Here is a 57,671-nt window from a genome sequence, read left to right on the forward strand (position 1 = left end):
TTTCACCACACCCGCAGGCCGATAATAAAACCAATAGTTTGTTTCATTAAGAGGGTGCAAATATACAACTACTTTCAAACAAACAAAGAAAAAACGAAAATTTTTTTCATTTTATTTTTTTGTATTTTTGGGCGTCAATTCTATATCATTAATTATAAGATGGATAACATAAAAAGCTATGTCGGACAGCATAAAGACCGATTTATCAATGAACTTGTTGAGCTATTAAAAATACCTTCGGTAAGTGCCGATAGTGCCTATTCTCAAGACGTGATAAACACTGCCGAGGCAGTAAAGGAAAGCTTGGAAAAAGCAGGCTGTGATAAAGTAGAGCTTTGCGAAACTCCGGGATACCCTATCGTATATGGTGAAAAATTTATAGACCCAAACCTTCCTACAGTATTAGTATATGGACATTATGATGTTCAGCCACCAGATCCTGTAGAGCTTTGGACTTCACCTCCTTTTGAGCCGGTTATCAAAGAAACAGAACTACACCCTGAAGGTGCAATATTTGCACGTGGGGCATGTGATGACAAAGGTCAGATGTACATGCACGTAAAAGCGTTAGAGTACATGACTCAAAACGGAAACCTGCCATGCAACGTTAAGTTCATGATAGAAGGTGAAGAAGAAGTAGGATCACCAAGCCTTAGCTGGTTTGTGGAACGCAACCAGGAAAAACTTAAAAATGATGTGATATTAATTTCGGATACCGGAATGATATCTAACACTCAGCCATCTATCACAACAGGACTAAGAGGGCTTAGTTATGTAGAGGTAGAGGTTACAGGCCCTAACCGCGACCTGCATTCAGGTTTATATGGTGGTGCTGTGGCAAACCCTATAAATATACTGGCAAAAATGATTGCCCAGCTTCACGACGAAAACAATCACATTACTATCCCCGGTTTCTATGACAGGGTTGAAGAACTTTCCCGCGAGGAAAGAGATGAAATGGCAAAAGCCCCTTTCTCTCTTGAAGCGTACAAAAGAGCACTTGATATTGATGATGTGTATGGTGAAACGACTTACACCACAAACGAAAGAAACTCCATTCGCCCAACTCTTGATGTAAACGGTATTTGGGGTGGCTATACAGGTGAAGGTGCTAAAACCGTTATTGCAAGCAAGGCGTATGCAAAAATCTCTATGCGTTTAGTACCGGATCAGGATTGGAAAGAAATCACTGAACTTTTCACTAAGCATTTTGAAAGCATTGCTCCAAAAGGAGTAAAAGTAAAAGTAACACCTCATCACGGTGGCCAGGCTTATGTTACACCTATAGACAGCATAGGGTATCAGGCAGCAGCGGCAGCTTATGAGGAAAGTTTTGGCGTTAAACCTATCCCGGTTCGTTCGGGCGGTAGTATTCCAATCGTTGCCCTTTTTGAAAAAGAGCTGAAAAGCAAAACTATAATGATGGGCTTCGGTCTTGACAGTGATGCTATTCACTCACCAAACGAACATTTCGGAGTATTTAATTACCTGAAAGGTATTGAAACTATTCCGTTGTTTTACAAGCATTTCACAGAGATGAACAAGTAATAATTCATCCTACAAATAAAAAAATCCACCTAATGGTGGATTTTTTTTATCCCGTTACAACCCTTTTTATTTTATTAGCATCTTTAAAAGAAAGAATCAAGGCCACACCAAATGAAGTATACTTTTTTTGTGGCATTGCTCGTTATAATATCGGAAAAACAATCACTGTACAGAAGCACCATTGTTTAGACAAAACCTAAACAACTTAATTAATTTTGTAAATTTAGAGCAGGAATACACAAGAAAACAACTTTCTAAATCCGCAAAAAAGAGAATAACCATCCGAAATAACCGGCAATAGCTACAACCATAAATGACCGAACAGCAACTTATACAAGGCTGCAAAAAAGAAGACAGGCTTGCCCAAAACCGTGTCTACAATACCTATGGCACTAAAGTAATGGGTATATGCAAGCGTTATATGAAAGACCATGAGAGGGCTGAGGAAATGGTAATGAATACCTTTCTCACTGTCTTTAAGAAAATTGAGCAATACAATAACCAAGGTAGTTTTGAAGGCTGGATTTTACGCATAGCCGTTAACTGCTGCCTAATGGAGTTGAGGAAGAAGACGAATTTTAAAAATGAAATAAGCACTGATGATATAGCTATTGCAGTAACTGACAATGACAGTAATCTTTTAGATAATGACATCGAAAAAATGCTTAATTGCCTTCCGGAAGGAGCACGAATAGTGTTTAACCTATATGCAATTGAAGGTTACAAACATGCTGAAATAGCCGAAAAAATGGGAATTAGCGAAGGCACCTCTAAGTCACAACTTAGTTATGCCAAAGAGAAATTAAAGAAAACCTTTTTTAGTTCACAAATCCTAAAACAATAAACAATGAAAGATAACGAATTGTTTAAGTATTTTAAAGACCGAACTGACATGTTTGATGAGCAGCCGGGGGATCAGTTGTGGACTAAAATTGAAGGACAGCTTGGCAAAAATACGGCAGCAAAAACAAGTTTAAAAAATGGATTTTTGCTAAAATCATTACTAATAGGCGGAGTTTTATCGGCAGGAATAGCATTCACCATTATCTGTCTTAATAAAACTGAGGATATAAAACCTCCCCAAACAAACACGCCTGTTCCAGTTGTACAAGAAACAGAGAGCATTCAAAACACCGAAGAAGACTATGTAGTACATGAACCGGTTATTGAATCTGAGTTTGAAGAAAAGCCGGAACCTGAACAGGTATCAGCCCCTAAAACAGAGGAAAAGAAAACTGAGCCGGTTGTTGTTAAGCAGGTAAAACAAACTAACACAACACAGCAACCTAAAGCTGGGAAAACTGAAAGCGAAAAAGAAAAACCAACCAACCAACCAATATTGACCACGGCACCTGTGAAAACAGAGCCGAAAAAAACTGAGACAACTCCTGTAGAAGAAACAAAACCCGTTGAAATACAGGAGAGACCTCAGGAGGAGACCATTTTTAACGAGAGCGAGCTTAGTAAACGCCCTGACTTCCCGGGAGGAGTACAGGCTTTTTACAACCTAATAAACCGCAAGTTTATTATTCATGAAAAAATCCCGCCGGGAAAATACAAAGTAATGATTGCTTTTGTTATTAATGAGGACGGAACATTATCAGACATAAAAACAACAGAAGACCCAGGTTATGGTATAAGCACTGAAGTCTTAAAAATATTTAATTCCATTGATGAAAAATGGACACCGGGAGAGATAGACGGTAAAGCAGTAAAAACAAATTATTCTTTGCCATTTAGCATCTCCATTAAATAACCAATAAACAACCTACACACCTTCCATTTCTTATACCTTTTTTAATTTATTTAGAAGAAAAATCCGTTACTAGTAACGGATTTTTTTTATTCCCCTCCCAACCTTTTTTATTATTTAGGTCTCTATATAAATAACCATACCTTTTTATCTTAATTACTAACTAAACTCACTAATCCACCCCTAACCGGGTGGATTTTTTATGAAAATAAGTTGCACATATCATTTTTTATTCTACATTTGTAGAAACAATTCTAAAACTGTAGAACATGCAGCTTACAAAAACAGAAGAACAGGTAATGGAACTTTTATGGAAACAGGAAAAAGCTTTCATGAAAGATTTGATGGATGAGTTCCCCAATCCAAAACCAGCACCCACTACTCTTGCCACACTTTTAAAACGAATGACCGATAAAGGCTTTGTGGGATATAAAGAGTATGGAAAATCGAGAGAATACTTCCCTATGGTTAAAAAAACCGACTATTTTTCAAAACAGGTTAACGGTATAATCAAAAATTTCTTTAACAACTCTGCTTCCCAGTTTGCCTCTTTTTTCACAAAGGAAACAAATATGAGTACAAAAGAACTTGAAGAACTAAAAGCTATTATTGATAAAGAAATAGAAAAGAAGAAATAGAAAACCATCAAAATTATGTCGCTTAAAAAAAGATTATGGTTTATTCTTTTAAAAAGGAAATCGGCTTTAGCTATTATCCTTTCAGGTACTGTATTCTCTACAAGTATGATAACCGATAGAGAAATATTTACAGGTTCTGATAATGAAAAATCTGTAAATATTTCTCAGGAAAAAGTTTATTACGAAAGCGAGCTACAGGAACAAGCTATATATGAAGGCGGAAACGAGAAGTTTAATGAATTTATAGAAAAAAACATGAAGCTTCCTGAGATAGAGAAAGATATAATAATTAGAACGATAATATCTTTCATTATAGAGAAAGACGGGTCAATAAGCGACATAGTTATACGCATCGGAGGAAAACATGGCGTAGCAGAAGAGGCATTAAAAGCTATAAAAAAAGCTCCTGCAAACTGGCACCCCGGTAAAATTGACAATAAACCAGTAAGAAGTTATTACATGTTTCCTATTACAATAACTGTTGGCAACCCCAAAAAAAATTAAGTTATGATTGAATTCATTATAAAATCGGCAATAAGTATGATTGTACTCCTTGTGGTTTACAAACTGCTTTTGGAAAAAGAAAAAATGCATCGTTTTAACAGGGCATATCTGTTAGCCAGCCTTATATTTTCTGTTTGCGTGCCCTTTATAAGTATTCCTTCATTTGTTAGTTACAGTAACAGTATTAATACTTTACCGCAAATAACATTAAACGAGATTACCATAACAAGAGGAAGCACAGGTTTTGACATGCAGTTTTGGCTTATCTTAACTTACATAATCATCACTTCATTACTTACCATAAGGTTCTTAAAAAACATACTATCGTTTGTTTTCAAAATAAAGAACAACAAAAAAATAAAATATAAAACGGCATTATTAGTATTAGTACCACACAACGCCTTACCACACACCTTCCTTAATTACATCTTTATAAGCGAGGATGACCATAACAAAAATGCTATTGAAAAAGATCTCTATACACACGAGTTAGCGCACGTGAATCAAATGCATACTATGGACATCCTGCTTATAGAGCTGTTTAAAACCGTGTTTTGGTTTAACCCCGTTTTATATTTCTATAAAAAAAGTATACAGCTTAATCACGAGTTTTTAGCCGATGATGCTGTAATAAACAACAATAAAAACGCTACAGGCTATCAAAACCTGTTACTCAAAATGGCATCCGGAAGCCATACTGTTGCACTGGCCAGCAACATTAATTTTTCTATAACTAAAAAACGATTTGTTATGATGACTAAAACCACACCACGATTTTTAGCAATAAGCAAACAACTGCTTGTTGTTCCGGTAATGGCAGGACTATTTTTAATATCCTGCGCAGAGAATGAAGTAAAACCAGAACCCGAAACAAATTCTGCAAAGGAAATTCCAAATGTAATCGAAGAAGGTAGCGTAAAACCTGAAGTAAGTGCTCCAGAAGCTGATGAAGTGCTTAATCCAGCCGGACTTACAAAACAACCGGAATATCCGGGAGGCATGCTTGAGTTCTATAATTATATAAATAAGAACTTTACAATCCCAGATGTAAAAGAAAATAAAATATTAAAAATTTACATCTCTTTTGTAATTGAAAAAGACGGATCAATGAGTAGTATTAAAGTATTACGTGACCCTGGGTATGGTGCCGGTGAAGAGGCGGTAAGAGTACTTAAGTCAGTACCTGAAAAATGGATACCCGGAGAAATGGATGGTAAAACGGTAAGAAGTAGCTATACCTTACCTATTACAATAAACATAGGCGACTAAAATAAAAAGGCTAAACCATGAGTGAGTTTCTTATAAAATCGGCAATAAGTATGACGGTACTTTTCCTGTTGTACAAGCTTTTCCTTGAAAAAGAAAAAATGCATCGTTTCAATAGGTTTTACTTATTGTTTAGCCTTCTATTTTCGCTGTGTCTGCCATTTATAACCATACCCGTGTATGTTAGCATACCTGTTACTCCTATTCAGGATTCGGTAATGATGATTCATTCTGTTACTGAGCAACAACCTTTAACAAATAGCAACACAGTATCCACTGTTGTAGTACAACCGGAGGTAAACTACATGCCTTATATTATTTGGGGACTATACAGCATAGTAACATTATTGCTAATTATTAGGTTTGCTATAAACATTACCAGGTTTTACAGGCTTAAAAAAAGGAATCAAAATATTCCTTATAAAGATGCAATACTTGTACTTATTGACAACAACATACTTCCTCATACTTTTTTAAATACTGTTTATGTAAACAAAGAGGAGTATGAAAAACAGGCTATAGAGCCCGAACTTTACAGTCACGAACTCACTCATGTAAAGCAGCGACACACACTTGACATACTGTTTATCGAATTGCTAAAAACAATATTATGGTTCAATCCGCTGCTTTACTTTTATAAAAAAGCCATACAGCTTAACCACGAGTTCCTGGCCGATGAGAATGTAATTTACAAAAACGATATTATATCTTACCAAAGGCTATTGCTTAACAGGAGTCAACAAAGAGCTCCAATGGCAATGCTGGCAAGTAACCTTAACTTTCCCATAACTAAAAAACGATTTGTTATGATGACCAAAACCACACCTAAAATTAAAACACTGGCTCTTAAACTGGCCTGTATGATAACCGTTACTGTAATAGTATATTTTTTAAGCACCGAAAATGTAGCTTATGCCGGTACACAACAAAACGAAACACTTACAGCAACTGACTCTGTTAGTCCTGACAGCAGAAGAGATGAATATTTTAAAGGAGTAAGAATAATAATTCAGGACAGCCTTAGAAATGTATTTATAAATACACCTTATGAAAAACTGACTTTAGAGCAAAAACGATACTATCTGGCTAATGTCCCAAATAAAAAAGACAATCCTGACGGTGTTAGTGAAGAGGATTACAAATTCTCACTTGAACAGAAAGACAGTCATTTTTACATTGATAATAAAAAGATAAGCCGTGAAGAATTCCTGAAACATAAACGAGAAGAATTCGCCTCAACCGGATTCAAAATGTTTGGAGAAACAAAAGCAGGTGAAGAAATGTCAATGACATTTATGTTATATTACCACACATACCCCTATTACAACAAACATATTAAACACTTAAACGATCACTACCCTGAAGAAACCTGCCAAATAACCATAAGTAAAAAACCTGTTCCCGATAGTTTTAAAATTATTAAAACTGGGAATGAAATAGGCAAAAGTGACAAAGAGGTTATAGATATTAGGCAGGAAACAATGATAAGCGCTGCTACCTACAATTTTGAAGAAGACAATGCAAAAACAGCACACACCAGAGATGCTGCATTCCCCGGAGGAAACGAGGCATTTGACGCTTATATCACTAAAAACCTAGATTTAGACAGTATCATACAAAAAAATGAGGCATTTATAGGCTACACTGTAAATACAGACGGCTCGGTTACTCATGTAAAACTATATGGAGATAACGATGAAAAACTTAATGATGACATAAAAAAAGTTTTTGAAGCATCTCCCAAATGGATTCCTCAACAAGAAAACGGAAAACCTATTACAACCAATAAAGTGTTTACTTACCGTAAAACCAAATAACCACACCATCTTACTATATTAACTAAATCCGTCTCGTTTGAGACGGATTTTTCATTTATAACCCAAAACATATCAACACATTATAACATTTACAGTAAAAAACGCGTTACCTTTGTTACATCATCAATCAAAAATCAAATCATCATGTTAAAACGTTTTTTTATCATCTGCTCGGGGGCAGATAAAAAACTAATCTATTCCTGCTCTGACGGCGAACAGAATAAATATGCCGGTATAGGAGCCACTGTTTTCTTTACGGCTGTTATGGCATTTATTGCCGCGAGCTATGCCCTGTATACAGTTTTCGATAACATTTACACTTCAGTATTCTTTGGACTGATATGGGGGCTCCTTATTTTTAATCTGGATAGATTTATCGTTTCCACAATCAGGAAAAGGGAGCGCTTTGGTCAGGAACTGCTGCAGGCAACACCACGTATTATTTTAGCACTGATTATAGCTGTGGTTATTTCAAAACCGCTTGAAATAAAAATATTCCAAAAGGAAATAGATACTGTACTGCTTAAAGAAAAGAACGAACTGGCAATGGCCAATAAGAAACAGGTTGCCGATTATTACCAGTCTGACCTCGAAAGGAACAAAGCATCTATTGATAGTCTTAAGTCGGAAATTGTACAAAAGGAAAAGGAAGTAAATGATTTATATTCTACCTACATTACTGAGGCCGAAGGCACCAGCGGCACCATGAAACTGGGAAAAGGACCTGTTTACAAAGAAAAAAGGGATAAGCACGATGCTGCACTGGCACAACTGGACACACTACGAAAAAGGAATGAAGCAAAAATAGCCGCAAAAGAAGCTGAAGCTGTTACCCTTAGAAGTGATTTGGACAAAAAAATTACCGAGACCCAACCCATAATTGATAAGTTCGACGGACTCATGGCGCGTATCAATGCGCTTAATAAACTGCCATTGCTCCCTTCACTGTTTATAATGTTGCTGTTTTTAGCCATAGAAACAGCCCCTATAATCGCGAAACTACTCTCACCTAAGGGTGAATACGATTTTAAGCTAGAAGACAATGAAACAGCCTTAAAAACAAATTTGGCACAAAACAATCATCAGCGTGAACTGATGCGTACTACCGATGCCGGTATTTATGATGATGTATATGCAGAGATAAGACAGGATAAACAACTGTATGACTACAAAAAGAAAAAAGCTATAGAACTGCTCCAAATGCAGGCCGACAGTTTTAGTGAAAAACAAAAAAACGTTATGTAACAAAAAAGAGCTAAAAGTATCATTCTGAACGTAACATAGTGAAGTGAAGAATCTCAATCAATTTGATTTTAGATTTTTCCTATCGTCAAAATGAAATACGTAACAGATACTACTTTTAGCCCTTTATATTTTATCCTGATTAATCTATCCTGATAGACATCCAGGTAGCTTCCATAACTAGGGTATCCCCTACATAGGCTTTTCCTGTTTGTTTTATTATTTTTTCGCTCATACGTATATTGGTGATCTCATGCCTAACCTCATCGTTGTATTTCACCACATCAAAAAAGGCCGACTGCTCAATATGGGCCAGGGCAAAAATCCCTTTATTAACTCCCAGTAACCGTACACCAGCACCTCCGCATTGCGCCATAGATTCCAAAAGTATTGTATTTGGCACTACACCCGTACCGGGGAAAGTCCATTTTAAAAGTAAATTTTCTGAATCAAAAACTACCGTACCTATAATCTGATTATCTTTTGCCGAAACAATTTCATCTACAAATAAAAAAGGGTATCGGTGAGGTATAAGCTGTTCAATATTAGTAGTGGTTTCCATAATTTAAGTAAGGTCAAACAAAGCATAACATCTTATCATCCTTACTTATTGCCTTAACTACCACTTATTTCTGTCTGCAGTTTTTTGGTAAGGCTTTTAAATACCAATTCGTAGGAATGATCTATAAGCTCCAGTAAAAGTTTTTGCGGAACATCGCTGTTTACCGTAACCGTATTCCAATGCACCTTGCTCATGTGGTAACCGGGTTTTATACCCTCATATTCGGCACGAAATTCCTGCGCTCTGTCGGGATCACATTTTAAGTTTATTGAAGGCGTATTGGCTTCCCATCCTTTTAGTGAAGAAAGCGCAAACATTTTTCCACCCACTTTAAACACCAGTGTTTCCTCATCAAACGGAAAGTGTTCGGTAACGCCTTTTTTGGCAAGGCAGTAATCATAGTAAGACTGGATATTCATGGTTTATAGTTGCTTAGTTTTTACCTATCTCTCCCAAATGGGTGAATTTAAATCCGTTTTCATATTTGAGTCCGTATCCAAACATCCTGTCCATACTGGAATGCGCAAACCATATCACACCAATTAGTTGTAATAACTGACTGGAGTAATACATTCCGGCTAAATACAGCAGTATTGCTACTCCCCTGTGATGGAAAAAATTATAAGCCCATGCTCCGGCCTTATTGCCAAACGCATAGCCTATCATTGAAAAATCAGGCACTAACAGTAACACCAAAAACCACCACCATGCATAATCCAGTTGGCTAAAAAAATAGATTCCCAACAAAAACAGGGCGGCTTCTTCCAGTTTTATAAGTGCTTTCATTAAAGTTTGTACAATACAGGTTTACTTGGGCTGGCATCATTCTCAAAAGATGCTATTTGTAAATTTAGTAAATAACTCCCATCTGTCACCTCATCGTTTACATAAATCATTTCGGTAATGGTGGCATCATGCCTGGCATCGGTATTCAGGCTGTTTACGTCCTTAACATTCCAAAAAGCCTTATGGGCAACCAGCTTCCCTTCATCCTTCTCTTTATCTACACTTGGCAAATCAATTAAAAGGTGCTTTATACCACATTCACGTATATAAGCCGCGGCAGCCTCTTCAAGATAAGGCGGATTGGTATTGCTGTAGTTTTTAGATTTTTTAATCGCTTCATTTGGCAGGGTACGGATAACAATTGCTTCCGGCGATTTGCCTTCCAGTGCATCTGCAATCTGATCGTGGGTAATAACAAGATCCTCACCCTGTACCTCAGGAGTAATGGAAACTACTTCGGCTAAAAAGAAGAATTGCTTTAGCGCCTGGTTTATACTGTAAAAATCTTTGGTTATATGCCCTAGGCACTCGGTATGCGTACCGTGACCGTGCGGGTTAAAAAATATATTATTAAAATTTGTAGACGAACCCTCTCTCACCTTCCCTACCCAGTCACCCATTTTTACGGGCTCTATTACCGGTTTATCTATGTACCATGCAATAGGATTAGCATCGGTATTGGTTAAGGGGATAGAAATATCTATAGGGCTTGAAAAATCAATAGTAAAAGTAGTATTGTTATGCTGTATGGTAGCTTTCATGTTTTGTTTGTTTATACTATTCCAAATTTATAAAAAACAGATCACTGGCTAAACCGTCGGCAAGAAACTTTCCTTTTGGAGTTGTTTTTAAAACATTATCCTGAAGCGAGAGTAAACCATTGCTAATAAAATTAGCAGCCTCGTTAAGCAGGTGCTTTTTGTACAGTAAGCCAAATTCCTGCTCTACCCTTGTTATAGATACACCCCAAATGGTACGCAAGCCTGTCATTACATATTCGTTATACCTGTCGGCTACGGTTAGCTTTTCTTTTTCGGCAGGTAATTCATTATTTTCAATTGCTTTTAGGTACAAAGCATTGTTTGCTATATTCCAGCTACGGGAAATACCGTCATAGCTATGAGCAGAAGGCCCTATGCCTAAATATTTTTTCCCAAGCCAGTAAGCTGTGTTGTTACGGGAGAAATAACCTTCCTTCCCAAAATTGGAAAGCTCATAATGTACAAACCCGTTTTCCTGAAGTTTTTCGGTAAGCAACATAAAATGCTCATGAGCAACCTCGTCACTCGGTTGGGCAATGATACCCTTTTGTACAAAATTGTGCAGTGCTGTTTTAGGTTCTACGGTAAGAGCATAACTTGATATATGGGGTACTCCGAAAGACAACGCCTTATCTACATTTTGCAGCCAACGCTCGTTTGTCATTCCCGGAACCCCATAAATAAGATCGATAGAAATATTATCAAAATATTTAATCGCTTCGGTTAGGCATTCGGTAGCCTGCTGAGCATTATGTGCACGGTTCATCATTTTAAGATCATCCTCAAAAAACGACTGTATCCCAATGCTTAATCTGTTTATTCGGGAATTTGCTAACTCGGTTATACGGCTAATTGAGAGGTCGTCCGGATTGGCCTCAAGAGTAATTTCAGGATTATTGGAAACGGTATAGTTTTCCAGAACCGTATTAATAAGAAACTCTATTTCGCCATTGGTTAATACCGATGGTGTTCCTCCGCCAAAATAAATAGTTTCTACCGTTTGACCTGCAAATTCATTTTTCCTCATGCTAATTTCCTTAGCAAGTGCCGTTATCATTTCCTGCTTTTTCTTCATGGAAGTAGAAAAGTGGAAATCACAGTAGTGACATGCCTGCCTGCAAAAAGGAATATGAATATAAATACCTGCCATGCTGCAAAGCTACAACCTTTTTTAAGTATGGAGTATAAAAAAAGCCCCGCTAAAGCGAGGCTTCTCATTAATCGTAACCGGTTTACCAGTTTTCGTATACACCTTTAAAAATACCGTTAGTTATTGTAACAGTATCATTTGTTTCCTGATTTGTAGCTGTAGCCGTAAAAGTACCCCCTATAAGAGTGTAACCCAAGCCAAGATCAGTTCTTTCTGTAATATTAAGTGTACCTGCCGTTGTAACATACTCTACCTGAGTGTCATTTTCTGCATCATAACCCCATACAACAATTTTATTTGTATTTGAAGTCTCGTTAAAAGTATAATTACCTGTACCTTCTTCTCCGCTAGTTACCAGTACCGAAATACCATATTCATTATCACTATCAAAATTATTAGACACAATAGCTGTAGAACCAAATCCTCCTTCATATGAAGTAGAAGTGGTTGTACCATACCAGTCCTGTCCGTTTAAAGTAGCCGATAGTCCAAGACCCGAAACCTGTGGCTGAACCTCAGTATAGGTTAAATTAAAACTACCTTCAACTACAGAAAAATCACTTGTAAGATCCATATCTTCATCATAAACCTTACCTGAATAGTTAACATTCACTTTGTGATTAGCTTCATCTACAGAAACTAACTCAAAATTAAAAAATTCAGCCCTGTTGTAGTAATGGTTATATCTGCTTGGAACTTCAAAGCTCTCAATTGAAAAAGTGCTTATCTCTCCAATATTACCATACTTATTAAATATAAACTGAATTGCCATACCATCATCTGCAACGCCATACACTACAAAATCACGTTCTGACTTAGTAGCTGACCATTGCGTTATGTTTTTTTGCTGACCATCGATAGTAAAGCTAAATGAATCTTCCCCTCCTCCGTTAACAACATCTGAACTGTCGTCTGAAGAACAGGATACCATAAAAGACAAAAAAAGCACTGTAAGCACCGAATTAAGTAATCTCATAAAATTATATTTTGGTTGGTTAATTCAGTAAATATATTCTTATTTTTTTACTCTATCGGCATTTTGTTTTATAAAAGCATCCCATCCCGAATAGCTTTTACCAACAACAGTTTTACCAGAATTAAAGAAATGACAAACCGCAGCTGCCAGTCCGTCGGTACTGTCCAGGTTTTTGGGTATTTCCTTAAGTCCCAGTAACTGCTGCAGCATTTTTGCCACCTGCTCTTTACTGGCATTACCGTTACCTGTTATCGCCATTTTAATTTTTTTAGGCTCATATTCGGTTATGGGGATCTGTCTGGAAAGTCCGGCAGCCATAGCTACGCCCTGTGCCCTGCCCAGTTTGAGCATAGACTGTACATTTTTACCAAAAAAGGGAGCTTCGATAGCAATCTCATCAGGATGATGGGTATCAATCAGCTCAATGGTTCTTTCAAAAATATGGCGAAGCTTTACATAATGGTCATCATACTTACCCAACTGAAGTTCGTTTAGCTGAATAAATTCCATTTTCTTATTCACTACCTTAATAAGACCAAATCCCATTATAGTAGTACCGGGGTCAATACCTAATATGATGCGCTCGTTTGCCAATTTAATTTGTTTATTTTGCAGTTATGATTACACTGTCCCGCAAAGCTAAGCATTTCCTAACTGTGGTTGTTAAACTTTTAATAGTTAGCGGCGCATTTTATTTTATATACAGCAGGCTTGCAGGAGACAACAGTCCCGACTGGATAAAACTAAAAGACCTTTTTAACGGAAGCACTTCTTTTATTCTTTCAGCTTTTATAATTACGCTAACCTTCCTTAACCGATTTTTGGAAATCATAAAGTGGCGAAATTTGGTTTCTTCTTTTAAGGAGATAAAATTAAGGGAGTCGGCCGCACAGGTACTCGCTGCGATGACTGCAGCACTGTTTACCCCAAACGGAATAGGCGAATATGCTGCCAAGGCATTGTATTTCGAAAAAACACAGACAAAAAATATTGTTTTCCTTAATCTTGTTTGTAACGGCATTCAATTAATTATAGCTGTTTTTGCCGGGCTAACAGGACTTGCCGTATTTAATACCTATTATGGTATTTTACCTGCAGGCTACCTGCTAATTTTATTAGCAATAGTTTTTGTTGTAATCGTGCTACTGTTTACTGCCCGCAACTTTACCTTAAAAGGATATTCGGTTCAAAAAATAGTAAATAAGGTAAACGCCATACCAAAACAAATACATCGTAAAAACATACTGCTTGCCTTCGCTAGATATTTTTGCCTTATACATCAACATTATTTTTTATTCCTTTTGTTTGGCATACATGAACCCTACCCCGAAATGATTGCCGCTATTACAGCCGTATATTTTTTAGGATCGTCACTGCCTACATTCCAGCTTTTTGATTTTGCCGTTCGTGGCAGTGTAGCTGTATTGTTTTTCGGTAAAATGGGAATTAACGAATGGGTAGTGGTATTTGCCGCCACACTACAATGGCTGCTTAACATAGTAATACCGGTAAGTATAGGGAGTTACTTTGTGTTTAGGTTTAAAACCAATACTACTCCACGTTAATTATAACCGGTAAAATAAACTGACTCTTTACAGGAATTCCTTCTTTTGATGCCGGCTCTACAGCAGGAAAATCGCTGAGCCTGCTACGCAAAAGGCTGTCTATTTTAGTTCGGTCATAGCCCACGCTGTCTTTAGGAAACTCGGTTTCAAAAGCCAGGGTAGCATCGGGGAATATGGTTACTTTAAGCTGTATGGTATCAATTTCAGGATAAAGAAGCAAAAGGGTATCGGCATCCAGTCTTTCCTGTACCAAACGGGTCATGGAAGAGAAAAAGCATTCTTTTTTCTGCTCCTTGTCCATTACACTGTCACACTCACCAATTGAAGGATAAGAACTAACCTCATCCATATTGATTTCGGCGCGGCGCTTTTGCAGCAATTCTTCCTCACTGGGCACCTTTTTATCAAAATACTGGCAGGAACCCAATAGTAAAAGTGATAATGCAACAACTGCTTTCTTCATTGTAGGGATAAACGTTTTGGCGTATCAGCCAAAAATAAGGAAAATAAACAAGAACCTATAACTCATTATAAAATTCATAACAGAGAATAACCTTACTTCGGGAAATATCATCAATACATCGGGAAGTATTGCTATTCCGCGCGACATAGGTTACAAATAGATTTGCTAACATATTAATCTAAACCAAAACGAGTTATGAAATTAAAGAAAATTGCAACTGCGGGAATTCCGGTTTTACTAACCGCACTTTTTACGGTTTCGTGCCAAAATGATGATGATACACAAAGCATAATGACACAATCGGCTATGCTAACGGTAGAGAATGTTTTACAGTCACAACCACTGGTACAGTCGGGCACATTTCAGGGAGACGGCACACCGCCTGTTGTTTTCCCCGGCGAATCTGTAAGTATTAGTTTTTATGCCGCTAAAGGTCAGGCTTTGAGTTTTGCCACCATGTACGGATGGTCTAACGATTTGTTTTTTGCTCCCGAAAATCCCGGAATCACTTTATATACCGAAGACGGAACTCCTATTGAGGGCGATGTATCACAACAAATAAAACTATGGGATAACGGTACAAGGGTAAATCAGGCACCTGGACCTGATGTAGAACATCCGGGAGAGGCAACAAGTGCCAACATAACCGAAATAAGCGGTATGGATGCCGAGGGTAACTCCTACCTGCCTGCTTCACAACTTGTAAACGCCAGCCTTACCTACAATGGTAATTCCAACTTCACATTAACTCTTATGAATACCTCCGGCGGAACACAAAACGAAACCCCTATAAGTCCGGGAGTATGGGCTATTTCATACATTGCAGGAGGCAACCTGCTTAACCCTGCCCCTTTATATCAGGAGGGACAGCCTACAGCAAACGGACTTACCGATATTGCCGAAACAGGGGATAATGCTCCGCTATACGAATACATACAGGGAATTACAGGTATTTTCACTCCGCTTTCGCCAATATTGGTTGTGGTATATAACGGTGACGAGAATCCGTTTTACAAAACCGGTGAAAACGATCGTGGCGAAGGCTTAAAGGAAATTGCCCAAAAAGGAGATGCATCTGTATTGGCTTCTGCACTTGAAAACAAAGCCGGAGTGAAAAGCGTTTACATATTGGCTCAGTCGCAAACTACTGTATTACTACCATCAATTAACGGACAACCGGGTGGCAGTGTTTCTCAGGAAATAATGTATGACTCGGGAGACCGCATCGCCATAGCTACTATGTATGGCTTTAGTAACGACTGGTTTTTTGCTACCGAGGGTAATGGTGTAGCCGCATCATACAAAGGTGATATATCCGGCTCTATAAAGCTTTATGACGACGGTACTGCGCTAGACCAATATCCGGGTGCCGGGATCACCCAGTTTAACCTTGCAGGCACTCCGCTTAACGAAAGTAAACCTATTGAGGAAGTTCCAAACCCAAACACCTATACTATGCTTCCGGCAGTTAGTAATATTATAAAAGCTACTCTTAATTAAAAACAAAAAAAGCCTTTCAGAAACTGAAAGGCTTTTTGATTACTATTTTACTTTAAAATCTTATTTGAGAAGTTAAATACAGTTAAAACACAACAACTAACAAATAAAAACCGCTTTTTATCGTTATATTGAAACATATAACTTCAACAGGCAGGGCTTCCGAAAAAATTACAGTATCCTGATAATATAGTAGTCCTTTTGCACTTGCACAATTTTACGATTTGAATAGTGAATAAAAGTTGCAGCTATTCATAGTATGACCCGATTAAAATTTAAAACCCAAACAAAATCTGCATTTTTCCCTACCGTAAGGTTAAAAGTAGACAACTATTTTAAAGAGCATAATATTTCTCCAAATGCCAACGGCAATATGTGGCTTAAAGTCATTTTTTTTCTTGGAGGCTTTTTACTTCTCTATAACTTAATAATAACCAGTTCTTTTAACAGCTGGATATTACTTTTATTAACCGTATTACTTGGCATGTTTAGTGCATTTATAGGCTTTAATATTTGCCATGATGCCATACATGACTCATTATCTTCAAATAAAAAAGTAAATAAGGGCTTCAGCTTTCTGTTTAACTTAGTAGGTGCCAACCCTTACCTGTGGAGCATTATGCATAACACGGTTCATCATACATTTACTAATATACCGGGGCATGATGAAGACCTTGTTGTCGCCCCCGGGTTAATCAGGATTACCAGTGAAGAGCCCGTAAACAAAATACAGCGTTACCAGCATTTATATGCTTTTCCCTTATATAGTTTAGCGTCCCTGTCCTGGATTTTCAGAAAAGATTATAAAAAATTTTTCCAGTCAAAAATTGGTCAACTCAAAATAAGGCATCCTAAAATTGAATATTTCAATTTATTCTTCTTTAAAGCATTATATTACTTTTTATTTATAATACTTCCGTTACTTGTACTTAATATAACCTGGTGGCAGTTTATTATAGGGTTTACCGCACTACATCTTACTAAAGGTTTAACAATGGGGATGGTATTTCAGTTAGCACATGTTGTTGAGGGCACCAGTTTCCCTAAGCCCAATCCGTCAGGCAATATAGAAGACAATTGGGCTGAACATCAAATGAGAACCACCGCAAATTTTGCTACAGGAAATAATATAGCTGCATTTTTTTTAGGAGGATTAAATCAACAAATAGAACATCATTTATTCCCAAGGGTTTGTCATATCCATTATCAGAAAATAGGAAGTATAATTAAAGAAACCGCTAAGGAGTTTGACCTGCCTTATATAGAGAATCCTACTTTTTTTGATGCATTGAAATCACATTATCATGTATTAAAAAAATTTGGAAAGCAGGCATACTTAAATAAAAGCTAGCGCTTTGTAATTACAACGATTTTATGTTGTAAATTGTTTATCAAATAATTAGCGCTATGAAAAAATCTGAAAAGAAAGAACAAATAGAAAAAATGATTGCAGATTTTTTCAAGATGACAGAACCTGCCTCATTAACCGAAATGCGAAATAAAATATATAAGGAAATATTAAAGCTTCCTATGTCATTAAGCGACAAAAACACTCTTGAAAATGAGATGTACTTATGGAACTACAATTGCGACGCTTATATAAAAAACATTAAAAGCAATACTTTTAAAACCGTTGTCGCTTCTGACTTTAAAGCTATGCTCAAAAAAATAAATATCTCTTTGTTGGGCAACTAAACTAGCAATCTCACAAATTACAAACCGAGTTTACCAATTATTTTTAATAAAAATCATTATGTCTCTAAAAATTTTCATTAAATATATGGTAAGCCTTCGCTGTAAGATAATTGTAAAAGCCGAACTAGACAGGCTGGAAATTAAGTATGGTAATGTAGAGCTTGGAGAAGTTGAAATAAAAGAACCTATTACCAAAGAACAAAACAAAGTCCTGAAAGCATCTCTGATAAAAGTTGGTCTGGAACTTATGGATGACAAAAAAGCTATTTTAATAGAGAAAATAAAAAATACAATTATTGAACTTGTTTATAAAGATAATGATCTTATTAAAACAAAAAAGTCAGAGTACATAAGCCACAAGCTTAATTATGATTATACTTATCTGGCCAATATATTTTCGGAAGCAACCGGCACCACTATTGAACATTACATTATAAACCATAAAATAGAGAGAGTAAAAGAACTGCTAATATATGATGAGCTTAGCCTTACACAAATTTCATATCTTCTAAACTACAGCAGTGTTGCTCACCTCTCGGCACAATTTAAAAAAATTACAGGCTTAACACCCACTTTTTTCAAAACTATAAAGGAGAAAAAAAGAAAAGAATTACAATATCTGTGAATTATATAAGCTAAATATATAATGATATAAGCAAACAAATAATATCTAGTCTAACTTTACTTATTATAAAAGCAATCACTATAAACAAATATAAATTGAATTAAATAAAGTAAAAGCTAAAGCTAACCTAACACTACTTAAGCATCATGAAATTCATGATGCTTTTTTTATAATCTCTAAAACCAAATTATTATGAAAACAATGAATGAAATAACAAACGAGATTAACAACTATACATCTATCATAAAAAATACTTTCCCTGAGTTTTATGAAAAACTGGCTGAGACACCCCTTTTCCTTTCTTATGAGGAGCAGGATAATACTATTACCGACTACAAAAGATATTTAAGCTTTTTAAAATCACAACTAACAGAGCTGGTAAAAATATACGAATTGAGAAAACATGAGAATGATATAAAACAAACTAAGAGTACTGTAACATCCAAAATTAAAAAAAAGCCACCTTTGTTATGAAGCAATTAAGCTTCGTAAATTTTTACCATAATGGAAAATAAAAATGAAAATTCTCAGGCAGTAAAAACCAAATGGAAAGAAGAAAAGGCAAAACTTAAATTAAAGTTTCCAAGCCTTACTGATGCCGACCTGCATTTTGAAGAAGGGAAAAAGGATATTATGTTTAGAAGAGTAGAAACAAAACTAGGGAAAAGCAAGGACGAATTTTCTAAAATTCTTTTAGAACTTTAAAAACTTAAGTATTGCCACTTGTTTTAGGATAGCTGATTTTTTCAGCTATTGGAATGTTAATGATGAGGAAAGACAACTACCTTTTCTTTTCATTAAAAAAAGCCTTTCAGTAACTGAAAGGCTTTTCAATTTAAGGATTACATGAACTAAGGCCAGTTACAATCGTATCCTTTTTTTCTTGCATATTTTAAAGCATCGGTATCATACGATTCGTAATCAACTCCAAGGTTGTATACCTTAAACTTACCACAAGTATCTTTATACTTCATTTTCTTTGCTTTCTTAGCTTTAGAGCCTACCACATAATCAAGAGCTTTCTCTTCAGTCTTCTCACCGGCCCAAAGTGCCTGTACAGGTCCTACTGCAAACCAGTAGCCTGCACTGTTTTGCCATGTTACGGCATAAGCAGTTCCAGATGGTCCCTCGTCAACCATGTTTACTTTTTCATTTGTTGTAAATGCAAAGCATAAAAAAGCTACTGCCATTAATGTTGCAGCGGCAAAAAACGGTCTTTTTGTTTTCATAATGTATAGATTTAGTTATTAATAAAATGTGTTTCTATGTAAATACGATTTATTAAAAACTAAAAAGCTATTTAACAAGCTTTTACATTATAAAATTAACAATTAGGTTTTAACAAAGCAATACCTATAAATGGGTATTTTTCATTTAATTAATTTAACACCTCTTCTATAGAAGTAACAAAATTAATAACCCTTCCCTTATTACTTTCAAAAACAAAATCATTTAAGCTTTTACTTTCGTACTTGCTAAAATTACCCACAATAGCCAGCCTGATTTTATAATTGGAGAATTTTTGAAGTATTTCCCCTGCCATACGGGTTTTTAAATCAAAAAATGAAGGTGTAATATTCTTTTCGTGAAGTATTACCTTATCAAATCCCTGATAGTAAAGATTCCCTACCAAATCTGTTCCGTCTTCAATAGTAGCAATAATAATATCTGGAGAAACTATTTCTACTATGGTAAGATTATCTGTTTGGTGTGTTTTAATTTCCATATAATCTGATTTTAAAACCAAATGTATTAAAATCAAAAAAGCCCTCCAATTTAATGGAAAGCCTTTCATTCGGTTTAACTACTAAACCAGCCCGTTAGGGCAAACAACACAACTAATCTTAAATGCTTTGAGGCGAAAAAAGCCCCGCTATTGCGAGGCTACTTCTCCTTTACTGGCGGTCTGGACGGGACTCGAACCCGCGACCCCATGCGTGACAGGCATGTATTCTAACCAACTGAACTACCAAACCAGCGTTTCTAATAAAACTTGGCGCTTTGTAAGTGCCGTTGTTTGTTTCATTATTACGGGTGCAAATATACGGCGCTTTTTGACATTTGCAAGCCTTTTCAAATAAATTTTTAAAAAAAAATTTCGCTTTTTAGCCAAACTTTTGTTTTTCAACCAAGTATGTAAGTAATATTTTTTCAAATTTTTCGTCCACCGAAACCGGAACATACTTAATTCGGTACTGCATACAGGTCTCCTCTATCTTCCTAAAATAGTCGGCTACCCTTTTTTCGTACTCTTCTTTTATATTTTCAGCAAACAAATTTACCTGTTCACCTGTTTCAAGGTCCACAAATTTGCGCGGAGCATTGTCAAAATCAAAACTAAACTCCGTTTTATTATCCGTTACATGGAAAAGCACCACCTTATGCTTATTGTGTTTTAAATGCCTTAGTGCATTAAACAACGCTTCGTTATCCTCGGTTTGGAACATATCAGTAAACAATATGATCATCGACCTGCGATGCATCTTCTGTGCTATTTGGTGCAAATAGGTAATCGTATCGGTATTTTTAGCCTCTCCCGGTTTTTGCAGTACATCTTCAAGTTTATTTAAGAGCATCCTGTGATGCCTTCCACTGCCTTTCTCGGGAGCATAGAACTCATACGAATCGGAATACACACTTAACCCCACCGCATCACGCTGCCTTTTAAGCAAATCCATAAGCACTGCCGAAGCCAATACCGAAAAACCTATCTTATTCTCATAAAACGACTGCCCGTCTTTTAAAGCAGGGTAATGCATGGACGAAGAGTTATCCAGTATGATATGACATCTTAAATTGGTTTCCTCTTCATAACGCTTGGTATAAAGCCTGTCGGTTTTTGCAAACAGCTTCCAGTCTATATGTCGGGTACTCTCGCCCGGGTTATACACTTTGTGTTCGGCAAACTCTGACGAGAACCCGTGAAACGGACTTTTATGCATACCGGAAATAAATCCTTCCACAATCTGGTTAGCTAAAAGTTCCAGATGTCCAAATGATGATATTTTCTCTAATTGCGATTCTAGCTTCATATCCCAAATGTAACGAAAAAAAGCGGAGCCTTTACAAATCGAGTCTCACTCCAAAAGACACGGCATGTTCCTTATAAGTGGAATTTTCAAAAATTGGGTTAAGCTCATATCGTGCAAAAAGACTAATCGCCCCAAAACCTACATATCCGTCCAGTCCGTAAACAAACCTGTTCACATTATAGTCTGCCCTGTTTTTATCCACTACCTTTTTACCGTCTATTTCATACTGCAGTCGCTGTACAGCTCCTGTATTAACGCCAACATAGCCTCCTAAGCCTACTTTAAAACTGGTAGTGGTATCATACCTAAAATAATCTTTGTATTCTTTTTTCTTCGAAGGACCAAACTCAAGATGTACCGGCACAACAAGGTTTTCTGTTCGCAGGAAGCTGTTTTTAAGCTCATACGGAAACTGCTGCACTATTGTCTTACCGTTATCATTCACAAAATACTTATCCTTACCCGGAGAATACATACTGATTTGGTATGACAAACCATAAGACAGCCTGAAATAATTTGAATCCTTTAAAAGTCTTGTTTTAAAAGCCAGGCCTAACTCAAACCCGCTACTTCTCCAAAATTTATAACTGTCTCCTATGGTTTGCCCATCACCTACAGCATTTACAAATCCCGACTTAAACACTACATCCCTGTAGGTGCGTTTATCATACTTGGTTTTTTTATCCAGTCCTTTAAAGTCCAACCCCAGTAAAAAGCTTCCTTTATCATCAATCACATTACCAATTCCCAAAGCAATATAAGCCCCTGTATTGGGTTTGTAACTATAGATGGCCATATCCCTTTCGGTAAGTGCTATCTGATTATCTATAATAGCTGTCCTGTTATCTATATTCAATGCCGATCGCTTTGCCGCTTCCTTTTTAAGAGCAGTAGCCTTTTCCTGGTTTATTTCTCCTTTCTCAAGCTTCTTATCAATGTCTGCAACAATCTTTTTAAGTTCAAACTTTTCGTTCTCAATAATATTCTGCTTCTCTTCCTTAAGATCATCCAAGGTGTTTTGCTTTACCCTCGCATAATATTTTTTCTCTCTTTCATCCAGTTCAGCCTGTTTTTTCTCTTTTACAGATAGTCCTTTTACAGTATCATTCTCGGTTTGAGCGTTAACTTTAGGCAAAAAAATCCCTGTCGCCAAAAAGGCGATACACAATAAGGTGCGTTTCATAATTTTAAAAATTGAAGTTATTGTTTGTCTTTTACAGCTATGCGTATCGTTTTATGTTTAAGTGAAAATATACTCATAGCCTTTTCACGGTAGTATTCATCCATTTCTGCCTCAACCTCTTTCAGTAGGGCAGTATCGTTTGTAGTATTAGATAAATGTTTGTTTGCCGCGACAGCCTTAACAGCCTCTTTTAAAAGCATATCTGTTTCCTGCTCATAAAACTCAGCTTCATCTATAGAAACAAGCGCCTCTATAGGTTCAACATGCAAATTGAATTCGGGTTGTTTTTTCTTTATCACAACCTCTTGATCAGCTACCGAAGCCATTTCCTGCTTTTCAGTAATAACCTCAACACTTTGTTTTTTAACTAAAACCTCGGACTCTTTATAAGCAACTGCCCCCGTTTGTTTTATTTCTAAAGATTTGCTAACAAAAGGCTCTTCTGATGGTAATACCGGAGTTGTAACCTCTCCACCATCCACAACCTTTGGTTCTGTTATAATAACATCGGTTTTATTTTGCATAAGGAATACATATCCTGAAACCAAAAGGAAAAAAACTGCCGCTGCCGCATAATAAGCAAACACCTTTTTCTTTTTCTTTTGGGTTTTACCCTGTTGCCTGTTATTCGCAATACGGTCCCAGGCTTTCGCCGAAGGTGTAATGCTTCGGTTGCCCAGCTTATCAGCTAATTGTTGTTCCAGGTTCCTATCTTTCATTTTCAATCCTCCTTACTTTTTCCAATTGTTCCTGTAGCTGTTTCCTTGCCTTGAACAATTGTGATTTTGATGTGTTCTCACTAATATTTAGCATCTCTGCTATCTCTTTGTGGCTGTAACCCTCTACCGCAAACATTACAAGCACGGTACGGTAGCCCTCGGGAAGTTTATCAATCAGTAACTGGAGCAACTCGGCATCCATATCCTGATTATCGGTTATAACTGGCGCTACTTCCACTTCAGTTACATCTTCAAAATAAAGTTGGGTGCGCTGTCGTAAAAAATCAATAGACTCCCTAACCATTATACGCCTTAACCAGCCCTCAAAACTCCCTTCAAACCTAAATCTGCCCAAATTATCCAGCGCACGGGTAAAACCCTGTATCATTACATCTTCGGCATAATGCATATCTTTAATATACATCCTGCAAACGCCAAGCATTTTTGCTGCATAACGGTCATAAAGCTGCTTTTCGGCTCTGCTGTCTCCCTGCAATACCTTTTTAATAACAGCTTCATCAGAAGTATGTAAACGGATAATTTTCAAACTCTGTTTAATTGGTTTATATCTGAAAGACGGAAATTTCATTCTTCAGGTTGCCTGATGAATAAAAATTTTTTAAAAATACTGAAAATAAAAAAGTCCGAAGCAGTATTGCCCCGGACTCCCATAGCCTGATAAGCTAAAATCAATTAATATAGTTTTTGTACACTGGCAGCCTCAAAAGGCTTAATATCATCAAAGCTTCCTGCTTTTACTTTTTGAACCCACTGCGGATCCTGTAACAGGGAACGGCCTACGGCAACCAAATCAAAATCACCACGTTCAAAACGACGTAATAGCTCGTCTATTTTTGTAGTTTCGGCACCCTGACCTGTCCACACCCCCATAAAATCATCTGAAAGTCCTACAGATCCAACCGTAATAGTAGGCTGACCGGTTACTTTTTTAATCCATCCGGCAAAATTCAGGTCGCTACCGTCAAACTCAGGTTCCCAGTATCTTCTTTGCGAACCGTGAAAAATATCCACTCCGGCTTCAGCAAGTGGCACCAGCCATTCTTCAAGTTCGGCAGGGGTTTGTGCCAGTTGTACGGTATAATCCTGCTGTTTCCATTGTGAAAGACGAAGGATAATTACAAAGTCAGGCCCAACAGCCTCACGAATAGCCTTAACCACATCGAGCGCAAAGCGACTGCGTTCTTTTAACGTTTTCCCACCATATTCATCGGTCCTGTGATTGGTTTCAGCCCAAAAGAACTGGTCTATCAGGTATCCGTGTGCTCCGTGAATTTCTAACGCATCAAAACCTAAAGCTTTTGCATTTTTTGCAGCTTCGGCAAAGGCTTTGATCGTAGCTTCAATATCCTGCAGCGTCATAGTATCAGGACTCTCAAGTGGAGCTTCCGGCAACCACGGTCCTGCCTGTGTATTCCCTACATGCCATATTTGCGGAGCAATTAACCCTCCCTTATTATGCACAGCCTGCGCTACCTTACCCCAGTTTGCCAAAGCCTCATCCCCATAGAAATTAGGAATGTCTTTCATATTCTTAGAAGCAGGCCTGTTTATAACCGTACCCTCAGTAAGTATAAGCCCCACCCCGGCAGCAGCACGACGCGAGTAATAGTCGGCTATCTGTTCGTTAGGTACTCCATCTGTAGCAAAAGCACGGGTCATGGGTGCCATAACAAAACGATTTTTAAGGGTAAGTCCTTTATAGTGAAACGGATTAAAAAGAGCATCTAAATTCATTTTCCTGTTTTTAATTTTTTAAGATTCTTAAATTATTAGCTATGCGAGTAGCACTATTATCTAAATAGTTACACAAAGTAACTGATAATAGTTTACTTTTGTAACTATAAAAGATTTAAAGTGGTAACCAACAAGTAACCAACATGGCAAGAAATATTTTTAAATACAGTGACTGTCCTATGCACCGCTCTATGGCGATACTGGGCTCAAAATGGAAGCCTATAGTGATTTACGCATTAAGGGAACGTACAGCACGTTTTGGGCAGATACACGCCATTATAGGCAGCATATCTAAAAAAGTACTTACCACCACCTTAAAGGAACTGGAAGAAGACGGCATTTTAAACCGTACCGAATATAAGGAACTACCCCCAAGGGTAGAATATAACCTTACAGATAAAGGACGCACGCTTATCCCTATAATTATACAACTGGCTAAATGGGATAACGAACATTATGAAGAAAAAAGAGAGAAGTTGGAAATAACTCCTTAACCGTATAAAAACAAAAATCCCGGGCATGGCCCGGGATTCATGTATATTGTTACAAAACTGATTATAGTAACGCGTCTATAGCATCAGTATACGTTTGCTTTGGAGCAACACCTACCTGTCTTCCAACAACTTCTCCGTTTTGGAATACTAATACAGTTGGGATGTTTCTAACACCATATTTAGCAGCAAACTCCTGGTTAGCATCTACGTCAACTTTACCTACAACAGCTTTTCCGTCATACTCTGAGCTAATCTCTTCGATGATAGGACCTACCATTCTACAAGGACCACACCATGCAGCCCAAAAATCTACCAAAACCGGTTTATCTGATTTTAATACTACTTCGTCAAATGTAGCATCTGTGATTTCCTTTGCCATATTATTATATATAAATAGTTAAGTTTATAAAGAACAAAAATAGGTATAAATATTTAATTGAAAAGTGAAACGTTTATTAGTTTTAATTATGAATAAATAGACGTAACCTATCAAAAATTTAATTTAGCTTAAAATTAAGCTGTAACTTTTCAAGTTCGTGCAACAACTCATTTGAAATTTTAACCTTCAGCTTGCGGCTTGGCATAGTTACCTTGGTTACTACCTGTATATCTTCTACATCTGTCATAACACTTTCCGGCATTTCGCCATCAAGTTCTGCTTCCGCTTCTCCATCAAGCTGTTCATCTGCCATCGCAGCCACCTCAACTTTACGCTTAACGCGTTCCAGCTCCATTACCTCAAACTGTACCGAATGATCTCCCCTGTTGTGTCTGAACAGTTCATTTAACTGAATAACCATTTGTTCCTGCAGCTCGGTAATATTAAACTGTATAATGAGTTTTTTGGCAAAAGTGGTAAGCACATCCTGAAGATACTGTATCGCTATAAACTGTATTCTTGGCTCACCGCGTTTCCCTTCGGCATTTACCCAGCCTTCGCGCACCATTATCTTCATATAGGTAAAATTATTAGGGATTAGAAAATGCCTGAACTTTAAATACTCCTCCCCATAAATACGGAACTCATAACTCTCGTCATAACCTTCCAGCATAAATGACGCCCATCCTTTACCGTTTTTAGCTATACGATGCTGCACGTTTGAAATGATGCCTCCAAAACTAAGATTCTTACCCACATGCTGCTCCATGTTTTTTAGGGCATCCAGTCTGGCATTACAAAAGTATTTCATCTCAAACTTGTAATCGTCCAGCGGGTGACCCGATATATAGATCCCCACTACCTCTTTCTCCTTGGCAAGTTTTTCCATAGTACTCCACTCCTCACATGCCGGAATTACCGGTTCGGGTATCTGCACGTCGCTCGACTCACCAAAAAGACTCACCTGAGAGGAGTTCTCATTTTCCTGATACTTGGCTCCATAACGTATTGCCTTTTCTAGGAAGGTAATATTATCCCCCTCCTCATGGTGGAAGTATTGCGCCCTTTGGGTATCGGCAAAACAGTCAAACCCTCCTGCAAGCGCCAGGTTTTCAAATGCTTTTTTATTGGCGGCACGCAAATCAATACGTTTGGCCAAGTCAAATATAGATCGGTATCTTCCGTCTTTACGGTTCTCAACAATGGTATCAACAGCACCGGCACCCACACCTTTAATTGCCCCCATACCAAAACGTACCGCACCCTGATCGTTTACCGTAAACTTATAGTACGATTCGTTCACATCAGGCCCAAGTACCTGTAAGCCCATTCGCTTACATTCCTCCATAAAGAAAGATACCTGCTTAATATCATTCATGTTATTGGAAAGTACTGCCGCCATATACTCTGCCGGATAATGTGCCTTTAGGTAAGCCGTTTGATAGGCTACCCATGCATAACAGGTAGAGTGCGACTTGTTGAAGGCATAACTTGCGAAAGCCTCCCAGTCTTTCCATATTTTCTCCAATACTGTGGCATCATGTCCTTTTGCAGCAGCCTGCTCCACAAACTTGGGCTTCATTTTATCCAGTACGTCCTTTTGCTTTTTACCCATCGCCTTACGCAGTACGTCGGCCTCACCTTTGGTAAAGCCTGCCAGCTTTTGCGACAAGAGCATTACCTGCTCCTGGTATACGGTAATACCATAGGTTTCCTTTAGGTATTCCTCACAAGCTTCAAGATCGTATTTGATTTCTTCCTCACCGTTTTTCCTTCTTACGAAACTCGGAATATACTCCAACGGTCCCGGACGATACAGGGCATTCATCGCAATAAGATCGGCAAATACAGTAGGCTTCAGGTCCTTCATGTACTTTTGCATACCAGGCGATTCGTACTGGAACACACCTACGGTTTCACCGCGCTGGAAAAGCCCATAAGTCTTTTTATCGTCTATCGGGAATTTATCGGGATCGAGGTCTATATTAAAACGGTATTTTACCAGCTTTACCGTATCTTTTATAAGAGTTAGGGTCTTTAACCCCAGAAAGTCCATTTTAAGTAGCCCGGCACTCTCAACCACAGAGTTGTCAAACTGGGTAACATATAAATCGGAATCCTTTGCCAGTGATACCGGAACGAAGTTCGTAATATCATCGGGTGTAATGATAACACCACAGGCATGGATACCTGTATTACGCAGCGAACCTTCCAGTACTTTTGCCTGTTGAATGGTTTCTCCGGCAAGATCTCCGGCATCTGCCATACCTATAAGCTCCTGTACCTTTTCATACTCTTCCGCTCGTAATGCACCCTTAAGCGCATTAGGATCAAGATTAAAGATCTTGGCCAGTTTCATGTTAGGGATAAGCTTGGCAATCTTATCGGCCTCAAAAAGCGGAAGGTCAAGCACCCTTGCCGTATCTCTTATGGATGATTTTGCAGCCATAGTACCATAAGTAATAATCTGCGCTACCTGGCTCGCCCCATATTTATTGATTACATAATCCATTACACGACCACGACCCTCATCATCAAAGTCAATATCAATATCGGGCATCGATACACGGTCGGGGTTAAGAAAACGCTCAAAAAGGAGATCGTAAGCAATAGGGTCGATATTGGTAATACCCAAACAGTAGGCTACCGCCGATCCTGCTGCCGAACCACGGCCCGGCCCTACGGAAACCCCAAGATTTCGTGCCTCGGCAATAAAATCCTGTACAATAAGGAAGTACCCCGGATAACCGGTATTCTCGATGGTTTTAAGCTCAAAGTCAAGCCTTTCCCTTATATCATCGGTAATTTCCTCATATCTTCTTTTAGCCCCTTCATAAGTAAGGTGCCTTAAAAATTTATTCTCACCGCGTTTACCTCCGTCTTCATTATCCTCTTCCACCTGAAATTCTTCCGGAATATCAAACTTAGGAAGAAGTACATCACGGTAAAGCGAGTATATTTCTATTTTATCTACTATCTCCTGAATATTAACAATAGCTTCAGGCAAATCGGCAAAGAGCTTTTTCATCTCCTCCCCTGATTTGAAGTAGTATTCATTATTAGGAAGTCCGTAACGGAAACCTCGGCCTCTACCTTTTGGTGTAGCCAGCTTCTCACCGTCCTTTACACACAATAAAATATCGTGGGCATGGGCATCTTCCTTATCCACATAATAGGTATTGTTTGTTGCAATAAGCTTAACGTCGTGCTTTTTGGCAAGCCTGATAAGCGAGTCGTTTACACGATTCTCATCTTCCTGCCCGTGACGCATAAGCTCTATATAAAAGTCATCTGCAAACTGATCTTTCCACCACAGCAAAGCTTCCTCTGCCTGGTTCTCACCTATATTCAAAACCTTATTAGGAATCTCACCATACAGGTTACCCGAAAGCACAATTACATCTTCCTTATACTGTTCTATAACTTTTTTATCAATTCTTGGCACATAGTAAAAACCTGCGGTATAGGCTATAGATGCCATTTTCGCCAAATTGTGATAGCCGTTTTTGTTTTTGGCCAGCATTACAATCTGATAACCGTTGTCTTTCCTTGATTTGTCTTTATGATCTTCACAAACAAAAAACTCACAACCTACAATAGGCTTCATGGTTACCTCGGTAGGTTCTTCACCATTTTCTATAAGTTCCTTGTTTTTTGCTTCGGCAGCCTTATTATGGTTAAGCACATTACTCACAAAGTGGAATGCTCCCATCATATTGGCATGATCGGTCATGGCTACAGCCGGCATTTTGTGTTTTGCTGCTGCCTTAACCAGGTTAGGTACCGCTATGGTAGACTGTAGTACCGAAAACTGGGTATGGTTGTGCAAATGCACAAACTCTACCTCTTTTAAGTCCTGCTTAAGTTCTTCGGTAACATGACTTATCTCCTCGGCACCCTTTAACTTATCAAGGCGTTTTCTTACCTCTTCAGAAGCAGCCTTAAGGTTAATATGTTTTAGCCCTATTAATTGTATGGTTTGCGGATTGGCCTCCTTAAACTCGCGATAATAAGTAGGCGGGACATCAAGCTCCTCTAAAGTAAAGATTTCCCTTTTAACCAGTTCCAGGAAACAACGTGTGGTAGCCTCAACGTCGGCAGTTGCATTGTGAGCTTCGGCAAAAGGTTCGCCAAATAAATATTCGTGAAGTTCGGTTAATGTAGGAAGTTTAAACTTACCTCCACGACCTCCCGGTATTTTTAGCAGTTCGGCAGTAACCTCGGTACAGGTGTCCAGTATCTTCATATCCTGCAACGGAGTATCTACACCAAACCTATAGTACTCACTTCCCATAATGTTAACGTCAAAGCCAACATTTTGCCCTACTATAAACTTGGCTTTCGCCATTGCTTCATTAAACTTCTCCAACACACCCTCAAGCTCTACACCCTGCTCCATAGCAAGTTCTGTAGATATACCATGAATACGTTCGGCATCATAGGGAATATTAAAGCCATCAGGTTTTATTAAATAATCCTGATGCTCTATAAGCTGCCCCATCTCATCATGCAGCTGCCATGCTATTTGTATACAGCGCGGCCAGTTATCGGTATCACTAATAGGAGCGTCCCATCGTTTAGGTAATCCGGTGGTTTCGGTATCAAAAATCAAGTACATAACCGGTTAATTATTTGGAAGTTAAAAGAAAAGCAATCCCCTCAGGGTAACTTTTCAAAAATACAGTTTTTCAGTCAACAATAAAAACAAAAAAACCATCCTTACGGACGGCTCAAAATGAAGTCTTTACACGCTTAATAAATTCTTAACACATATAATTTGCAAATAAAAAAGCCATCCGTTTGGGATGGCTTTCATTTTCTTTATTATTGGCCTACCGGCTGTATTGGCACTCTGTAAAAAACACCGCTTCTGAAGTTAACTACTGTTCCGTCATCCTCAACTGCATTAAAACGGAAGGTACCCGTTATAAACCCTTGGGTTAAGTCGGTATCCTCAGCTAGTATTTCAATTTTTCCATCACCTAAGTCAGTACCTGTCTGATAGTTCATCTCTATACCGTCAACAGAAACCGAATAAGACGCCTTATTTTGCTCATTCAGACCTAGTTCGTAAACACCAGGATCTACAGAAGCAGTCCTTAATATAAGGGTTTCAAAACCATTTGTTGCCTGTATGGTAAGTGAATTATCTGTTTCTCTTGTCGCGGTGTACTCTACTGCCCTCCACAACTCATCGTCTCTCATTGCCTGTACGGCCGGATTATTGAATTGGATGTCTTCTTCACATGAGGCAAAAGTAACCATCAGCACTAGTAGTGATAAAATCTTTTTCATTATTAATATATCTTAAAGAAATGGTGTATCAAATTTTACAACGACAAAAATAGTTTTTTATGACATATATCCTAATTAAATTATAATAAATCACAATAAAAGTATGTATTTTGAACTTTTTGAACGCAAAAAATCATAAAAATTAACGCAAAAAAAGTTTGTAAGCTAAAGTTTCATATATTTGCACCCTTAATTAACAGAGGTCGGGTACCTCAAACTTAATCTAAAGATTATGCCTGTAAAAATCAGATTACAAAGACACGGTAAAAAAGGAAAACCTTTTTACTGGGTAGTAGCGGCAGATTCCCGCTCAAAAAGAGATGGTAAATTCCTTGAAAAAATAGGAACTTACAATCCTAACACTAACCCTGCAACTATCGACATCAATGTTGAAACAGCTGTACAGTGGTTACACAACGGTGCTCAGCCAACTGACACTGCAAGAGCTATCCTTTCTTACAAAGGTGCTTTACTTAAACACCACCTGGACGGAGGTGTTCGTAAAGGTGCTCTTACTCAGGAGCAGGCTGATGCTAAGTTTGCTGCTTGGTTAGAACAAAAAGATTCGAAAGTAAACGCTAAGAAAGACGGACTTTCTACTGCTAAAGCTGACGCGAAAGCTAAAGCTCTTGAGGCAGAGAAAAAAGTTAACGAAGATCGTATTGCTGCGAAGAAAGAAGCTGAAGCTGCTGCTGTTGCTGAGGATGCTGCTGAAGAGACTACAGCTGAAGCTGAAGAAAACACAACTTCAGAAGAAAACACAGAAGAAACCCAAGCTTAATTTGACTGCGATTTATGCGTAAAGAAGATTGTTTCTATTTAGGCAAGATCGCCAAAAAGTTTAGCTATAAAGGCGAAGTCCTTATCTATCTTGATACCGACGAGCCGGGTTTGTATGAAAACATGGAATCAGTGTTTGTTGAATTCAACAAACATCTGGTTCCATTTTTTATTGAATCATCTTCAATTCATAAGGGCGATTTTTTAAGAACCCGCTTTGAAGATATAGACAGCGAGGAAGAAGCCGAAAAGATTTTAGGCTGCGAAGTATACCTACCGCTATCTATGCTACCTAAACTGGAAGGCGATAAATTTTACTTCCACGAAATAATAGGCTTTGATGCCGAAGACCTGCGACTGGGCAACATTGGTAAAATAACCGGTGTAAACGATACCTCGGCCCAACCTCTTTTTGAAATTCTTAAAGGTGATATAGAAATACTTGTCCCTATGATAGATGATTTCATTGTAAAGGTAGATCGTGAAAACAAAAAAATTATACTTGATACTCCCGAAGGACTGGTAGACCTCTACCTTGATATATAGTTTACCTCAACCCTTAATCTTACAAATCTAAATTCTAACATCTCACTTTTAAGAAATGTTCCAGTTTAAGCAATTTACTATCCAGCAGGACCGATGTGCAATGAAAGTAGGTACCGATGGCGTATTGCTTGGAGCATGGGCACCGGTGAGCAACAATCCGTTTAGCATTCTTGACATTGGGGCCGGAACCGGACTAATAGCTTTAATGTTGGCACAACGCAGTACCGCCGAGCAGATTGATGCTATAGAAATTGATGATGAGGCCTACGAACAGGCTGTAGAAAATTTTGAAGAAAGCAAATGGGGTGACCGCCTGTTTTGCTACCATGCAGGACTGGACGAATTTGTTGAGGAAATGCACGATGAGGAGTATGACATTATCGTTTCAAACCCTCCTTTTTATTCTGAGAATTACTCATCCGGTAACGAGCAAAGAGATAAGGCCCGCTTTACCGAATCACTTCCTTTTGAACATCTTATTGAAGCTGCCTCTATATTACTATCAGAAAACGGTATCTTTTCGGTTATCACTCCTTTTAAGGAAGAGGAAAAATTCATAGCCATTGCTGCCGAATTTAACCTGTACCTAGCCAAAATTACAAGAATTAAAGGCGCACCCGATACTGTAATCAAAAGAAGCCTTATGGCTTTTACCAGACAACAAGCTGAAACAATTTTTGACGAGTTAGTTATTGAAACGGCACGCCATCAATACACCCCGGAATACACCGAGCTTACTAAAGATTTTTATTTAAAACTGTAAACCTCCTCTCCTTTCATAACTTATCAGGTTTTGAATTTCACTCTTGCTGCTACAGCAGGAGCGCTTTCATTTTTACTTTGCTATAAAAAATACAACATTTTTTTATGGATTTGTTACAATTCTTCTTTACTTTTGCCATCAACTAAAACGTTATAAATGAAACCTGATTTATTTCAAGCTCCTGATTACTATCTTCTTGACGAACTATTGTCAGATGAACATAAAATGGTTCGCGATGCTGCCCGTGAGTGGGTAAAACGCGAAGTATCTCCAATAATTGAGGATTATGCTCAAAAAGCAGAATTCCCAAAACAAATTATTAGTGGCCTTGCCGATATTGGCGCATTTGGCCCTTACATTCCTGAAGAGTACGGAGGTGCCGGTTTAGACCAAATCTCTTACGGACTTATAATGCAGGAAATTGAAAGAGGTGATAGCGGTGTTCGTTCTACAGCATCGGTACAGTCATCTCTTGTTATGTACCCTATATGGAAATACGGTAACGAAGAGCAACGTAAAAAATACCTTCCTAAACTGGCTTCAGGTGAGTTTATGGGTTGTTTCGGTTTAACAGAGCCGGATTATGGTTCTAACCCGGGCGGTATGATTACCAACTTTAAAGATATGGGCGACCATTACCTGCTTAACGGTGCCAAAATGTGGATATCTAACGCTCCGTTTGCCGATATCGCTGTGGTATGGGCCAAAAACGAGGAAGGAAGAATTCACGGTCTTATCGTAGAGCGTGGCATGGAAGGCTTCTCTACTCCCGAAACACATAACAAATGGTCACTAAGAGCATCGGCTACCGGTGAACTTATTTTTGACAATGTAAAAGTCCCTAAAGAAAACCTTTTACCAAATAAATCAGGGTTAGGCGGTCCGCTTGGATGTCTTGACTCTGCCCGTTACGGAATCGCATGGGGCGCCATAGGTGCTGCTATGGATTGCTACGATACTGCACTTCGCTATGCAAAAGAGCGCGTACAGTTTGACAAACCTATTGCCGCTACCCAGCTGCAACAGAAAAAACTTGCCGAAATGATTACCGAAATCACTAAAGCCCAGTTGTTAACATGGAGACTTGGTGTTTTAAGAAATGAAGGTAAAGCAACATCGGCACAAATATCTATGGCAAAAAGAAACAATGTGGATATGGCCCTGCATATTGCCCGCGAAGCCCGCCAGATTTTAGGTGGTATGGGTATTACAGGAGAGTATTCTATTATGCGCCATATGATGAACCTTGAAAGTGTTATTACTTATGAAGGTACTCACGATATTCACCTGCTTATAACAGGACTTGACATAACCGGTCACGCAGCATTTAAATAAAATATAAGTAAAATTTATACGTTTATTTAAAAATTCAATTGTTAAAAGCTTCTTTGTCTAAAGAAGCTTTTTTAATTTTGTAAAAAACTATGCTATGAATACAGATACCGTTAACAAAAGTATCCAACCCCAAAAAGACCTTCTGTTAAAACACTCTTTATACAGCAAAGTAAAAACGATAGACGATTTAAAGTGTTTTCTTGAAGGACACGTTTATGCCGTTTGGGATTTTATGTCGCTGCTAAAAGCATTACAGTCTAAACTTACCTGCACCACTACCCCGTGGTTACCGGTAGGAAATGCTGAGATAAGGTACCTTATCAATGAAATTGTACTGGCAGAAGAAACCGATATCACCTTAGAGGGTAAAAGACAAAGCCACTACGAAATGTATGTGGATGCAATGGAAGAATGTGGTGCTAATACCAGCGAAGTAAAAGCCTTTTTACAGGATGTAGTGAGCACCCAAAACATTTTTGTTTCCATAAAACAGAGCCACCTGCACGAAAAGATTAAAGAATTTCTTGACTTCACTTTCAGGATTATTGAACAGGGCAAACCACATGAAATTGCCGCAGCATTTACCTTTGGACGTGAAGATCTTATTCCGGCAATGTTTACAGAAATACTTAGAAACTTCCAGAAGAATTTCCCTGAAACCAATTTGGAGAGACTTATCTATTATTTTGAAAGACACATAGAACTGGATGCCGATGAGCATGGCCCAATGGCAATGCAAATGATTAGTGAACTATGTGGCGAAGACGAGCAAAAATGGAAAGAAGTTGAAGAAGCTTCAAAACAGGCGCTTGACAAACGTATTGAACTATGGAATGCCATTGAGGAAAACATTATGCACCACGATATGGCATCTATTTAAAAACAAATAAAAATACACTTTCAAATCCCGGAGTTCAATCCGGGATTTTTTGTTAAAACCCCTTTTAATAGGCTAGCATATAAAATATTAATGTATTTTCGGCAAAAATTATAAGTCCTTACAATGATAAGAAAAATTACACACCTAAAAACCGCGCTGTTACTGGCGGCAGGTTTATTCTCTATTACTACTTTTGGTCAAAACAATCCGGTAAAAAAATTCGGACCAAAATTACCGGTAGTAAAATGTGCTACAACTGAATACGAAAGTTATTTACAGCAAAAATCGGCTAACAGGTTTAGTACTCCTGAATTTGAAGCATGGATTGCACCAAAAATTCAGGAAAACAAAACTTCAGAGTTTTTAAAAAACGGACAAACAACTAATCAGGTTGTAACCATCCCTGTTGTATTCCACGTTATACACAATGGCTCGGCAATAGGATCTGAAGAAAACATTTCTGACGAGCAGATACTTTCTCAAATCACTGTTTTAAATCAGGATTACAGAAGAATGGCAGACACTCCGGGTTATAATGAAAACCCTGTAGGAGCCGACATGGAAATTGAATTTTGCCTGGCACAACGTGACCCTAACGGTTTTGCAACATCGGGTATTACAAGACACTACATCCCTACAGACGATGTATTTGGCTGGGAAATGAATGCCGTTGAAGAAAACATTAAACCACAAACGCAGTGGGATCCTACAAAATACCTTAATATTTGGGTAGTAAGCAATATCTACATAGGCTATATGGGAATTCCTGTAGGGGAACTTGCCGGTTATGCACAATTCCCTACTCAATCAGGATTAGACGGTATAGAAGGAGAAGTTCTTGCAGAAACTGACGGTGTTGTATTAGGACACTTATACTGTGGTTCATCAGACATATATCCTGAAGGTACTTACGATCAGTTTGGCGGAAGAAATAAAGGTAGAACTGCAACTCACGAAACAGGTCACTACTTTGGTCTTAGACATATTTGGGGAGACGGAAACTGTAGTGTAGATGACTATTGTGAAGATACACCTGTAACTGCATATGCTAACAGCGGATGCCCTGAAGGTCAGGATTCATGCCCAAGTTCTCCGGGACTGGATATGATTGAAAATTATATGGACTACACAAGTGACTCTTGTCAAAACGTTTTCACTCAAAACCAAAAAGACAGAATGCAGGCTGTATTAGCTAACTCTCCAAGAAGAGCATCGCTAATAACTTCTGACGGATGTCAACCGGGCATAAGCTATGATATTGACGGTTCGCTTAACCTGTTAAGTCCGAACTTAGATTGTGACGGAACCATGACTCCTTCGTTCTTAGTATACAACGGCGGTACCGAAGCGATTACAGCTGCAACGATCAATGTAGCACTTAACGGAACAGCTATACAAACCATAGAATGGACAGGTAACATTGCTACCGGAGAAACAGCTACAATTACAAGCGACGATTCTTTCCAACCGGCTATTGGTTTATACGATTTAACTGCAACACTGGCTACAGTTAACAACAATGAAGACGGTAATACTGAAAATAACGTAACAAGTACACCTATAGCAATTGAAAATATACCAAATGCAGATACTGAGGAAGTTATTGTAACTGTTACTACAGATGATGACGCAGACGAAACAAGATGGGCGATTTTTCAGGGAATACCTGACTTAAATAACGAACCTTATTACACAGGTGCTCAGGGTGACTATGACGATAATCAAACTTACACTACTACCGTTAGTCTTGACCCTAACCAATGTTATACTTTCGTTATGCTTGACATGGGTGGTGACGGACTTGAAACAGGAGGATACACTATAACAACACCAGGCGGTGAGCTACTGGCTGAAGGAGACGGTAATTTTGCTTTGCTTGATATGGCATACTTTGGCATTGGTATCACACTGGACAATGTTGAGTTTGAAGCTACATTACAGCAAATAAAACTTTACCCTAACCCGGTTAACAACATTGTAAATATTGCAATGCCAAATAACGAGCTACCGGAAAGCTATACTATATTCAATAACCTTGGACAAATAGTAGGTCAGGCTAAAGTTAGTTCTCAGGCTAACCTAACTATTGATGCCAGCTCATACAGCAACGGTATCTACTTTGTAAAAGTTGAGAAAAACGGACAAAGCACTACGCTTAAATTCGTAAAGCAATAATGTTTTAAAAACATATCTCTTAAAAGCCTCTTCATGTGAAGAGGCTTTTTTTGTATTCATAATTAGGCTACCTGTTAAAATTTTATTCATAGATTTGAGTTAAGGTATAATAGACCATGAATAAAAAAAATTATACTTACCTGCCCCATATACTGGGCAGCCTACTGTTTTTAAGCATCCCTGTTTTATCATCTCCCGATTTTAACTCAGGCGAACCGCTATTTAGCCTGGTTCCGTTTCAAAAAAGCTTCTTCAGCCATGTACTGCTATTGCTTTTTTTCTATTTAAATTACGGCTATTTAATCCCTACGTTTTACTTCAGTAAAAAGCTAACTGTTTTCTTTGCGTTAATAGTAGTTTGTTATGCTGCCATAGCTATTACACCATCGTTGATTTTTCGTGAACAGTGGCCACAGCAAATGCAGTCACCATCCGAAATGAAAACAAACTTCCCTGAAATAAAAATGCCACCGCCAACAGGCATGCCAAAACAGCCGGTAGAATTTTCACGATTCAGAGCTATGCGACCTATAGAAGGGAGTACACTTTTCCAGTTCCTGTTGGTATTTTTTGTTTCATTACTGCTACGCATAAACCAAAGGCTAACAGATATACAAAGTGAAAAACTGAATACCGAGATTGCCTACCTTAAAGCACAAATCAATCCGCATTTCCTGTTTAACACCCTTAACAGTCTCCATGCGCTTGCCATAACAAAATCAGACGATGCTCCCGAAGCCATCGTTAAACTATCTTCACTAATGCGCTATGTAGTTACCGAAAGTAGTGAAGACTATGTCCCTTTACAGGATGAGATTGAATATGTAAAAAACTACATATCCCTGCAAAAGCTAAGAATGGATAACAGTATTGACTTTCAGTTTGAAATAAAAGGAAATACCGATAATAAAATAATATCTCCCCTGCTGCTTATTCCGTTTATTGAAAACGCATTTAAATATGGCATTAACCCCGATGAAGAATCGGCTATAGCCATATTAATCCATATAACGCAAAACGAGGTACTGCTTAACGTTAAAAACAAAAAGGTTAGCATTGACCTACCTGAAAGCGAAAAGAGCGAGAAAGGCACCGAAAACACCTTAAAACGAATAAAACACCTTTACCCCGATAAACATGAAATAACTTTTCATGAAACCGATGACACTTTTGAAGTTAACTTAAAAATAGAGCTGACATGATTAGAGCCATTGCTATAGACGACGAACCACTCGCATTACAGGTAACTTCACATTTTTGCTCGCAGGCAGAAGGTGTTGATTTAGTGCGAACTTTCACTAAAATATCTGATGCGGCTGCCTACCTCAAAAAGCACCCCGTAGACCTATTGTTCCTGGACATACAAATGCCCGGAAAAAACGGACTGGAATTTTACCGAAGTATTGGCACTGAACTACCTGTTATTTTTACCACCGCCTACAGCCAGTATGCTGTAGAGGGGTTTAATGTAAATGCTATAGACTATTTGCTGAAACCTTTCTCGTTAGAGCGTTTCCTGCAGGCGCTTGACAAGGCTAAAAAACAGTTACAGCAAAATACCACAGAGCATCCGCACCTGGTTATAAGAGCCAATTACAAACTACAGCGTGTAGACTTTGATAACATTATGCTCATTGAAGGACTGGACGATTATATTAAAATACACTTACAGGACAAAACCAGCCTGGTAACCCGAATGCCTATGAAGGGCATTGCCGAAAAACTACCTTCGTCTGACTTTGTAAGGGTGCATCGTTCTTATATTGTTCCGGTAAAAAAGGTAATGAGCATATACAACAATACCATCAAAATGGATGATTTTGTAATCCCTATCGGGAATACCTACCGTAAGGAAGTAAGTAAACATTTCAGTTTATAAAATAAAAAAAGCGCTCCGGATTGGAACGCTTTTTTTATTTTATGATTCGGGAGCAAGCTCAATTTCAAGCCCCTCTAAGTCTTCTGTAACCGGTATCTGGCAGCCCAGCCTGCTGTTTGGCTTTACGTAAAAAGCTTCAGCCAGCATGGCATCCTCATCAGGTCCCATTTCAGGCAACTCCACATCGTTAAGCACATAACACTGGCAGGAAGCACACATCGCCATACCCCCACATACCCCAATGGTACCTTCGGGAGCAAGTTCGTAAGCCCTAACCACTTCCATTATATTCATAGACATATCAGTAGGCGCCTGCACTTCGTGCTTAACACCATCCCTGTCTGTTATTTTTATGGTAACATCTGCCATACTACTCTATTGCTTTTACAACCTGCTTTTCAGCCTCTTTACGGGTTCCGTCAAAACCGTCAACGCCGCTTACCGTTGTATATTTAAGAACAAATTTTTTGCCCGGGTTAAGTTTGTTGTACACACTTTGACACATAAGCGTAGCCTCGTGGAAACCACAAAGAATAAGCTTTAGCTTACCGGGATAGGTATTAACATCACCTATGGCGTAAATGCCCTCTATGTTGGTTTGATAATCCAGTGCATTATTAACCTTAATGGCATTTTTCTCGATTTCAAGACCCCAGTTGGCAATAGCTCCCAGTTTTGGAGAAAGTCCGAAAAGCGGAATAAAGTAATCGGTTTTAATCGTCCTGTGTCCGCCATCGTGGTCAATATCCAGTTCTTCAACGTGCTCTGCACCTCTAATACCGGTTACCTCTGCCGGAGTAATCAGGTTAATTTTACCCTGTTTCTTTAATTCCTGTACTTTCTCTACAGAGTCTAAAGCTCCTCTAAACTCGTTTCTCCTGTGTACCAGTGTAACCTCTTTTGCTACATCAGAAAGGAAAATACTCCAGTCCAGCGCAGAGTCACCACCACCGGCAATAACAATACGTTTATCACGGAAAAGTTCAGGGTCTTTCACAAAATACTCTACCCCTTTATCCTCATAGAATTCCAAATCTTCGATTATAGGTTTCCTAGGTTCAAAGCTACCTAAACCACCGGCAATAGCAACTGCCTTAGCATGGTGTTTTGTCCCTTTGTTTGTGGTTACAATAAAGGTACCGTCTTCCTGCTTTTCTATGGTTTCGGCTTTTTCGTTAAGGGTAAAGCCCGGCTGGAACTGCTTAATTTGTTCCATCAGGTTAGTTACAAGGTCTCCCGCTAAAACAGACGGAAATCCAGGAATATCAAAAATCGGTTTTTTCGGATACAGTTCAGCCAGCTGCCCGCCCGGTTGCGGAAGCGCATCTATAATGTGGCATTTCAGTTTTAGCAGTCCTGCTTCAAATACGGCAAAAAGCCCGGTTGGACCCGCGCCTATTATTAATATATCGGTACTAATCATTTTCTTACTTGGCATAATAAAACAGTTTTAAAGCAAAATTCTTTAAAACTGTTTTTCCTTTTTATGATAATTATCAGCCTTCAGGCCATAATTAACACTATGCAATATTTACTACAGTTTCTATTTGCGGAGCATACTTTTTAATAGTAGTTTCCACTCCGGCTTTTAATGTCATCTGGTTAACGCTGCATCCTACACACGCGCCTTCAAGTCTAACTTTTACATGCTTATCATCTTCAATTTCGATAAGGCTTATGTTACCTCCGTCAGACTCCAGGAACGGGCGGATCTCATCCAGCGCCTTTTCCACATTAAATTTAATTTCTTCTGTTGTCATGGGTTATTTCTTTTTAACTGCTGAACAGCCAGCCATGGTAGTTATTTTAATTGCCTCTGTAGGCGGAAGGTTGTCATTTCTGTTTACGGTTTCCTGTACTACAGATCGTGCCAGTTCTTCAAACGAAGCCTCAAGCGGTGTTGCCGTTTGCAGGGCAGCAGGACGACCGTAATCTCCGGCCTCACGTATACTCTGTACAATTGGCACTTCTCCAAGGAAAGGAACATCTAAATCTTCTGCTAAGTTTTTAGCTCCTTCTTTACCGAAGATGTAGTATTTGTTATCAGGAAGTTCATCAGGAGTAAAGTAAGCCATATTCTCTATAATACCCAGTACAGGCACATTGATACTTTCCTGTTGGAACATTGCCACACCTTTTTTGGCATCAGCAAGGGCAACAGCCTGTGGTGTACTAACCACTACCGCACCTGTTAAAGGAAGTGACTGCATTATAGACAGGTGAATATCTCCCGTTCCCGGAGGAAGATCGATAAGCATAAAGTCAAGCTCACCCCAGTCGGCATCAAAAAGCATTTGGTTAAGCGCTTTTGAAGCCATAGGACCTCTCCATATAATAGCCTGCTCAGGCGTTGTGAAAAAGCCTATAGAAAGCAGTTCCACGCCGTAGCTTTGTATCGGTTTCATTTTAGATTTACCGTCTACCTCTACCGAGATTGGTTTTTCCCTTTCCACGTCAAACATAATTGGCATAGACGGACCGTAAATATCGGCATCAAGAACACCAACCTTAAAGCCCATTTTAGCAAGGGTAACAGCTAAGTTTGCTGTAATAGTAGATTTACCTACACCACCTTTGCCCGAAGATACCGCAATAATATTACTGATCCCCGGTATACCTTTACCTTTAATCTCAGGTTTTTCAGGTGCTTCCACCTTTACGTTCACCTTAACCTTAGCATCGGCATTTACTTTTTCCTGTATGGTTTTTATAATATCGGCTTCGGCACGTTTCCTGATATGCATTGCCGGATTAGCAAGTACAAGTTCTACAACAGCCTCATCACCAAAAGTAAGTACATTTCTCACTGCACCGCTCTCTACCATGTTTTGCCCTTCTCCGGCTATGGTTATGGTTTCAAGAGCTTTTAATATCTCTTTTCTATCTAGTTTCATAATATTTATACCTTTCTGTTTCAGCCTCTTATTAAGACTGATTTCAAATTGCAAAGATAGTATGAAAACTTTATACAATAAAGTTTTAAAGCAGTAAAAGCGTAATTATGAGAGTTAAAAATCCAATTCGACCGAAGGATCCCAAAAATACACATCGAAATGAACCACTTTGTTGTCATCTATTTCGACTCCTTCACTTTCCAGTAGTTGCTGCATAAGGTTACTCCCCGGGAAATGATGTTTACCCGAAAGCAGCCCCTGCCTGTTAACCACCCTGTGTGCCGGAACATCGTCCCTGCCGTGACAGGCATTCATAGCCCAGCCTACCATTCTTGCCGAACGTGCCGCACCCAGATATTTTGCTATAGCTCCATAAGATGTTACCCTGCCGCTTGGTATTAGGCGGGCAACATCATACACCCTTTCAAAAAAATTATCATTTTTATTTTCGGGCATGGCTACATATTTCTAAGCAGTTTGATTAAGGTAATTACAGATACGATTCCTGTAACACTACCAATAAAGTAGTTAACGTTTTTCATGAAAAAGCCCGACCTGTTTTCCAGCTTTTTAAAGAAAACAATATACAGGTAAAACACCCCGAAAGTACTACTCACAGCCCCCATTACAAACAGGAACACAAACAGGTTGTCAAAAGAGAAATACTTATAAGCCGAGAGCGTTACACTCATTACCACATAGTATGGAATTGGGAAAAAATTAAGCACCGAAAGCAGTACTCCCAAAAAGAAACAACTGGTACGCGACCTTAGTTTCACCGGTTCGTCTTCATCTTCCTTTTGCTGTGGCTTTTTTGCAATAAATATAAAATAAACGGTAAGCAGTACAAATATACCAAGCCCTACTTCTTCCAGAAGATTGATAATATCAGGTCTTCGGCTAATAAATTTTGCAAACGAAACAGCTATGTACGACTGGATTAAAACAATAAACGTAGCACCTGCAGCAAAAACCACAGCACACGATTTACCGTCCCTCAGGCTAATTTTGGCTGCTGTCATATTTATCAAACCCGGAAGCAGGATGCCCGGTGTTGCGACAAGTATACCTATTAGCACAGGGAAAATTATATCCATATTTACTTTATTTTAAACTGAATATAAGTTATTGGTTTACCTTTTTCAAGATACTGTTGTTCGTAAAATGTTTGTATAGAGGTTACCTCTTTTGGAGCACCGTGGTTTTCATATATGTTATGGTTAGCATATATCACCTCGTGTCCTTCACCATGAAGTAGTCCCAGTGTATAACCGTGCATAAACTCACTGTCGGTTTTAAGGTTCATTATACCATCCGGTGTAAGTATCCTTTTGTAACGTTGCAGGAATTCGGTATTGGTTAACCTGTGCTTGGTACGCTTATATTTAATTTGCGGATCCGGGAAGGTAATCCATATTTCAGAGATTTCGCCTTCGGCAAAAAACTGTTCTATAAGCTCAATTTGGGTGCGTAAAAAACCTACATTATGTATACCTTCATCAACAGCGGTTTTAGCCCCTCTCCAAAAACGGGCACCTTTAATATCAATACCAATAAAGTTTTTATCCTGATAATAACGGGCAAGACCAACAGAGTATTCACCTTTACCACACCCCAGTTCTAAAACAATAGGATTATCATTTTTGAAAAACTCACTTCCCCATTTGCCTTTTAACGGAAAATTACCCGCCAAAGCCTCTTCCCTTGTTGGCTGAATCACATTGCCAAAGGTTTCGTTTTCCCTAAAACGCTTCAGTTTATTTTTACTTCCCACAATTAAATTTAAAATTTTGGTAAAATTAGGGAAATATACGAAACTGAGAATAGTTTTAGCTTGCACTTATTAAATAGTTATTAAAAACTTAAAGTTTTGCAAAACAAAAAAATACTGGTAACCCCTTTAAACTGGGGGTTAGGCCATGCCACCCGATGCATACCTGTTATTGAGGCTTTAGAATACCATGGTTTTGAACCCATTATCGCCTCTGATGGCGTAGCCCTTGAATTACTTAAAAAAGAGTTCCCCGATAAAAAGATACTGGAACTCCCGTCATACAAAATAGAATATGCCAAAAACGGTAGCCTGTTTAAGCTGAAAATGTTTTTCCAGATTCCTAACATGATAAAAGCGGTTAGAAACGAAAACAAAACCGTAAAAAAATGGATTAAGGAATATGGTATAAGCGGCATCATATCAGATAACCGTATGGGTGTATATTCCCGTAAGATACCGTCGACTTTTATGACACACCAACTTAATGTACTTACCGGAAACACCACATGGTTTACCACACAAATACACCGCATCTTCATCAACAAACACAAACAGTGCTGGGTACCCGATGTAGCCACTTCACCTAACCTTACCGGGAAACTGGGTCATCCGGAAAACTGTTCGCTAAAGGTAAAATACATAGGTCCGTTAAGCAGGCTGAACAAAAAATGTATCCCTAAAAAATACGACCTTATGGTTATTCTTTCGGGACCAGAACCACAGCGTACCATGCTTGAGGAAAGACTGAAGGAAGAGTTAAAAAGTTATAAAGGCGAAACTCTTTTTGTACGCGGGGTGATAGACGGAGAACAGACAACTGTTACCGAAAACAACATTACCTACTATAACTTTATGGGGCGTGAAGCACTGGAACAGGCTTTTAACGAAAGTGAACTTATACTGTGCCGTTCAGGCTATACCACTATAATGGATTTAGCCAAACTGGGTAAAAAGGCATTTTTTATCCCAACACCGGGACAATATGAACAGGAATACCTGGCACAAAAACTTAAAAAATCAGGGCTTGTGCCTTATGCTACACAGGATGAGTTTACCATAAAAGATTTGGAACAGGTAGAAGAGTATAAAGGGTTAAAGAATATGGATACTGAGGAGGTAACCTGGAAAGACTTATTTAGTCTTTTCGAGGGTGAATGAAAATTCTGAACCTTCTCCGTATTTACTCTCTACATATATTTTCTCATCATGACCTTCTATGATGTGCTTCACTATGGAAAGCCCTAACCCCGAACCTCCTTCGGTACGGGCACCACTCTTGTCTACGCGGTAAAAGCGTTCAAACAGTCTGGATATATTTTTCTTCTCTATACCCTCGCCATTGTCTTTTATACGCACAATAATCTTATTATTTACAAGGTCTTCAATACTAACCTCAGTAGTACCGTTCTCTCTGCCATACTTAATAGAGTTAACTACAAGGTTAGTTACCACCTGCTGAATTTTCTCCCTGTCGGCATATACCATTATCGGTTTGATATACTTCATATCAAACATTAGTATAATCCCTTTTTTATCGGCTTTCATCTCCAGTAAGTCAAACACGTTTTGTATTACCTCTACAATATTAAACTTGGTATAGTTAAGGTTAAGGTCACCTACCTCAAGCTTGGTAATCATGTCAAGGTCCTGAACAATATAGATAAGCCTTTCCACTCCTTTTTCAGCACGCTGCAGATATTTTTTACGCAGGGTCTTATCGCTCATTGCACCATCAAGCAGCGTAAGCAAATATCCCTGAACAGTAAAAAGTGGTGTTTTAAGCTCGTGAGAAACGTTACCTATAAATTCACGACGATATTCCTCGCGTACCTTTAGGGTTTCAATTTCTATTTTCTTATCGCGTGCAAATTTTTCCACCTCACGGGTAAGGGTAGCCATATCAGTAGTGATAGGCTTATTCCTAAATGAGCTGGACTCTAAAAGAGAAACATCGTCGTATATTTTTTTTACTCTGCGGTAAATAAAACGCTCTGCCCTGTACTGAAGTACAAAAAATGAGAAAATAAAAAGTGCCGTAGTGAAGACCGAAATAAACTCCCAGCTTATTTCGGTATAATAGAATTTCATTCCTGCCAGTATAGCAGCAGAGAATAAAGATATGTATAATGCTGACTTAACAGCAAACTTGTATGTTTTCTTAAAATTTATAGCCACTAAATCTCCAGCTTATAGCCTACCCCTTTGATTGTTTTAAATAGTTCGTCACCTATTTTTTCACGCAACTTTCTAATGTGAACATCAATAGTTCTTCCTCCTACTACCACTTCGTTACCCCATACTTTATCAAGAATTTCTTCTCTCTTAAATACTTTACCTGGTTTTGAAGCTAACAGATAGAAAAGTTCAAACTCTTTTCTTGGAAGTACAATCTCTTCAGAGTCTTCCATGATGATTTTATACTCTTCGCGGTTAATTTCAATATTACCCACTTTAAGTACATCACCTTTGCTTTCGTCTTCCTTAAGCCTTCTTAGTAAAGCTTTCACTTTGCTAACAAGTAATTTCGGCTTAATAGGTTTTGCAATATAGTCATCCGCTCCGGCATCAAATCCGGCCACCTGCGAGTAATCTTCACTCCTTGCTGTAAGGAATGTAATAATCACATTGTTAAGTTCAGGCACTTTTCTAATGGTCTCAACAGCTTCCATACCATCCATTTCAGGCATCATTACATCCATAATAATAAGATGTGGAAGTTCTTTTTTCGCTTTAACTATGGCATCCTTACCATTGTTTGCAGTGATGATCTGGTAACCTTCCTGGGACAGGTTGTAGCCCACAATTTCCAGTATATCCTGCTCATCGTCAACCAATAAGATCTTAATGTCTTTTTTCTTCATAATGGTGTTACATATTATGTTTTGCGGCTGTAAAGGTAAAGATAATACAAAATGAACAAACGGGTTAACAATTATTTAATCTGTTAACAATTTAATAATAAAACGTAAATCCAAACGTAACGTTTTTGTAACAATAGGTTCGGACACCTGAAGTTTCTTTGCAGCGAAATTAAACGACACGAAATGAAACTTAAATTTTTAATTATCACACTATTTACCTTTGCCATGAGCTTCGCTCAAAACAAAGGAACAGTAACCGGTACAATTGCCGACAAAGATCTTAACAATGAACCCCTTCCTTTTGCAACAATACTTATAAAAGGAACACAAATTGGAACAAACACAGACGAAAACGGAAAGTACACACTTTCTGTACCTGCAGGAAGCCACACTTTAATTATTGACTTTCTTGGTTACGAACCTAAAGAAATCCCTTTCACTGTTAAAGCCGGTGAAACAAAAACTATAAATGAAGCATTAGGCTCTACCAGTGTAGAACTTGAAGGCCTTGTAATGGAAAAAACAGTAAGCCGCGAAAAAGAATCGGCATTACTTGCAGAACAGAAAAAAGCGGTAGAAATAAAACAAAACATAGGCGCGCAGGAACTAGAGCGTAAAGGTGTTAGTGACGTTGCAACTGCTGTAACAAAAACTACAGGTATCTCAAAGCAGGAAGGCTCAGGTAGCGTTTATGTAAGAGGTCTTGGAGACCGTTACAACATGACAACCATGAACGGACTGCCTTTACCATCTAATAACCCTTCAAGAAAAAACATAAGCCTGGAGATATTCTCTACAGATATTGTTGAGTTTATTGGTATAGACAAGACTTACTACTTTAAAAACTATGGTGACTTTGCCGGTGCAAACATCGACATCTCTTCTAAAAACTATAAAGGAAACGGTTTCTTTGAAGTTGGAGTTGGAACTGGTGTTAGTCAAAACGCTATTAACGCAGACAATTTTTACCAACAGGACGGACCTGCATTTACAGGTTTCTCAAACCAAAAGTATCCTTCAAACCCATTAGAAGCATACAATTTTACTACAAGCTGGGATAAGCAAACAGCTACTCCGGTAAACATGAGCGTATCTCTAAAAGGAGGTGATTCTTATGACATAGGAGAAGAAGGAAGATTAAGCTTTTTTGCAACAGGATCTTTTGACAGCGAATACAGCTACAGAGAAGGTATCGCAAGAGGCAACGTAAGTAATCAGGGAATTGCAAGAAAAGATTTTAACTACGACTCTTACACTCACCTTACTAACACTACCTTAATGGGTAATGCCAACTACAAAATAAACCTGGACAACACCATTAAGTTTAACTCACTTTTTGTTAACTCTACATCTCAAAGCCTTGACGAATATAACGGAACTATCGATATTTTTGACAATGCACCAAACGGAGGAGGTTATGTAAGACGTTCTACTTTTGACAGAACTTCGCTTTATGTTAACCAGCTACTTGGTAACCACAAACTGAACGAAAGAGTTGAACTTGACTGGGGTACATCATATAACATCATTAACAATGTGATTCCAGACAGGATGCAAAACACTTTTGTACCTGTTGATAACGATGATTTCTCTCAGGGACTTAAAGTTTCAGACTTAGCAGCATCAGACAACCACCGTTACTACCAGGATCTTACAGAAAATGAATTTGCAGCTAACTTTAACGCAAGCTATAAGTTCAATAAAGATGACGAAGATAATTATAAAGGTAAATTTACAGTAGGCTACAGCGGACGATTTAAAAGCGTAGACTTTGAAGCAACTCAGTTTAACTTCAAAATTGACAGAAATATCAACTTTAACGACCCTATACTAATTGACCTAAACAACATTGACGGGTACTTTAACCAAAATAATATTGACAACGGTCGTTTTGACATCGTAACCTTTAGAGGTGGTGTTGGTATACCAACCGCTCTTGACCCTCAAACTTACAACGGTAAACAATCAATAAACGCTGGTTTTGGAGCTGTTGAATACAAATTCTCTCCAAGATTAACAGTAATTGGAGCATTAAGACTTGAGCTTATTAAACAAGATCTGGAATACAAAACAGCACTTAGACCACAAGGAGGCGACAGCAACTTTGAGTCTACAGAGTTCATGCCAAGTACAGCTATTAAATATGAGCTTACAGACAAGCAAAACTTAAAATTTGCTGCAAGTAAAACGTATACACTTCCTCAGTTTAAAGAAAGAGCTCCTTTCCAGTATGAAGAAGTAACCCAAATTACATTTGGTAACCCTGACCTATATGCATCTACTGATTATAACGTAGACCTAAAATGGGAATTTTTCCCTAAAGCAACAGAGATAATCTCTTTCACTGCATTTGGTAAGTACATCCAAAACCCAATGAACGAGGTAACAGTAGCATCTGCAACAAACGATATCTCTTACCTTAATACAGGTGAAAAAGCTGTAGCAATAGGTGGTGAATTTGAAATAAGAAAAGATCTTTTTGATTTCTCAGGAGAAGATGCAACATTAAACCATATAGTATCGGCAGGTTTCAATGCTTCATACATGTACAACAACCAGGATTTCAGTTCTCAAAAAGTTTCTGAAGAAACAAACCTAAACGTTAACTTCACTAACGACGAAGGTAAACTTACAGGAGCGTCTGACTTACTATTAAATGCAGACGTAAGTTACTTAAACGAGTTTAGCGAAGACAGAAACCTTATGGCTACACTTACTTATAACTATTTCTCAGACAGATTATATGCAATAGGTACAAACACAAAAGGTAATATAGTAGACAAAGCTGTGGGAACTCTTGACTTTATTGTAAAATCTAACATCAACAAAAAGCTAAACATAGGCTTTAGTGTTAGGAACATACTCAACCCTACTGTAGAAAGAATTCAGGAAGATCAAAACGTATTGGTTGCACAATACAAAAAAGGTATGGTTTTCAAACTGGGTCTTACTTACAAACTGTAATTAACATTCAAATAACACAAAAGCGTTTAGGTTTAATAAACACTTAATATTGACTTAAACGCTTTTTAATACGGCTGAAATACTTTTGCCTCAGTAAATTAACTTAAACTTATTAAAACACAACAGATGAAAAAATTGCTTTTCTCTACGCTAGCGATTGCAGCATTAGCATTGACATCTTGCAGCAGCGATGATGACAATCCAACAACAGAACCAGGAGTAACAATTGACCCAACAAACTTTCAGGGTGAATTAGTTTCAGGTGAAGAGGTTACTCTAGATGCTACTCAAACTTACAACCTAACAGGTGCGTTCATAGTAAGAGACGGTGCTAAATTAACTATCCCTGCCGGAACAACAGTTAAGGCTTCAGGAGGAACAAGCGCTTATATCGCAGTTGCTCAGGGTGGTCAAATATTTATCAACGGTACAGCTACTAATCCGGTAGTAATGACTTCAGCTTTAGCAAATCCTGCTCAAGGTGACTGGGGTGGACTTGTAATTTGTGGTAAAGCTAACACTAACAAAGGTGGTTCTACAGGACAAACTGCTACTGCAGAGGTTTCTGACCTTACTTACGGTGGTACTGTAGATAACGATAACTCTGGTGTTATCCGTTACCTAAGAATTGAGTACACTGGTGCAGCTTTCAACGGTGATAAAGAATTTAACGGAGTTTCTCTTTTCGGAGTTGGTTCTGGTACTACTTTAGAGTATGTTCAGTCTTTCGAAGGTGGTGACGACGGTCTTGAGTTCTTCGGTGGATCTGTAAGCGGAAAATACCTTGTATCTACTAACAGTGGTGATGACTCAATCGACTTTGCTGACGGTTGGAAAGGTACTGGTGAGTACTGGTATATCTCTGGTGGTGCTAAAGCTGGTATCGAAGGTTCTAACAACGGTGATAACGGTGCAGCTCTTCCTACAACTACAGTAACTCTTAAAAACATTACAGTAGTAGGTCCTGGATCTGAAGGTGGTATCTTCATCAAAGAAGGTGGAGGACTTTGGAATGTAGATAACTTCTATATCTCTGGTTACGCTACTGGTATCAACATTAAAGATGCTGCTACTGACCCTGTAGCTAACGCTCACGTTGATAACGACGAAATTACTTTCACTAACGTTATGTTTGACGGTGTTGACGCTGAAACTAACTACGGTGGTACTAATACTGATTTCTACACTACAGGTACTGAAGTAAACGGTGCTGGTAACGGTGCAAATGTTCCTGACTGGGCTCAGGGATGGACAAGATTTAACTAAAAAACAGTTAGTCAAAATATTATTAAGAATACCCCTCCAAAAAGAGGGGTATTTTTTTGGTATGATATTTGAAATTAATTTTATATCTTTACATAATCAAAAGTCATAAATGAAGAAAAACTACTTTTATATTACTTTATTGTTCTTTTTCCTTTTTTCCTTTGCCGCAGTAGCTCAGGAGAACAAAGGGAATCTAACTGCACAGCAAGTACAGCAGGAGAGCATAGAAGGTTTGAACATCTACCCTAACCCGGTAAGTTCAGACAGGGTTTATATTACCTCTAAGTCATCTCAAAGTAAAGAGATAGAGATTTTTGACGTACTGGGCAAAAAAATACTTCACACAACCATTACAGGTAAAGAGCTTAATATATCTAACCTTACTGCAGGTGTGTATATCATTAAGATTAAAGAAGGTGAAGCAACTGCAACCAGAAAACTGATAGTTAAATAACGATATTTAAATTAATAACATTTAAAGCACTGCAACAGCGGTGCTTTTTTATTTGTATTTTTGTCAAAACTTTTACCCATTGCTTACCCCAAACGATATATTTACCATAGCATCGAAAAAGGAGTTCGAAAAAACAACCCTTAAAGTATTCAGGCATCAGTTTGACAATAATGCCGTGTACCGTAACTTTTGCAAACTACTGGGGAAAGACAAGCAAAACGTAAAAGCTATTAAAGACATTCCTTTCCTGCCTATACAGTTTTTTAAAACCCATGAGGTTCTTAGCAGTACAGATGATGTACAGATAACCTTTACCAGTAGCGGAACTACCGGAATGACTACCAGCAGACACCTTGTTACCGATTTAACCTATTATGAAAACAGCTTCAGGCTGGCCTTCTCTCAGTTTTACGGCAACATTGAAGATTATGCTGTACTGGCACTGTTACCATCGTACCTGGAACGCGAAGGATCGTCACTTATCTATATGGTGGAAGACCTAATAGAACGTTCCAACAATCCCGATAGCGGTTTTTACCTGCACAACTACGACGAGCTTATTAAAAAACTTACCGAACTGGAAAGTGCCGGACAAAACATATTACTAATAGGTGTAACCTATGCCCTACTGGATCTTACCGAGACACAGCCGTTTAACCTCAAGAATACCATTATAATGGAAACGGGAGGCATGAAAGGTAAACGCCGTGAAATGATACGCGAAGAACTTCACGAAATACTAAGTAATGGTTTTGGAGTTGGCAAAATACATTCGGAATACGGAATGACCGAACTGCTTTCACAGGCCTATTCTTTAGGTGACGGTATTTTTGAATGTCCGCCCTGGATGGATATCCTAGTACGTGATACCGAAGATGCTCTTAGCTATGTGGATACCGGTAAAACCGGAGGCATAAACGTGATAGACCTTGCTAACATTAACTCCTGCTCCTTTATCGCCACGCAGGATTTAGGTAAAAAATACCCTAACCAGTCGTTTGAAGTACTGGGGCGCTTTGACAATTCAGACATAAGGGGCTGTAACCTTATGGTACTTTAACATAGCGTTTTACAGATAATCGTATCTTTACCGTTACGCAAATCTGTTATACACATGTTTAAAAGAGTACTTTACACTACGCTGGCTATACTGGCAATAACCTCATGCGGTAAAAAGAAAGAGGCAGAAACAACCCAAACCGAGCCGCTAAAACCGAACATTATTTTCATAATGACCGACGACCATGCCTTACAGGCCATAAGCGCATACGGTCACCCTATAAGCCAGTTGGCAAAAACACCAAATATTGACCGCCTCGCTCAAAACGGCGCATTGTTTACTAATAACTTTTGTACCAACTCCCTTTGCGGTCCAAGCCGAGCCACCATACTAACCGGAAAGTTCAGCCATTTAAACGGCTTTAGGATGAACGGAGATAAGTTTGACAACGATCAGCCTACTCTACCTAAATACCTGCAACAGGCAGGCTATAAAACAGCCATAATAGGCAAATGGCACTTATCGGGTACGCCTACAGGATTTGACTACTGGGATATATTAAACGATCAGGGTAATTATTACAATCCGCAGTTTATAAAACAACAGGACACCACCGTTACCGAGGGTTATGCCACCGATTTAATTACAGATAAAAGTATCGACTGGATAAACCGGAATAAAAACGGAGACAAACCATTTTTTATCATGGTACACCACAAGGCACCGCACCGCAACTGGATGCCTGCCTTACGTCACGTTAATATGTATGACACTGTTCATTTCCCGCTACCGGACACTTATTTCTCCAAACACGAAGGTCAGCTTGCCGCACAACAGCAACTCATGACGGTCTATGACAACATGTATGAAGGTCACGATCTGAAACTTACCAAAAAAGAAGGTAGTCCCGAACTGGCACACAACCCATGGACTACTGATTTTGACCGTATGACTCCCGAACAGCGCAAAATATGGGATAATGCCTATCAGGCAAAAAACGATGCTTTCCACAGGGCTAACCTACACGGTAAAGAATTAGCAGAATACAAATACCAGCGCTATGTTCAGGATTATCTTGCCACTATAGCATCGGTAGACGAAGGAGTAGGTAAAATACTGGATTATCTGGATGCAAACGGACTTACCGAAAATACCATAGTGGTATACACATCAGACCAGGGATTTTACATGGGTGAAAACGGATGGTTTGACAAACGTTTTATGTATGACATTTCCATGAAACAACCATTGCTTATACAATACCCTCCTAAAATCCAAAAAGAATCGGTAGTGCCAGCCATGACACAAAACCTGGACTTTGCAGCTACACTTTTGGATTATGCCGGAGCTACTATACCCGATGATTTCCAAGGGCAGTCCATCAAGCCGATTTTAGACAACAAGGTAAACCCCGATGACTTTAGAGATGCGTTATACTACCATTATTACGACTTCCCTGCCTTCCACATGGTAAAAAGACATTATGGCGTAAGGACAAAACGCTACAAGCTTATCCATTTTTATGATGATATTGATGTATGGGAAATGTATGATCTTAAAACCGACCCTGAAGAGCAGCACAACCTGTATGACGATCCAAATTATACCGACATACAAAAACAGCTACACAACAGACTAAAAGAATTACAGAAACAGTACAAAGTAACCGATGAGGAGTTTAAAACAACTCCAAAGGAAAGAGTTGAAAAAACATACGAGAACTTCAGGAAGCTTAGAGGTACTCCAATGAAATAAAAAAAACGGCTCAATGAGCCGTTTTTTTATAGTATTCCTATCATTTCGATACGCAATAGAATGAAGTGAGAAATCTTATCTGACAATTAAGATTCCTCTATTCCGCTGCGCTACAATAGGAATGACAAAACTATTATCGAAGCAAAAAAGCCGCTCAATGAGCGGCTTTTTTATAGATGTATTTTAAACTAGTCCTCAACCGGAACTACAAAGTTCTTTTTCTTACCAAAAGAAACAAGGATATACTTATCAAAAAGTAAATCGGCTGTACTTAAACCATAAGTCTCATCAACCTTAACCTTATTTATAGCAACAGCATTTGCCGCTAATGATTTTCTGGCCTCTTTTCTTGAAGGAAATATACCGGTAAGATCACTTAACACCACAACTATATCCTCACCTTCTGTAAGCACTGATTTTTTAATTGGAGCTGTAAAGAACTCACCAAAAATATCAGTAAAGAATTCCTCATTCTCCGCTTCAATCGCAGCACGGTCATAGTTAGAGAAAACAAACTCTGCTTTCTTAACAGCATCCTCAAAAGCTTCCTGCGAATGAACGAACACCGTTACTTCCTGTGCAAGTTTCTTCTGTAAAGCTCTTAGGTGCGGAGCCTGTTTGTGCTCTTCGATCAACTGCTCAATTTCAGCCTGCTCAAGGAATGTAAATATCTTAATATATTTCTCAGCATCAGCATCACTGGTATTTAACCAGAACTGGTAGAATTTGTAAACCGAAGTTTTATCGGCATCCAGCCATATGTTTCCGCCTTCAGATTTACCAAATTTAGAACCATCAGCCTTAGTGATAAGCGGAGTAGTCATAGCATAAGCCTTAGCTCCCTCGTCGTTCATTCTTCTTACAAGCTCTGTACCTGTAGTAATATTACCCCACTGATCACTACCACCCAGCTGAAGCATACAGTTATAATGTTTGTGAAGGTGATAAAAATCGTAACCCTGTATTAACTGATAGGTAAATTCGGTAAACGACATACCTGATCCTGCCTCACCCGTAAGCCTCTTTTTAACCGAGTCTTTTGCCATCATGTAGTTAACGGTAATACGTTTACCAACATCACGAACAAACCCTATAAAAGAGAATTCCTTCATCCAGTCGTAGTTATTAACCAGCACCGGAGCATTTTCTTCTTTAGCATCAAAGTCAAGAAAACGGGAAAGCACTCTTTTAATTCCCTCCACATTTTTGTTTAGTGCTTCCTCATCAAGCAGGTTTCTTTCGTCACTCTTGCCCGACGGGTCACCTATCATACCTGTAGCACCACCTACAAGCGCAATAGGCTTGTGCCCGCATTTGTGCAGGTGTACTAAAATAATAATAGGCACTAAACTACCAATGTGTAGCGAATCTGAAGTTGGATCAAAGCCAATATACGCCGTTGTAACCTCTTTACTCAGTTGTTCTTCGGTTCCGGGCATGATATCATGTATCATACCTCTCCATCTTAGCTCTTCTACAAAGTTCTTCATATCAAAAATTTAGTGAAGCACAAAAATACAATGTACGGCGATAAAAATACACCTCGTTGTTTAAAAAAAGTGAATATTTATAATTAAGCCAATATAAAATACACCTATCAATGGTTATATTTGTTATATGATATTAGTTACAGGAGGAACAGGACTGGTAGGTGCACACCTGCTGCTGCGTTTGGCCGAAGGCGAAACGCCCGTAAGGGCATTGTACCGCAACGCCGATACAACCAGAAAAACAAAGCACCTGTTTTCTCATTACGGCAAACAAAACCTGTTTGAAAAAATAGAATGGCTCGAAGGTGATATACTGGAAACTCCGTCACTGGAACTTGCCCTGGCAGGAGTAGAAAAAGTATACCACTGTGCTGCCAGCATTTCTTTTGACCCTGCCGACGAAAAATTACTCCGCAAAGTAAATATAGAAGGAACTGCAAATGTGGTAAACTGCTGCCTTGCACTGGGAGTTCGCAAACTGTGTCATGTAAGTTCGGTAGCTGCTTTAGGTGACCTGAAATACAATGAGACCGTTATTACCGAGGAAACCGAATGGAACCCGGAGAAGTTCCATGCCGATTATGCCATAAGCAAACATGGTGCAGAAACCGAAGTTTGGAGAGGCTGGCAGGAAGGTCTTGAAGTTGCTATTGTAAATCCGGGACTGATTTTCGGATATGGTTTTTGGAATCAGGGTAGCGGCGAAATATTTAAGGCCGTGCACAAAGGACAGTATTTTTACACCAAAGGCACCTGTGGAGCTGTAGCGGTTGAAGATGTTGTGGAAATAATGATACAGCTAATGGAATCTAACATATCAGGGGAACGTTATACCGTGGTAGCCGAAAACATTACCTACGAAAACATTTTTAACGCCATAGCCGACGGTATGCACAAAAAACCTCCGTTTATATATGCTACTCCGTTTATGACCGATATGGCTTATCGACTGGATTGGTTTTTCTCAAAACTACTTTTCAGGAAAAGGCATTTTACAAAAAGCATGTCAAAATCGGCACACAAACATCAAAACTTTGACAACTCAAAAATAAGAGAAGCCCTTAACTACAACTTTAGGGATATAAAGAGCTATCTTACCAAAATAGGAGAAAAATACAGGAATAATCATCAATAAAAAAGCGGGCTAATT

The 57,671-nt window shown here is 38.5% G+C and carries 59 protein-coding genes and 1 tRNA gene; 31 read left to right on the plus strand and 29 right to left on the minus strand.

Annotated elements, in window-relative coordinates; genetic code table 11:
• The first annotated feature begins 159 nt into the window (after positions 1 to 159).
• The 8 genes from Q763_RS11385 (at position 160) to Q763_RS11420 (ending at position 8,771) form a co-directional block, all read left to right on the plus strand.
• Positions 160 to 1,548 (plus strand): dipeptidase, encoded by a 1,389-nt coding sequence (locus tag Q763_RS11385; RefSeq protein WP_035134354.1) that lies wholly within the window; start codon positions 160 to 162, stop codon positions 1,546 to 1,548.
• Between the two features lie 313 nt (positions 1,549 to 1,861).
• On the plus strand, positions 1,862 to 2,392 hold the full coding sequence (locus Q763_RS11390; RefSeq protein ID WP_035134355.1) for an RNA polymerase sigma factor: 531 nt from the start codon (positions 1,862 to 1,864) through the stop codon (positions 2,390 to 2,392).
• 3 nt (positions 2,393 to 2,395) lie between these two features.
• Positions 2,396 to 3,304: an energy transducer TonB gene (locus Q763_RS17510; RefSeq protein ID WP_052123418.1), complete on the plus strand. Its 909-nt coding sequence runs from the start codon at positions 2,396 to 2,398 to the stop codon at positions 3,302 to 3,304.
• 266 nt (positions 3,305 to 3,570) lie between these two features.
• Positions 3,571 to 3,939 (plus strand): BlaI/MecI/CopY family transcriptional regulator, encoded by a 369-nt coding sequence (locus tag Q763_RS11400; protein WP_035134364.1) that lies wholly within the window; start codon positions 3,571 to 3,573, stop codon positions 3,937 to 3,939.
• 15 nt (positions 3,940 to 3,954) lie between these two features.
• Complete coding sequence (locus Q763_RS11405) at positions 3,955 to 4,443, plus strand: energy transducer TonB (protein WP_035134365.1); 489 nt, start codon at positions 3,955 to 3,957, stop codon at positions 4,441 to 4,443.
• Positions 4,444 to 4,446: 3 nt separating this feature from the next.
• Positions 4,447 to 5,712 carry a M56 family metallopeptidase gene (locus Q763_RS11410; RefSeq protein WP_035134367.1) on the plus strand — a complete coding sequence of 422 codons (1,266 nt, stop codon included), beginning with the start codon at positions 4,447 to 4,449 and terminating at the stop codon, positions 5,710 to 5,712.
• A 17-nt stretch (positions 5,713 to 5,729) separates the two neighbouring features.
• Positions 5,730 to 7,526: a M56 family metallopeptidase gene (locus Q763_RS17515; RefSeq protein ID WP_052123419.1), complete on the plus strand. Its 1,797-nt coding sequence runs from the start codon at positions 5,730 to 5,732 to the stop codon at positions 7,524 to 7,526.
• Positions 7,527 to 7,670: 144 nt separating this feature from the next.
• On the plus strand, positions 7,671 to 8,771 hold the full coding sequence (locus Q763_RS11420) for a DUF4407 domain-containing protein (RefSeq protein ID WP_035134378.1): 1,101 nt from the start codon (positions 7,671 to 7,673) through the stop codon (positions 8,769 to 8,771).
• Positions 8,772 to 8,910: 139 nt separating this feature from the next.
• Here the strand turns inward: Q763_RS11420 and Q763_RS11425 are convergent, their stop codons facing one another.
• The 7 genes from Q763_RS11425 to ruvC form a co-directional block, all read right to left on the minus strand.
• Positions 8,911 to 9,330, minus strand: coding sequence for a 3-hydroxyacyl-ACP dehydratase FabZ family protein (locus Q763_RS11425; protein WP_035134380.1), 420 nt, complete (start codon positions 9,328 to 9,330; stop codon positions 8,911 to 8,913).
• Positions 9,331 to 9,383: 53 nt separating this feature from the next.
• Entirely contained in the window at positions 9,384 to 9,749 is a 366-nt protein-coding gene (locus Q763_RS11430; RefSeq protein ID WP_035134382.1) for an MmcQ/YjbR family DNA-binding protein, read from the minus strand.
• A gap of 13 nt (positions 9,750 to 9,762) precedes the next feature.
• Entirely contained in the window at positions 9,763 to 10,116 is a 354-nt protein-coding gene (locus tag Q763_RS11435; protein ID WP_035134385.1) for a DUF4260 domain-containing protein, read from the minus strand.
• On the minus strand, positions 10,116 to 10,877 hold the full coding sequence (locus tag Q763_RS11440) for a cyclase family protein (protein WP_035134387.1): 762 nt from the start codon (positions 10,875 to 10,877) through the stop codon (positions 10,116 to 10,118). Before Q763_RS11440 ends, Q763_RS11435 begins: the two co-directional genes overlap by 1 nt.
• 16 nt (positions 10,878 to 10,893) lie before the next feature.
• A complete protein-coding gene (hemW, locus tag Q763_RS11445) occupies positions 10,894 to 12,027 on the minus strand; it encodes a radical SAM family heme chaperone HemW (RefSeq protein ID WP_035134389.1) in 1,134 nt (377 codons plus the stop codon).
• An 82-nt stretch (positions 12,028 to 12,109) separates the two neighbouring features.
• Positions 12,110 to 13,003, minus strand: coding sequence for a hypothetical protein (locus Q763_RS11450; protein WP_035134390.1), 894 nt, complete (start codon positions 13,001 to 13,003; stop codon positions 12,110 to 12,112).
• Between the two features lie 39 nt (positions 13,004 to 13,042).
• Positions 13,043 to 13,597: a crossover junction endodeoxyribonuclease RuvC gene (ruvC, locus tag Q763_RS11455; protein WP_035134392.1), complete on the minus strand. Its 555-nt coding sequence runs from the start codon at positions 13,595 to 13,597 to the stop codon at positions 13,043 to 13,045.
• Positions 13,598 to 13,620: 23 nt separating this feature from the next.
• On the opposite strand from ruvC, the gene Q763_RS11460 reads away from it, so the two are divergent.
• Entirely contained in the window at positions 13,621 to 14,568 is a 948-nt protein-coding gene (locus Q763_RS11460; RefSeq protein WP_035134394.1) for a lysylphosphatidylglycerol synthase domain-containing protein, read from the plus strand.
• On the opposite strand, the gene Q763_RS11465 is transcribed toward Q763_RS11460, so the two are convergent.
• On the minus strand, positions 14,555 to 15,031 hold the full coding sequence (locus tag Q763_RS11465) for a hypothetical protein (protein WP_035134396.1): 477 nt from the start codon (positions 15,029 to 15,031) through the stop codon (positions 14,555 to 14,557). The two genes, Q763_RS11460 and Q763_RS11465, sit on opposite strands and share 14 nt — an antisense overlap.
• Positions 15,032 to 15,226: 195 nt before the next feature.
• Between Q763_RS11465 and Q763_RS11470 the strand changes: the two genes are divergently transcribed.
• From Q763_RS11470 to Q763_RS11495, 6 genes are all read left to right on the plus strand, one after another.
• Positions 15,227 to 16,531: a spondin domain-containing protein gene (locus Q763_RS11470; RefSeq protein WP_035134398.1), complete on the plus strand. Its 1,305-nt coding sequence runs from the start codon at positions 15,227 to 15,229 to the stop codon at positions 16,529 to 16,531.
• A gap of 256 nt (positions 16,532 to 16,787) precedes the next feature.
• Positions 16,788 to 17,879 carry a fatty acid desaturase family protein gene (locus tag Q763_RS11475; RefSeq protein WP_035134399.1) on the plus strand — a complete coding sequence of 364 codons (1,092 nt, stop codon included), beginning with the start codon at positions 16,788 to 16,790 and terminating at the stop codon, positions 17,877 to 17,879.
• Between the two features lie 56 nt (positions 17,880 to 17,935).
• A complete protein-coding gene (locus Q763_RS11480) occupies positions 17,936 to 18,223 on the plus strand; it encodes a hypothetical protein (protein ID WP_035134401.1) in 288 nt (95 codons plus the stop codon).
• 58 nt (positions 18,224 to 18,281) lie between these two features.
• A complete protein-coding gene (locus tag Q763_RS11485; protein WP_035134403.1) occupies positions 18,282 to 18,848 on the plus strand; it encodes a helix-turn-helix domain-containing protein in 567 nt (188 codons plus the stop codon).
• 192 nt (positions 18,849 to 19,040) lie between these two features.
• The gene (locus Q763_RS11490) at positions 19,041 to 19,322 is read left to right on the plus strand and encodes a hypothetical protein (protein WP_035134406.1); all 282 of its coding nucleotides are present in this window, start codon (positions 19,041 to 19,043) and stop codon (positions 19,320 to 19,322) included.
• Positions 19,323 to 19,352: 30 nt separating this feature from the next.
• The gene (locus tag Q763_RS11495) at positions 19,353 to 19,553 is read left to right on the plus strand and encodes a hypothetical protein (protein WP_035134408.1); all 201 of its coding nucleotides are present in this window, start codon (positions 19,353 to 19,355) and stop codon (positions 19,551 to 19,553) included.
• A 146-nt stretch (positions 19,554 to 19,699) separates the two neighbouring features.
• Here the strand turns inward: Q763_RS11495 and Q763_RS11500 are convergent, their stop codons facing one another.
• The 8 genes from Q763_RS11500 to Q763_RS11535 form a co-directional block, all read right to left on the minus strand.
• The gene (locus Q763_RS11500; protein ID WP_035134410.1) at positions 19,700 to 20,077 is read right to left on the minus strand and encodes a hypothetical protein; all 378 of its coding nucleotides are present in this window, start codon (positions 20,075 to 20,077) and stop codon (positions 19,700 to 19,702) included.
• Between the two features lie 149 nt (positions 20,078 to 20,226).
• A complete protein-coding gene (locus Q763_RS11505) occupies positions 20,227 to 20,574 on the minus strand; it encodes a DUF4180 domain-containing protein (RefSeq protein WP_035134618.1) in 348 nt (115 codons plus the stop codon).
• Positions 20,575 to 20,747: 173 nt separating this feature from the next.
• Positions 20,748 to 20,824 (minus strand) — tRNA-Asp (locus Q763_RS11510).
• A gap of 129 nt (positions 20,825 to 20,953) precedes the next feature.
• A complete protein-coding gene (locus tag Q763_RS11515; RefSeq protein ID WP_035134412.1) occupies positions 20,954 to 21,880 on the minus strand; it encodes a DUF58 domain-containing protein in 927 nt (308 codons plus the stop codon).
• Positions 21,881 to 21,911: 31 nt separating this feature from the next.
• The gene (locus tag Q763_RS11520; protein WP_157499419.1) at positions 21,912 to 23,063 is read right to left on the minus strand and encodes a hypothetical protein; all 1,152 of its coding nucleotides are present in this window, start codon (positions 23,061 to 23,063) and stop codon (positions 21,912 to 21,914) included.
• A gap of 17 nt (positions 23,064 to 23,080) precedes the next feature.
• Positions 23,081 to 23,782, minus strand: a complete 702-nt coding sequence (locus Q763_RS11525; protein WP_035134415.1) for a hypothetical protein — start codon at positions 23,780 to 23,782, stop codon at positions 23,081 to 23,083.
• Positions 23,772 to 24,329, minus strand: coding sequence for an RNA polymerase sigma factor (locus Q763_RS11530; protein ID WP_035134621.1), 558 nt, complete (start codon positions 24,327 to 24,329; stop codon positions 23,772 to 23,774). Before Q763_RS11530 ends, Q763_RS11525 begins: the two co-directional genes overlap by 11 nt.
• A gap of 146 nt (positions 24,330 to 24,475) precedes the next feature.
• Positions 24,476 to 25,537: an NADH:flavin oxidoreductase gene (locus Q763_RS11535; protein WP_035134417.1), complete on the minus strand. Its 1,062-nt coding sequence runs from the start codon at positions 25,535 to 25,537 to the stop codon at positions 24,476 to 24,478.
• A gap of 143 nt (positions 25,538 to 25,680) precedes the next feature.
• Between Q763_RS11535 and Q763_RS11540 the strand changes: the two genes are divergently transcribed.
• Positions 25,681 to 26,031, plus strand: a complete 351-nt coding sequence (locus tag Q763_RS11540; protein WP_035134419.1) for a winged helix-turn-helix transcriptional regulator — start codon at positions 25,681 to 25,683, stop codon at positions 26,029 to 26,031.
• 61 nt (positions 26,032 to 26,092) lie between these two features.
• Here Q763_RS11540 and trxA read toward each other — a convergent pair whose 3' ends face one another.
• The 3 genes from trxA to Q763_RS11555 form a co-directional block, all read right to left on the minus strand.
• The gene (gene trxA / locus Q763_RS11545; RefSeq protein ID WP_035134421.1) at positions 26,093 to 26,410 is read right to left on the minus strand and encodes a thioredoxin; all 318 of its coding nucleotides are present in this window, start codon (positions 26,408 to 26,410) and stop codon (positions 26,093 to 26,095) included.
• Positions 26,411 to 26,528: 118 nt separating this feature from the next.
• Positions 26,529 to 31,028, minus strand: a complete 4,500-nt coding sequence (gene dnaE, locus Q763_RS11550) for a DNA polymerase III subunit alpha (protein ID WP_035134423.1) — start codon at positions 31,026 to 31,028, stop codon at positions 26,529 to 26,531.
• Positions 31,029 to 31,234: 206 nt separating this feature from the next.
• Positions 31,235 to 31,705 (minus strand): DUF6252 family protein, encoded by a 471-nt coding sequence (locus Q763_RS11555; RefSeq protein ID WP_035134425.1) that lies wholly within the window; start codon positions 31,703 to 31,705, stop codon positions 31,235 to 31,237.
• Between the two features lie 232 nt (positions 31,706 to 31,937).
• Here Q763_RS11555 and Q763_RS11560 point away from each other — a divergent pair, with 232 nt between their 5' ends.
• The 8 genes from Q763_RS11560 (at position 31,938) to Q763_RS11595 (ending at position 40,063) form a co-directional block, all read left to right on the plus strand.
• The gene (locus tag Q763_RS11560; RefSeq protein ID WP_035134427.1) at positions 31,938 to 32,486 is read left to right on the plus strand and encodes a 30S ribosomal protein S16; all 549 of its coding nucleotides are present in this window, start codon (positions 31,938 to 31,940) and stop codon (positions 32,484 to 32,486) included.
• 14 nt (positions 32,487 to 32,500) lie between these two features.
• Positions 32,501 to 33,031 carry a ribosome maturation factor RimM gene (rimM, locus tag Q763_RS11565; protein WP_035134429.1) on the plus strand — a complete coding sequence of 177 codons (531 nt, stop codon included), beginning with the start codon at positions 32,501 to 32,503 and terminating at the stop codon, positions 33,029 to 33,031.
• 55 nt (positions 33,032 to 33,086) lie between these two features.
• Positions 33,087 to 33,794 (plus strand): tRNA1(Val) (adenine(37)-N6)-methyltransferase, encoded by a 708-nt coding sequence (locus Q763_RS11570; protein WP_035134431.1) that lies wholly within the window; start codon positions 33,087 to 33,089, stop codon positions 33,792 to 33,794.
• A 156-nt stretch (positions 33,795 to 33,950) separates the two neighbouring features.
• Entirely contained in the window at positions 33,951 to 35,129 is a 1,179-nt protein-coding gene (locus Q763_RS11575) for an acyl-CoA dehydrogenase family protein (protein WP_035134434.1), read from the plus strand.
• A gap of 94 nt (positions 35,130 to 35,223) precedes the next feature.
• Entirely contained in the window at positions 35,224 to 36,009 is a 786-nt protein-coding gene (locus Q763_RS11580) for a DUF3050 domain-containing protein (RefSeq protein WP_035134435.1), read from the plus strand.
• Positions 36,010 to 36,132: 123 nt separating this feature from the next.
• Positions 36,133 to 38,184 (plus strand): M43 family zinc metalloprotease, encoded by a 2,052-nt coding sequence (locus tag Q763_RS17520; RefSeq protein WP_052123421.1) that lies wholly within the window; start codon positions 36,133 to 36,135, stop codon positions 38,182 to 38,184.
• A gap of 116 nt (positions 38,185 to 38,300) precedes the next feature.
• Positions 38,301 to 39,386, plus strand: a complete 1,086-nt coding sequence (locus tag Q763_RS17525) for a sensor histidine kinase (protein ID WP_052123423.1) — start codon at positions 38,301 to 38,303, stop codon at positions 39,384 to 39,386.
• Positions 39,383 to 40,063, plus strand: a complete 681-nt coding sequence (locus Q763_RS11595; RefSeq protein WP_035134437.1) for a LytR/AlgR family response regulator transcription factor — start codon at positions 39,383 to 39,385, stop codon at positions 40,061 to 40,063. Before Q763_RS17525 ends, Q763_RS11595 begins: the two co-directional genes overlap by 4 nt.
• A gap of 39 nt (positions 40,064 to 40,102) precedes the next feature.
• On the opposite strand, the gene Q763_RS11600 is transcribed toward Q763_RS11595, so the two are convergent.
• The 7 genes from Q763_RS11600 to trmB all read right to left on the minus strand — a co-directional run bounded on the left by Q763_RS11600 (position 40,103) and on the right by trmB (position 44,731).
• Positions 40,103 to 40,432, minus strand: coding sequence for a 2Fe-2S iron-sulfur cluster-binding family protein (locus Q763_RS11600; protein ID WP_035134439.1), 330 nt, complete (start codon positions 40,430 to 40,432; stop codon positions 40,103 to 40,105).
• A 1-nt stretch (position 40,433) separates the two neighbouring features.
• The gene (locus Q763_RS11605) at positions 40,434 to 41,486 is read right to left on the minus strand and encodes an NAD(P)/FAD-dependent oxidoreductase (RefSeq protein ID WP_035134440.1); all 1,053 of its coding nucleotides are present in this window, start codon (positions 41,484 to 41,486) and stop codon (positions 40,434 to 40,436) included.
• 97 nt (positions 41,487 to 41,583) lie between these two features.
• Positions 41,584 to 41,823, minus strand: a complete 240-nt coding sequence (locus tag Q763_RS11610; RefSeq protein ID WP_035134441.1) for a NifU family protein — start codon at positions 41,821 to 41,823, stop codon at positions 41,584 to 41,586.
• A 3-nt stretch (positions 41,824 to 41,826) separates the two neighbouring features.
• The gene (locus Q763_RS11615; protein WP_035134624.1) at positions 41,827 to 42,957 is read right to left on the minus strand and encodes an Mrp/NBP35 family ATP-binding protein; all 1,131 of its coding nucleotides are present in this window, start codon (positions 42,955 to 42,957) and stop codon (positions 41,827 to 41,829) included.
• Between the two features lie 114 nt (positions 42,958 to 43,071).
• A complete protein-coding gene (locus Q763_RS11620; RefSeq protein WP_035134443.1) occupies positions 43,072 to 43,413 on the minus strand; it encodes an MGMT family protein in 342 nt (113 codons plus the stop codon).
• Between the two features lie 2 nt (positions 43,414 to 43,415).
• On the minus strand, positions 43,416 to 44,054 hold the full coding sequence (locus Q763_RS11625; protein ID WP_035134445.1) for a lysine transporter LysE: 639 nt from the start codon (positions 44,052 to 44,054) through the stop codon (positions 43,416 to 43,418).
• 2 nt (positions 44,055 to 44,056) lie between these two features.
• On the minus strand, positions 44,057 to 44,731 hold the full coding sequence (gene trmB / locus Q763_RS11630) for a tRNA (guanosine(46)-N7)-methyltransferase TrmB (protein ID WP_035134626.1): 675 nt from the start codon (positions 44,729 to 44,731) through the stop codon (positions 44,057 to 44,059).
• A gap of 96 nt (positions 44,732 to 44,827) precedes the next feature.
• Here trmB and Q763_RS11635 point away from each other — a divergent pair, with 96 nt between their 5' ends.
• Complete coding sequence (locus tag Q763_RS11635) at positions 44,828 to 45,889, plus strand: glycosyltransferase (protein WP_035134447.1); 1,062 nt, start codon at positions 44,828 to 44,830, stop codon at positions 45,887 to 45,889.
• Here Q763_RS11635 and Q763_RS11640 read toward each other — a convergent pair.
• Both Q763_RS11640 and Q763_RS11645 read right to left on the minus strand, forming a co-directional pair.
• Positions 45,863 to 46,906 (minus strand): sensor histidine kinase, encoded by a 1,044-nt coding sequence (locus tag Q763_RS11640; RefSeq protein ID WP_035134449.1) that lies wholly within the window; start codon positions 46,904 to 46,906, stop codon positions 45,863 to 45,865. The two genes, Q763_RS11635 and Q763_RS11640, sit on opposite strands and share 27 nt — an antisense overlap.
• Entirely contained in the window at positions 46,906 to 47,592 is a 687-nt protein-coding gene (locus Q763_RS11645; protein WP_035134450.1) for a response regulator transcription factor, read from the minus strand. Before Q763_RS11645 ends, Q763_RS11640 begins: the two co-directional genes overlap by 1 nt.
• Positions 47,593 to 47,775: 183 nt before the next feature.
• On the opposite strand from Q763_RS11645, the gene Q763_RS11650 reads away from it, so the two are divergent.
• The 5 genes from Q763_RS11650 to Q763_RS11670 all read left to right on the plus strand — a co-directional run bounded on the left by Q763_RS11650 (position 47,776) and on the right by Q763_RS11670 (position 55,031).
• Positions 47,776 to 50,556 (plus strand): TonB-dependent receptor, encoded by a 2,781-nt coding sequence (locus tag Q763_RS11650; RefSeq protein WP_035134452.1) that lies wholly within the window; start codon positions 47,776 to 47,778, stop codon positions 50,554 to 50,556.
• Between the two features lie 126 nt (positions 50,557 to 50,682).
• Entirely contained in the window at positions 50,683 to 51,822 is a 1,140-nt protein-coding gene (locus Q763_RS11655) for a hypothetical protein (RefSeq protein ID WP_035134454.1), read from the plus strand.
• 109 nt (positions 51,823 to 51,931) lie between these two features.
• Positions 51,932 to 52,276, plus strand: coding sequence for a T9SS type A sorting domain-containing protein (locus tag Q763_RS11660; RefSeq protein WP_035134455.1), 345 nt, complete (start codon positions 51,932 to 51,934; stop codon positions 52,274 to 52,276).
• A gap of 79 nt (positions 52,277 to 52,355) precedes the next feature.
• Positions 52,356 to 53,336 carry a LuxE/PaaK family acyltransferase gene (locus Q763_RS11665; protein WP_035134457.1) on the plus strand — a complete coding sequence of 327 codons (981 nt, stop codon included), beginning with the start codon at positions 52,356 to 52,358 and terminating at the stop codon, positions 53,334 to 53,336.
• A gap of 54 nt (positions 53,337 to 53,390) precedes the next feature.
• Positions 53,391 to 55,031 (plus strand): sulfatase family protein, encoded by a 1,641-nt coding sequence (locus tag Q763_RS11670; protein ID WP_035134459.1) that lies wholly within the window; start codon positions 53,391 to 53,393, stop codon positions 55,029 to 55,031.
• Positions 55,032 to 55,219: 188 nt separating this feature from the next.
• Here Q763_RS11670 and tyrS read toward each other — a convergent pair whose 3' ends face one another.
• Positions 55,220 to 56,521 (minus strand): tyrosine--tRNA ligase, encoded by a 1,302-nt coding sequence (tyrS, locus tag Q763_RS11675; RefSeq protein ID WP_035134461.1) that lies wholly within the window; start codon positions 56,519 to 56,521, stop codon positions 55,220 to 55,222.
• 127 nt (positions 56,522 to 56,648) lie between these two features.
• Between tyrS and Q763_RS11680 the strand changes: the two genes are divergently transcribed.
• Positions 56,649 to 57,656: an NAD-dependent epimerase/dehydratase family protein gene (locus Q763_RS11680; RefSeq protein ID WP_035134463.1), complete on the plus strand. Its 1,008-nt coding sequence runs from the start codon at positions 56,649 to 56,651 to the stop codon at positions 57,654 to 57,656.
• Positions 57,657 to 57,671 lie beyond the last annotated feature (15 nt).

The organism is Flavobacterium beibuense F44-8, assembly GCF_000769915.1.
Taxonomy (GTDB): Bacteria; Bacteroidota; Bacteroidia; order Flavobacteriales; family Flavobacteriaceae; genus Flavobacterium; species Flavobacterium beibuense.

Bases quoted from the DNA above. Each gene is read 5' to 3' on its own strand.
- Q763_RS11385 (WP_035134354.1), top strand. From the start codon at position 160: ATGGATAACATAAAAAGCTATGTCGGACAGCATAAAGACCGATTTATC.
- Q763_RS11390 (WP_035134355.1), top strand. From the start codon at position 1,862: ATGACCGAACAGCAACTTATACAAGGCTGCAAAAAAGAAGACAGGCTT.
- Q763_RS17510 (WP_052123418.1), top strand. From the start codon at position 2,396: ATGAAAGATAACGAATTGTTTAAGTATTTTAAAGACCGAACTGACATG.
- Q763_RS11400 (WP_035134364.1), top strand. From the start codon at position 3,571: ATGCAGCTTACAAAAACAGAAGAACAGGTAATGGAACTTTTATGGAAA.
- Q763_RS11405 (WP_035134365.1), top strand. From the start codon at position 3,955: ATGTCGCTTAAAAAAAGATTATGGTTTATTCTTTTAAAAAGGAAATCG.
- Q763_RS11410 (WP_035134367.1), top strand. From the start codon at position 4,447: ATGATTGAATTCATTATAAAATCGGCAATAAGTATGATTGTACTCCTT.
- Q763_RS17515 (WP_052123419.1), top strand. From the start codon at position 5,730: ATGAGTGAGTTTCTTATAAAATCGGCAATAAGTATGACGGTACTTTTC.
- Q763_RS11420 (WP_035134378.1), top strand. From the start codon at position 7,671: ATGTTAAAACGTTTTTTTATCATCTGCTCGGGGGCAGATAAAAAACTA.
- Q763_RS11425 (WP_035134380.1), bottom strand. From the start codon at position 9,330: ATGGAAACCACTACTAATATTGAACAGCTTATACCTCACCGATACCCT.
- Q763_RS11430 (WP_035134382.1), bottom strand. From the start codon at position 9,749: ATGAATATCCAGTCTTACTATGATTACTGCCTTGCCAAAAAAGGCGTT.
- Q763_RS11435 (WP_035134385.1), bottom strand. From the start codon at position 10,116: ATGAAAGCACTTATAAAACTGGAAGAAGCCGCCCTGTTTTTGTTGGGA.
- Q763_RS11440 (WP_035134387.1), bottom strand. From the start codon at position 10,877: ATGAAAGCTACCATACAGCATAACAATACTACTTTTACTATTGATTTT.
- hemW (WP_035134389.1), bottom strand. From the start codon at position 12,027: ATGGCAGGTATTTATATTCATATTCCTTTTTGCAGGCAGGCATGTCAC.
- Q763_RS11450 (WP_035134390.1), bottom strand. From the start codon at position 13,003: ATGAGATTACTTAATTCGGTGCTTACAGTGCTTTTTTTGTCTTTTATG.
- Q763_RS11460 (WP_035134394.1), top strand. From the start codon at position 13,621: ATGATTACACTGTCCCGCAAAGCTAAGCATTTCCTAACTGTGGTTGTT.
- Q763_RS11465 (WP_035134396.1), bottom strand. From the start codon at position 15,031: ATGAAGAAAGCAGTTGTTGCATTATCACTTTTACTATTGGGTTCCTGC.
- Q763_RS11470 (WP_035134398.1), top strand. From the start codon at position 15,227: ATGAAATTAAAGAAAATTGCAACTGCGGGAATTCCGGTTTTACTAACC.
- Q763_RS11475 (WP_035134399.1), top strand. From the start codon at position 16,788: ATGACCCGATTAAAATTTAAAACCCAAACAAAATCTGCATTTTTCCCT.
- Q763_RS11480 (WP_035134401.1), top strand. From the start codon at position 17,936: ATGAAAAAATCTGAAAAGAAAGAACAAATAGAAAAAATGATTGCAGAT.
- Q763_RS11485 (WP_035134403.1), top strand. From the start codon at position 18,282: ATGTCTCTAAAAATTTTCATTAAATATATGGTAAGCCTTCGCTGTAAG.
- Q763_RS11490 (WP_035134406.1), top strand. From the start codon at position 19,041: ATGAAAACAATGAATGAAATAACAAACGAGATTAACAACTATACATCT.
- Q763_RS11495 (WP_035134408.1), top strand. From the start codon at position 19,353: ATGGAAAATAAAAATGAAAATTCTCAGGCAGTAAAAACCAAATGGAAA.
- Q763_RS11500 (WP_035134410.1), bottom strand. From the start codon at position 20,077: ATGAAAACAAAAAGACCGTTTTTTGCCGCTGCAACATTAATGGCAGTA.
- Q763_RS11505 (WP_035134618.1), bottom strand. From the start codon at position 20,574: ATGGAAATTAAAACACACCAAACAGATAATCTTACCATAGTAGAAATA.
- Q763_RS11515 (WP_035134412.1), bottom strand. From the start codon at position 21,880: ATGAAGCTAGAATCGCAATTAGAGAAAATATCATCATTTGGACATCTG.
- Q763_RS11520 (WP_157499419.1), bottom strand. From the start codon at position 23,063: ATGAAACGCACCTTATTGTGTATCGCCTTTTTGGCGACAGGGATTTTT.
- Q763_RS11525 (WP_035134415.1), bottom strand. From the start codon at position 23,782: ATGAAAGATAGGAACCTGGAACAACAATTAGCTGATAAGCTGGGCAAC.
- Q763_RS11535 (WP_035134417.1), bottom strand. From the start codon at position 25,537: ATGAATTTAGATGCTCTTTTTAATCCGTTTCACTATAAAGGACTTACC.
- Q763_RS11540 (WP_035134419.1), top strand. From the start codon at position 25,681: ATGGCAAGAAATATTTTTAAATACAGTGACTGTCCTATGCACCGCTCT.
- trxA (WP_035134421.1), bottom strand. From the start codon at position 26,410: ATGGCAAAGGAAATCACAGATGCTACATTTGACGAAGTAGTATTAAAA.
- dnaE (WP_035134423.1), bottom strand. From the start codon at position 31,028: ATGTACTTGATTTTTGATACCGAAACCACCGGATTACCTAAACGATGG.
- Q763_RS11555 (WP_035134425.1), bottom strand. From the start codon at position 31,705: ATGAAAAAGATTTTATCACTACTAGTGCTGATGGTTACTTTTGCCTCA.
- Q763_RS11560 (WP_035134427.1), top strand. From the start codon at position 31,938: ATGCCTGTAAAAATCAGATTACAAAGACACGGTAAAAAAGGAAAACCT.
- rimM (WP_035134429.1), top strand. From the start codon at position 32,501: ATGCGTAAAGAAGATTGTTTCTATTTAGGCAAGATCGCCAAAAAGTTT.
- Q763_RS11570 (WP_035134431.1), top strand. From the start codon at position 33,087: ATGTTCCAGTTTAAGCAATTTACTATCCAGCAGGACCGATGTGCAATG.
- Q763_RS11575 (WP_035134434.1), top strand. From the start codon at position 33,951: ATGAAACCTGATTTATTTCAAGCTCCTGATTACTATCTTCTTGACGAA.
- Q763_RS11580 (WP_035134435.1), top strand. From the start codon at position 35,224: ATGAATACAGATACCGTTAACAAAAGTATCCAACCCCAAAAAGACCTT.
- Q763_RS17520 (WP_052123421.1), top strand. From the start codon at position 36,133: ATGATAAGAAAAATTACACACCTAAAAACCGCGCTGTTACTGGCGGCA.
- Q763_RS17525 (WP_052123423.1), top strand. From the start codon at position 38,301: ATGAATAAAAAAAATTATACTTACCTGCCCCATATACTGGGCAGCCTA.
- Q763_RS11595 (WP_035134437.1), top strand. From the start codon at position 39,383: ATGATTAGAGCCATTGCTATAGACGACGAACCACTCGCATTACAGGTA.
- Q763_RS11600 (WP_035134439.1), bottom strand. From the start codon at position 40,432: ATGGCAGATGTTACCATAAAAATAACAGACAGGGATGGTGTTAAGCAC.
- Q763_RS11605 (WP_035134440.1), bottom strand. From the start codon at position 41,486: ATGATTAGTACCGATATATTAATAATAGGCGCGGGTCCAACCGGGCTT.
- Q763_RS11610 (WP_035134441.1), bottom strand. From the start codon at position 41,823: ATGACAACAGAAGAAATTAAATTTAATGTGGAAAAGGCGCTGGATGAG.
- Q763_RS11615 (WP_035134624.1), bottom strand. From the start codon at position 42,957: ATGAAACTAGATAGAAAAGAGATATTAAAAGCTCTTGAAACCATAACC.
- Q763_RS11620 (WP_035134443.1), bottom strand. From the start codon at position 43,413: ATGCCCGAAAATAAAAATGATAATTTTTTTGAAAGGGTGTATGATGTT.
- Q763_RS11625 (WP_035134445.1), bottom strand. From the start codon at position 44,054: ATGGATATAATTTTCCCTGTGCTAATAGGTATACTTGTCGCAACACCG.
- Q763_RS11645 (WP_035134450.1), bottom strand. From the start codon at position 47,592: ATGAAGAAAAAAGACATTAAGATCTTATTGGTTGACGATGAGCAGGAT.
- Q763_RS11650 (WP_035134452.1), top strand. From the start codon at position 47,776: ATGAAACTTAAATTTTTAATTATCACACTATTTACCTTTGCCATGAGC.
- Q763_RS11655 (WP_035134454.1), top strand. From the start codon at position 50,683: ATGAAAAAATTGCTTTTCTCTACGCTAGCGATTGCAGCATTAGCATTG.
- Q763_RS11660 (WP_035134455.1), top strand. From the start codon at position 51,932: ATGAAGAAAAACTACTTTTATATTACTTTATTGTTCTTTTTCCTTTTT.
- Q763_RS11670 (WP_035134459.1), top strand. From the start codon at position 53,391: ATGTTTAAAAGAGTACTTTACACTACGCTGGCTATACTGGCAATAACC.
- tyrS (WP_035134461.1), bottom strand. From the start codon at position 56,521: ATGAAGAACTTTGTAGAAGAGCTAAGATGGAGAGGTATGATACATGAT.
- Q763_RS11680 (WP_035134463.1), top strand. From the start codon at position 56,649: ATGATATTAGTTACAGGAGGAACAGGACTGGTAGGTGCACACCTGCTG.